The sequence below is a fragment of the Yoonia sp. genome, from assembly GCF_030731595.1.
Classification (GTDB): Bacteria; Pseudomonadota; Alphaproteobacteria; order Rhodobacterales; family Rhodobacteraceae; genus Yoonia.
On the sequence record NZ_JANQTS010000013.1, the window covers coordinates 1 to 55,428 of the forward strand.

Sequence of the window (55,428 nt, forward strand, 5' to 3'; positions counted from 1 at the left end):
GCGGGCCTTTTGCGTTGCGCGGGGTGAATTTTTGGGAAGGGCGGCTTAGAGCCCATAGCTACATCGGTGCGTCCTTGACTTGACCGCAAAGTTTCTCAATCGGCTGCCAACTTTTGTGTGGCTTTCCCAGTTGCGGAGTAAACTCAAAATAACACCCACCGCCTCCAGCGCCTTGGTCAAATGTCCGGCTGATCGGCACGTCGGACAAGTAACAAAATAACAAGGTCCCAACACCACCATGGCCCACCAACAGAACGTCACCTTCGACGTAGTGTTTCAGGCATTCGCGAACCTCTCTGACAATGCGCGTTTGTGCGGCAACCGCCGTCTCCCAACCGCGAACGCTTTCTTGGGGTCGCGCAAAGAACTGATCTGCAACGATTTCGAACTCTTCTGGCGGGAGAAACCCGGTCGCACTGCGATCATTCTCGTGCATCGCCTCACGTACGACTAGATCACACCCAAGCGCTTTCGCTAACGGAGTGGCCGTTTCTATCGCCTTGATCTCACCGCTACTGACGACGTGCCTTGTCCCGGATAGAGCACCGGCGCCAGCAAGCATGGCGACCCGTTTGCGCCCGATTTCATTTAGCGACCAGTCTGGCACTGGTGTGTTGGGATCAATCGTGACCTGCGGGTGTGAAAGGTATCTGACAATCTGTGACATACCTCATTTTACCAGACTTCCCGATGTCCGCAAAGTCCCGCAAACCGGACATAAGCTTGGCCAGAGCATAGCGCATTGTTAGAAACCCAGAGACTACTCCGCGGTATCCTGATGGTTTGAGCCACTTACCGCACAACCACATCCGCACCCTCGACCATCCACCGCACCGGCCCAACATCACGGCGGGCCTTTTGGGTTCAGGTCAGATAGGTGTTGAACCAGGCGACCGTACGATCCCATGCAAGTTCAGCCGCAGCCTCGTCATAGCGCGGGGTGCTGTCGTTGTGGAACCCGTGGTTCGCGTCCTCGTAAAAGTATTCCTCGAACGTTTTTCCGTTCGCAGCAAGCGCGGCACTATAGGCGGCAGCCCCTGCGTTGATGCGTTCGTCGAGCGCGCCATAGTGCAGCAGGAGAGGTGCCTCGATCCTGGGCACGTCTTCCACTGCGGCCTGACGGCCATAGAAAGGCACGCCTGCGTTCATCTCGGGGTAGGCCACGGCCAGCGCATTCACCACACCACCGCCGTAGCAGAAGCCGACTGCACCAACCCGGCCAGTGCTGTCTTCGCGGGTCATCAAATGCTCGAACGCCGCAAAGAAGTCGTTCATCAGCTTTTCGCCGTCCACTGTGCCTTGTAGCTCCCGCCCCTCGGTATCATTGCCCGGATATCCGCCGACAGAGGTCAGCCCGTCAGGGGCCAGTGCCATAAATCCGGCCTTGGCCACGCGGCGCGCCACATCTTCGATATAGGGGTTCAGACCACGGTTTTCGTGGATCACCAGAACCGCAGGCAAAGGCCCTGTCGCATTGGCCGGTTTGACCAGATAGCCGCGCACCGCGCCGTGGCCGTTGGGGGAGGGGTAGGTGATGTATTCGGGCACGATCTCGGGGTCGTTAAAGGACACCTGTTCGGCCATCGCGTAGTTGGGGCTCAGCATGTTCAGCAGGGCCATCGCGGTGACACCGCCCACGGCAAACTTGCCTGCCTTGTCCAGAAACTCGCGCTTGGTGATTTTGCCGTGCGCATAGAAGTCGTAGAGATCGAGAAGCTCCTGGTCGAAATCCTTGGCGGTCATTCTGTTCATGGCTTTACTCTCCTGTTGGCCGGGTGATCCTCTGCCACCCTCCCGGCAGACCTATGCCGCAACGCCACTATGGCAAATCACAAACCACGGATGCGCGGATCAAGCGCGTCGCGCAGCCCGTCCCCGATGTAGTTCACAGCCAGCACAGTCAGCGAGATTGCAAGCCCCGGCCAGATTACACGCTCTGGAAAGGCGGTCATCCGGTCGACGCTATCGAACAGGATCTTGCCCCAAGTCGGGAAATCCGACGGGAACCCCAAGCCAAGGAAAGACAGCGCACTTTCGGTAATGATCGCTGTGGCAAGGCCCAGAGTGGCTGACACCATGATCGGCGACATCACATTGGGCAGAATATGCCGTGTGATCATCCGGCGCGGTGGCGTCCCGATGGAACGGGCCGCCAGAACGAACTCGCGTTCTTTCAGTGCCATCACATCACCGCGCACAATCCGTGCGGTCTGCATCCAAGATGTGATCCCGATCCCCACAACGATCAGGATGAAAATGCCGTTCTCTGGTCCGAAGGTCGCCCGCAACGGATCGCGGAACAGCAGCATCATCACCAGCAGCAAAGGCAGCAGTGGCAAGGACAAGACCAGATCGGTAAACCGCATCAACAGCCCGTCCAGCCTGCGGAAATATCCCGCCAGCACGCCAATCAGCGTGCCCAGCAACACAGCCAAGATCATCGCGGTCCAGCCGACGGCCAGCGAAATCCGCCCGCCCTGCATGATGTTCGCCATAATATCGCGGCCAAGGTTGTCGGTGCCCATCGGGTTGGCCCAGTTCACTTTGGCCTCGCCATCGAAAAGCAGCATGTAGATTGGCCGCACATCCTTGTTGCGGACGTCAAGCTTGCCGGGATCGACATTCCAGAGCAGCGGGCCAAAGGCGCAAAACAGGGTGATGAAGATCAAGAAGATCAACCCGGCCATCGCCCCTTTATGGGATTTGAACTGGTCCCAGACGTCCAGCCACTGATTGCGGGGTTTTTCGACCTTCAGGGGCGCAAGCTCTTGGGTGGCGGTATCAGTCATAGCGGATCCTCGGGTCAAGAATGCCGTAAAGGATATCTGCGATCAGGTTCATCATCACGATCAGAACGGCCAGCAGGAAGGTGATCGTCATCACCATCGGAATGTCATTGCCTTGCAGGGCAAGGATCAGCAATTGCCCCAGACCATTCACCTTGAAGATCTGTTCGGTGATGATCGCGCCGCCAAAGATCGACGGGATGCCCAAGGCGATCACGGTCACAACCGGAATCATCGAGTTGCGCAGCACGTGCTTGAGCACCACAACGCTTTCGGACATGCCCTTGGCGCGGGCGGTGCGCACATAATCCTGGCTGAGGTTATCCAGCATGGATGCGCGCATGTAGCGGCTGACTTGCGCTGTTGTCTGCAAGGCCAGAACCATCACTGGCATGATCATCTGGCGCAACTGGGTCATGAAGGTGTCCCATGAATTCACGACAAGTGTCGTGTCGTAGATCGACGGCAACCAGCCCAATTGCACCGAAAAGATCACGATCAGCAAAACGCCTGAAAAGAAGGGTGGCACCGAAAAGCCGATCATGCTGACGAATGTGCCAGCCTGGTCAAAGACCGAATACTGTTTGTAGGCGCTGATGATCCCGATGGGCAGAGCAATCAGCACGCCGACAACATAGGACATGCCCACCACCCACAAGGTCTGGGGCAGGCGCTGGCCAATAGTGTCGAACACGGGGCTGCGGGACTGAAAGCTGATCAGCCGCTGCTTGCCTTCGGCGAAACTGGTGCCAAAGGTGCTGTCGATCCAGTACTGCGGTTCGACGATGAAAAACTGGTTCAGCCAAAGCGGAAACCGCACCCACCAAGGTTGATCAAGGCCCAGTGCCGCGCGCATCCGTTCCTTCACTTCAGGAGGGATCGTCAGCGGCATCTGCGCCATAGGATCGCCCGGGGCCAGTTCAAGCAGCATGAAAATCACGAAAGCGATGAAGATAAGCGTCGGGATCGACAGCAGTAATCTACGGATGGTGTAGGTCAGCATTGGCGACGCCTTTATACATGGCTTTGGAAAAGAAGGGACCCAGCCCCGGATATGGCCTCCGGGGCTGGGTCTTTGACAGGCTTAGTTGGAGATCCGGTACCAGTCAGCGATGTTCCACAATTCGCTGTCCCAAGAGTTCAACTCAACACCGCCAAGTGTGTTGGAACGCGCCGACACACGACCGCGATAGATCAGCGGAACGATGATGTTGTTATCCTTGGTCAGGAAGTCGTTCATCTTGATGGCCAGTGCAGCACGTGCTGCCGGGTCGGATGTCGCTGCATATTCCGCGATCATCGCATCATAGCCCGCATCACAGACGCGGTTGATGTTTTCACCCTGCCACTGGCTTTCTGGACGTGGTTCATTGCCGCATTTGTAGGCTGCCAGATAGGCTTGTGGATCGTTGCCTTCAAAATTGTTGGTATACATTTCAACGTCTGCATAGAAACGCTGGAAAGTATCAGGCGAACCCGGATCACCGCCAAAGAAAACGCCCGCATCGATGTTGCGCAGCTCGGTTTCAACGCCGATCTGTTCCCAGTCAGCCTTGATCAGCGCTTGCACGTCCTGACGCACGGCGTTTGTCGATGTCTGGAACAGGACTGACAAGCGCACGCCGTCTGCGTTCACGCGGATGCCATCCGGACCAGGCATAAAGCCTGCTTCTTCCAGCAGCGCGATTGCACCGGGGATATTCTGTGTCAGACATTCTGTGTTGTCAGACGCATAAAGTGCCGGAGCAGGAACGAGGTTACAGTTTGGCTGACCTGCCGGACCATAGCCTACATCCACAAGGATCTGACGATCGATTGCAATCGACAGCGCCTTGCGCACGCGGCCGTCGGTCAGGAACGGATGCGGATGCATAACGGTTGCGCGTTCACCTTCAGGCAGGCTGGGCGATGGATCGGTCAGGTTCATTTCCAGACGTTCGATGTTGGTGCCGAAAGCAGACAAGACTTCGCCCTGACCGCCAGCCATCATGGCCGAGATTACGTCCGGTGCCAGTTGCAGGTTCCAGGCGTAATCGAATTCGCCGGTTTCCAGCACGGAACGGCCCGCAGAAGCCGCATCGCCGCCACCTTTGAAGTTCACTGTCGCAAAAGCAGGCTTGCCCGGTTCGCGATAGTTTTCGTTGGCCGCAAGCGAGATCACGTCATTGGTCAGGAAATTGGTGACTGTGAATGGCCCTGTGCCGATAGGGTTAAAGTTCGCATCGGTACATTCAGGCGCTTTCGGGCCCAGACAATCCGCAAACTGTGCGGCTTGAATGATCGGTGACTGACCGCCGACAAAAGCATTGTACGGATACGGCTTTGGGCCTTCGAATGTGATCTTGATAGTCAGATCGTCCAGCGCTTCGACAGATTCCACGCCTTCGAATTTCGCAGCTTGGGCGCAACCGCCGCCTTCTGCCGTGCAGTACTGCCATGTAAAGATCACGTCGGCTGCTGTGACCGCAGTGCCGTCAGACCAAAGCAGATCAGGCTTGAGCTGCCATGTGATCGTGGTCAGGTCTTCGGACACGCCGCCATTGGCAATAGTCGGGACTTCTGTTGCCAGGAATGGCACGAGTGTGCCGCCGGCATCATAACGCGCAAGTGGCTCGATCACGAGGCTTGCCGCTTCGATCTCTTTTGTGCCGCCGGACAGATAGGGGTTCATCGTCGAGACGGCTTGCCAATAGATGATATTGACGTTGCCGTCGCGGCCGCGCTCGCCGACATGCCCATCGGCGTAAGCCATGGGTGCCAGGATCATGCCGGCAACAGCGCCCATCAGGGCTGTTTTCAGTTTCATTGTGTCTTCTCCTTGTTGACGCTCTGTTTTGCCTCTGGACCTGCCGTTGCTTCGGCAGTGTCGTTTGTTTCGTTGTAAAGGTGGCAGGCCGTAAACCGGCCTGGCTGCACCTCTCGATAGTCGGGTTCCACGCGCTTGCAGATGTCCATGACAGACGGGCAGCGGGTGCAGAAGTTGCATCCCTCCGGCGGATTGGAGGGCGATGGGACATCCCCCTTGAGGATGATCCGTTCGCTTTTGCGGGCAAGGCTGGGGTCCGGTTCGGGGACCGCGGACAACAGCGCCTTGGTGTAGGGATGCAGCGGATCGGCATAAAGCCCTTCGCGCGGGGCCAGTTCGACCACTTTGCCCAGATACATCACGGCGACACGGGTTGCGATATGGCGGACCATCGACAGGTCGTGGCTGATGAACAGATAGGTCAGGCCGAACTGCTCTTGCAGGTCTTCGAGCAGGTTCACCACCTGCGCCTGAATGGACACATCCAGCGCCGCAATCGGTTCGTCGCAAACGATAAACTTGGGGTTCAGGGCCAGCGCACGGGCAATCCCGATCCGTTGCCGCTGCCCGCCCGAAAACGCATGCGGATAGCGTTTGGCGAACTTGCGGTTCAGACCCACCGCATCCATCAATTCCCCGACTTTTTCACGCTTTTCCGCATCACTCAGCGTGGTGTGTTCATCGAGCGGTTCCTTGATGATGTTTTCGACCGTCATGCGCGGATTGAGCGAGGCTTGCGGGTCCTGAAACACCATCTGCATTGTCGGACGCATGGACCGCAGCGCCGCTTGCGGCGTGCTGCCAATCTCGCGTCCGTCAATCTTAATCTGGCCCGACGTGATATCGTAAAGACGCAACACCGCGCGGCCGCAGGTGGATTTGCCACAACCGGATTCGCCGACCAGCCCCAGCGTTTCACCTTCCATCACATCAAAACTGACGCCGTCGACGGCCTTCACCTCGCCCACGCGCCGGCGCAGCAGACCCGCATAGATCGGAAAGTGCATCTTGAGGTCGCGGACGCTGACCAACGGCTTGTCGGTGCTATCAAGCATCACGCGGCCCTCCGGTGCGGGCGTCATAGAAACAGGCGGCATCGTGGCCGTCACCCAGATCATAGCGGGGCGGATTTTCGCGCGCACAGCGATCAAAAGCCACGTCGCAGCGGTCGCGGAACGGGCAGGCATTGGGTGGGCTGGTCATGATTGGCGGCTGCCCTTCAATGATGGTCAGGCGGGCGGCGCGCTTGCCCGTGATCGTCGGGATCGTCTTGAGAAGAGCGCGGGTATAAGGGTGCTGGGGATGGCTGAAAAGTTCATGCACCGGCGCATGTTCCACCACTTGGCCCGCATACATCACCATAACACGGTCCGCGATTCCGGCGATCACGCCCAGATCATGGGTGATCCAGATCACGGCCATGCCCAGTTTGTCGCGCAACTCTTTCATCAGTTCCAGAATCTGCGCCTGAATGGTGACGTCGAGCGCGGTTGTCGGCTCGTCGGCGATCAGCACCTTGGGATCGCAGGCGAGCGCAATCGCGATCATCACACGCTGGCGCATGCCCCCGGAAAACTGGTGGGGGTAGTCATCCAAACGCCGCTTTGCATCTGGGATACCCACCAGTTCCAACAGCTCTTGGGCGCGGACCGTGGCCTCGCGCTTGTTCAGGCCCATATGCTTGCGCAAAGGTTCCATGATCTGGAACCCGACCGGATAAACAGGGTTGAGCGAGGTCATCGGGTCCTGAAATACGAATCCGATCTTGCCGCCGCGTACAGAGCGGAGCGTTTCGGGCGAGACATGCAAGAGGTCTTGCCCTTCGAAAGTGACAGTGCCGTGCCGGACATCCGCAGGCGGAGAGGGCAACAGCCCCAGAAGCGACATCATCGTGACCGACTTGCCAGATCCGCTCTCGCCAACGACGCCCAAAAGTTCCCCTGCCTTCAGCGAAAAGCTCACGTCATTGACCGCGTGGACTTCACCACCGCGTGTTCTGAAAACAGTTTTGAGGTCCCGGACATCCAGGACGGGCATGGCCCCATCGGGCATATAGAACCTCCCAGGTGGTTCGGTATTGCTTATTTTTTACGCCAGTATTTTGACCACTGGTCGCTTTCAATTGGACGGTATCATCAAAATCCGAACCCGCAAGCCGATTCCTGTTTGCGGCTTCCTGCAAGACCAGACAGAGTGTGCTTGCCAGTGCTTTGCGCAGACGCATAGCGAATAAGCGCATTTTGCAGCATATCGTGAAAGGATAGTGATGACCCTCAGCGCCCGAGAATTGATGGATAAGCTGGTAAGTTTTCCCACGGTAAGTCGCGACAGCAACCTTGAACTTATTGATTTTGTTGAGGGTTATCTGGCTGATCTTGGGGTGAAATCCACCCGCGTCCCAAACGAAGATGGCACCAAAGCGTCACTTTATGCCCATGTCGGGCCTGACATTGACGGCGGCGTCGTCTTGTCCGGCCATACCGATGTTGTCCCTGTGGATGGGCAAGCATGGGATACCGACCCTTTCACGGTAACCGAGCGTCAAGGCAAACTTTACGGGCGTGGCACCTGCGATATGAAGGGCTTTGATGCGCTGGCCCTGTCTGCCGTGCCTTTGGCACTGGCGCGCGGCATCAAGCGCCCGCTGCAAATCGCGCTGAGCTATGACGAAGAGGTCGGCTGTATCGGCGCCCCACCGATGATTGATCACATGGTCAGCATGGGCATGCCGCGTGCGGATACTGTTCTGGTGGGCGAACCTTCAATGATGAAACTCGTGACGGGTCATAAGGGCGGCATTGGCTACCATATGCACTTCAGGGGGTTTGAGGTGCACTCCTCTCTGGCTCCGACCGGCGTGAACGCGATCATGATGGCAGCCAAGCTGATTGACTGGGCCAATCAGGTGAACGCCGAGAACGCGGCCAGGACGCCCAGCGAACTTGCCGCAGATTTCTACCCGCCCTACACAACGCTGCATGTCGGCACGATCAGCGGCGGCACAGCCCACAATATCACTGCCAAAGACTGCTATTTCGGTTTCGGCTTCCGGATTGTGCCCGGCGAAGACATCGCCGAATGGCAGGCGCGTTTCATGGCGAAAGTGGCCGAGCTGGAGGCCGAAATGAAAGCGGTTCGTCCCGAGGCGGGAATCAGTGCCGAACAATACTACCATGTGCCCGGTCTAGTGCCGGAAGAGGACGGGCAGGCCGAAAGCTTGGTGCGGCTTCTGACCGGTGAGAACAGTCGCAATGTTGTCAGTTACGGCACCGAAGCGGGGCAGTTTCAGGAACGCGGCTATTCTGCTGTGGTCTGCGGGCCGGGCGATATTGCACAGGCGCATCAGCCCAACGAATATATCACCGTTGACCAGTTTCAGCAGGGTGAAGCCTTTATTGCACGTCTGGTTGATCACCTCGCCAAATGAGTTTTCCCATTCACGCAGGCCAACCGGCGCAATTTCAGGCTGATCTGCCGCAATCCGTTGATGTGGCCATCATCGGGGGCGGGATCATCGGCGTAATGACCTTGTGGGAACTGGCAAAGGCGGGCGTGCGCGCTGTTCTGCTGGAGAAAGGCCGCGTCGCGGGCGAGCAATCCTCGCGCAATTGGGGCTGGATACGCGCGCAAGGGCGCGACATCGCCGAACTGCCCATCGTGCTGGAAGCGCAGGCGATGTGGCCCGCGCTTGCCAAAGAAGCAGGTGACATCGGGCTCCGGCAGACCGGCACGCTCTATCTGGCAAAGACCGATGACGAGATCGACCGCTACCGCGACTGGTTGGATCAAGCGGCCCCCTATCAGGTAAGCAGCCGTATCCTGACCGGCGATCAGGTGGCTGCCCATATGCCCAAAGCCGCGCGACGCTGGGCGGGGGCGCTTTACACGCCAGCCGATCTGCGCGCCGAACCATGGGTCACCGTGCCGGCCTTTGCGCGTGCAGCGGTTGCGGCAGGTGGCACCATCATCGAGGATTGCGCGGTGCGCTTGCTGTCGCTTGAGGGCGGGCGCGTCACTGGCGTGATCACCGAAAAAGGCCTGATCAGGACAAACGCCGTTGTTCTGGCGGGCGGCGCATGGTCGTCGCTTTTGCTCAGGCGGCACGGCGTGTCGATCCCGCAACTCTCTGTGCGGGCGACTGTTGCGCAAACCGAGAGCTTGCCCGAGATCTATGCAGGCGGCGCCGTCGATCACAAACTGGCGTGGCGCAGGCGCGAGGACGGGGGATATTCCCTGGCTCCTTCGGGATTTCATGAACTTTTCGTCGGACCTGATGCGTTTCGCGCGCTGCGCGGCTTTGCCCCGCAACTGATCAAGGACCCTTTGGGCACGCGTTTCCTGCCCGCTGCCCCGCGCGGCTATCCTGATGCTTGGGGGACCGCGCGCCGCTGGTCTGGCGACCAGATCAGCCCCTTTGAAAAGATGCGGGTTCTGGACCCCGCACCCAATCGGGCCAAGGTCGCACAACTGGCCAAAGACTTCGGGCAGACCTTTCCGGACCTCGGTACCGTAAGAATCAAATCTGCATGGGCTGGCATGATCGACACCATGCCGGACGTTGTTCCCGTCGTGGATGACTGCGCGGCCCTGCCGGGGCTGTCGATCTGCACCGGCATGTGCGGTCACGGCTTCGGGATCGGCCCCGCGATGGGGCGGATTATGGCGCGTTTGGCCACCGGAAAAGAGGCGGGGCATGATCTGCACCGTTTCCGCTTGTCCCGCTTCTCGGACGGGAGCAAACTGACACTGGGACCGAACCTCTAGCCGCTTGCCGTGATTGCGCTAGGTTCTGGCCAGACAAACATTCAAAGACTCAAGGATCTGACATGCCAATCAAGAATCGCTTTGCCGAACTTCTTCCTGAAATCATCGAATGGCGTCGGGACTTGCACGAGCATCCCGAAATCCTGTTCGAGACGCACCGGACTTCGGCGATCGTTGCCGAAAAGCTCAAGGAATTCGGCTGCGACGAGATCGTCACGGGAATCGGGCGGACAGGCGTTGTGGCCGTTATCAAAGGCAAGACCGACACATCGGGCAAGGTGATCGGGTTGCGCGCGGACATGGATGCCCTGCCGATGCAGGAACAGACCGATCTGCCATATAAATCCAAAGTAGATGGCGCAATGCACGCCTGCGGGCATGACGGGCATACGGCGATGCTTCTGGGTGCGGCCAAGTACCTGTCCGAGACGCGCAATTTCGACGGCACTGTCGTCTTGATCTTCCAGCCTGCCGAAGAAGGCGGCGGCGGCGGAAAGGAAATGTGCGACGACGGCATGATGGATCGTTGGGGCATCCAAGAGGTCTATGGCATGCACAACTGGCCGGGCCTGCCCGTCGGTCAATTCGCGATCAGACCGGGCGCGTTCTTTGCATCGGCGGACCAGTTCGAAATGGTTGTCGAAGGCAAAGGCGGTCATGCTGCCAAACCACATCTTGCGCTTGATACAACCGTCGTGGCCAGCCACATTGTGATCGCGCTCCAGACGATCGCCTCGCGGATCGTGAGCCCTGTGGAACAGGTCGTCGTCTCTGTCACCAGTTTCGAGACATCCTCCAAGGCGTTCAATGTGATCCCCCAGACCGTGCATCTGCGCGGAACAGTGCGTGCGCTATCGGACGAAACGCGCGATCTGGCTGAAAAATCCCTGATCTCGATCGCAGAAGGGACAGCAGCGGCCTTTGGTGCCACTGCCACGGTCAAATACAAGCGCGGCTATCCGGTCATGGTGAACAGTGAAGCACAGACGGAATTTGCCGCCGAAGTTGCCAAATCAGTGGCCGGAAAATGCGACTTCGCCGATTACACGATGGGCGGCGAGGACTTTTCCTTCATGCTGCAAGAACGGCCAGGGGCCTATATTTTCGTGGGCAACGGCGAAGGACACGATGTGCATCATCCCAAGTATGTGTTCAGCGACGAAACGATGCCCGCCGGATGCAGCTGGTGGGCGGGGATCGTCGAACAACGTATGCCCGCGGCCTGATGTGGGAAGAACGCTATAGCGCCAGCGAGGGGTATCTTTTCGGCACAGCACCCGCAGCAGTGCTGGCCGAAAACCCGTGGTTGATCCGCAAAGGGGCCACAGCGCTTTGCGTGGCGGACGGGGAAGGGCGCAATAGCGTCCACCTTGCCCGTCACGGCATGCAGGTGACGGCATTTGATCCTTCGCCGACGGCAATCGCGCGGGCAGGGCAGCTTGCGGCTGATGCGGGGGTGTCGGTGAATGCGCATGTGTCGGATTGGGATGGCTGGGACTGGTCCGCGCAATATGACACGGTTGTGGCGATCTTTATCCAGTTCGCGGACCCTGCGTTTCGCGCGCGCCAGTTCAGCAACATGCAATCAGCACTGCGCAGTGGCGGGCGTCTTTTGCTGCATGGCTATCGGCCCGAACAGATCGGACGCGGCACAGGCGGTCCGCCATTTGTCGAAAACATGTATACCGAAGAGATGCTGCGCACAGCCTTTGCAGGTTGGCAGGTCGAACGCTGCGCGGTTTACGAGCGCGACCAAAGGTCCGGGAGCGCCCATGTGGGGCAGGCGGCCTTGATCGATTTTGTGGCGCGCAAACCGTAGGACGGATCAAGATCCACCCTCGCTTTACCCACCCGTATGCGACATATGCCTGCTGACTTGCCCGTCGATCTGCTGACGGGAATAGTCGAAATCATGCCCCTTGGGCTTGAGCGCAATCGCCGCGCGAATGGCATTTTCCAGATCGGCATCCGCCTCTGACGCCCGCAAAGGTGCGCGCAGGTCCGAATGACCCTCCTGCCCAAGACAGGTGTAAATCTCTCCGGTGCAGGTAATCCGCACACGGTTGCAGCTTTCACAGAAATTGTGGCTCAGCGGCGTGATGAACCCGATCTTCTGGCCGGTCTTTGCCACGCGGACATAGCGGGCCGGACCACCTGTGCGTTCGGGTAAATCAACCAGCTCCGAGCGCTCTGCAATCCGGGCGCGTAAGTCCTTGAGCGACCAATATTGCCCCAGACGGTCCTCGTTGCCCAGATCACCCATTGGCATGACCTCGATAAAGGTCAGGTCCATGTCGCGTGACGCGCACCAATCGGTCAGTGCTTCAAGCTCGTCCTCGTTAAAGTCTTTCAGTGCCACAGTATTGATCTTGACCCGCAGCCCCGCCTTTTGTGCGGCATCAATGCCGCGCAGGACTTGGGGCAGGCGGCCCCAGCGGGTAATCTGGGCAAATTTCGCCTCGTCCAGCGTATCGAGCGATACATTCACCCGCCGCACACCGGCGGCAAAAAGATCATCCGCGAATTTTTCAAGCTGGCTGCCATTTGTGGTGAGCGTCAGCTCGTGCAGCGCACCGCTGTCCAGATGCCGTGACATGCTGCGAAAGAAGGTCATGATATCACGGCGCACCAAAGGCTCGCCGCCCGTAATCCGCAGCTTACGTACACCAAGCCGGACAAAGGCCGAACACAGGCGGTCCAATTCTTCCAGCGTCAGCAGGTCTTTCTTGGGCAGAAAGGTCATGTTTTCCGACATGCAATACACACAGCGGAAATCGCACCGGTCCGTGACCGACACCCGCAGGTATGAGATGGCGCGTGCAAAAGGGTCGATCAAGGGCGTATTCATAAGCGCAAACTATGTGCGAGCGATCCTGTGCGCAAGGGGCAACCAGACCGTTGCGCCGGGCAATAGGCCGTCATAAGCTGCAGCCATGAGACTGATTTTGATCCTGCCTTTCGCCGCCCTCGCTGGCTGTAGCACACCTTCGCTGCAGGGTATTTTTGGCACGCCGGCCTTGCCCCCGATGAATGCACCTGCGCAAACGCTCAATCCGACCCCGCCACCGCCACCGCCAGTGACTGCGGTTACCGTTGAACAGTTTGACACCACAACACAGGAAGAGCGTGCGGCAGCGGCCGTCACCACTCAAACCCCCGGCGACCAGGAACTAGGGTCAACCATCGCGTCACTGGGCCCCCCGACCGAGCCGGGCATCTGGCTGAAAACGCCCCTGGTGACTGCGCTGACAGCAGGGCGTGTGACCTATCAGGGCAAGTCGATCAATATCGAATTGCGTCCATCGGGCGGCGCCCCGGGATCGGGCAGCCAGATCAGCCTTGCAGCAATGCGCCTGATCGAGGCCCCGCTCACGGGACTGCCCGAACTGACGGTCTTTGCCACAGGCTCTTAGGCGGACAGTTTGCGCCCCGCCTCTTTCACGGCAAAGGCTTTCATGTCAGCGGCATGAGCGTCCAAGAAAGTCTCTACCCGCTTTGGGTCGTGCTTGGACAATTCGCGCAGCCACCACGCAATGGCCTTTTGAATGAACCAGTCATGATCGGTGGTGTAACCGGCAGCCCAATGCAACACCCGCTCTCTGATCGCCAGATCGGCCGGTTTGGGATGGTTCTGCTTGGTCCAGGGCAGGGTCATGACAAGCGCCGCGCGGCGGGTCCACATATGCTCTGATGTGGTCCAGCCTTCCACCGCGTCCAGTCGGGCAGGATTGGCCACCAGCCGCTTTTGCCCTGCAATGCAGGCATGATCCGCCACGGCCCAGCCGTCAAAGTCGGGCACCCAAGAGGCGATCAATGCCCAAGCGCCGTCATCCTCTGGCCTGATCCGCGCCTGTGTCAGCAGTTTGGCCGCCGCAATCCGGCCTTCGTGTGTGTTGCCCTTCCAAAGCCCCTTGGCCAGGGCCAGCCGCCCTTCAAGATCATCGTCAGCGCGCCATGCTTTGACGTGATCGTCGATCACGGGGTTCGCGACGCCCAGATAGGGCCGGTCCACCTTGTGATAGCGGTGCATTTCCGCGGCCTTTGCCGGATCACCCAGCGCGCGCAGTTCGGCAATGGCTTTCTTGGGGGTCATCATTCGACAGTCACCGATTTGGCTAGGTTGCGGGGTTGGTCCACGTCGGTGCCTTTGGCGACCGCTGTGTGGTAGGCCAGCAATTGCGCGGGGATCGCATAGAGGATCGGGGCAAGAAACGGGTCAACCTCGGGCATGATGATCGTGTCCCAGACGCCTTCGCTCGCCTCTTGCGCACCTTTCTTGTCGGTAATCAACAGCACCTTGCCGCCGCGCGCCATGACCTCTTGCATGTTCGATACGGTCTTTTCGAACAGCGCATCACGCGGGGCCATGACGATGACCGGCACATGTTTGTCCACCAAGGCGATGGGCCCGTGCTTGAGTTCGCCAGACGCATAAGCTTCGGCATGTATATAGCTGATTTCTTTCAGTTTAAGAGCGCCTTCAAGGGCGAGCGGAAACATGGCGCCGCGCCCCAGAAACAGAATATCCCGCGCCTCGGCCAGCTTGCGGGATACCGCTTTGGTCTTCTTTTCAATGCCAAGCGCGTGGTTCAGCAAACCCGGCAAGCTGCGCAAGGCCGTCAGCTTTTCTGTCAGTTCCGCATCGCTGATCTTGCCGCGTACATGGGCCGCTTGCAGCGCCAGAATAGCAAGTGTCGTCAACTGACAGGTAAAGGCCTTGGTTGATGCCACGCCTATTTCGGTCCCTGCCAGAATAGGCAGCGGCAGATCGCTTTCGCGCGCGATGGAGCTTTCGGGCACATTGACGACAGAAACGATCTTGTCCGCCTTGCCCGCCATATAGCGCAGGGCGGCAAGTGTATCTGCGGTCTCGCCGGACTGGCTGACGAACAGCGCAACCGTGCCAGCGGTGACTGGCGGTTCACGATACCGGAATTCAGAGGCCACATCGACCTCGACAGGGATGCGCGCCAACTGCTCGAACCAGTATTTCGCCACCAGACAGGCATAGAACGCGGTGCCGCAGGCCACCATCGTCAGCCGCTCGACCGATGTGAAATCAAGGCCCGGTTCCGGAATGGTCACGCTTGTGCCTTCGGCGTTGATGTAATGGGCCAAAGCCCCTTGCAGCACGATCGGCTGCTCGGCGATTTCCTTGGCCATAAAGTGTTTATAGCCGCCCTTGTCCACCTGTGCCGTGTCGATCTGGAGCGTTCTGACCGCACGGTTGGCGATATTGCCGTGTGCATCGCGCACTTCGACCGAATTGCGAGTCACAACGGCCCAGTCGCCCTCTTCGAGATAGCTGATCCTGTTGGTCATAGGGGCCAAAGCAATCGCGTCAGAGCCCACGAACATCTCGCCCTCGCCGTACCCGATGGCCAGCGGCGAGCCTTTGCGCGCGGCGATCAGCAGGTCCTCTTCGCCGTCAAAGAGGAAACACAACGCATAAGCCCCTTCGAGCCGTGCAATGGTCTGTGCCGCCGCATCGCGCGGGCTAAGACCTTGGTTACGGTAGTAATCGGCCAAGAGCGCTACGGTTTCGGTGTCGGTGTCAGTCTCGAACCCGATGCCTTGATCCGCCAGAAAACTGCGCAACTCGCGGAAGTTTTCAATGATTCCGTTGTGCACGACGGCCACGCCACCTGCACGATGCGGGTGTGCGTTGCCGACATTCGGCGCGCCATGCGTGGCCCAGCGGGTGTGGCCGATACCCGATTTGCCCGCCAGCGGTTCATGCACCAGCAAGTCTGACAGGTTCACCAGCTTGCCAACAGCCCTGCGCCGGTCCAGCCGCAAATCGTTGATGGTGGCGATCCCCGCGCTGTCATAGCCGCGATATTCCAACCGCTTCAGCGCCTCGACCAGAATGGGGGCTGCTTCGTGATCGCCCAATACGCCGACAATACCACACATGGATCAGGACCTTTTTGCTTTGAGGGCGCGGAGTTTTTCAAAAAGGCGCACCGCAAATCCCGCCTTGTTTTCCTGCCGCCCGCGCGCGACTGCCAGATCTCCGGCAGGGACATCGCGGGTGATCACCGACCCGCTCGCGGTCATGGCTGCATCGCCAATGGTGACAGGGGCCACCAGCATGGTGTTGGACCCGATAAAGGTATCTTTGCCAATCACCGTCTGATGTTTGAACACGCCGTCATAGTTGCAGGTGATTGTACCCGCACCGATATTGCTGCGCGCCCCGATTTCCGCGTCACCGATATAGGACAGGTGATTGACCTTGGCCCCTTCGGCAATGATCGCATTCTTGATCTCGACAAAATTGCCGATCCGGACACCTTCGGCCAGTTCCGCGCCGGGGCGCAGCCGCGCATAGGGGCCAACGACCGCGTCACGCGACACATGGCAGCCTTCAAGGTGGGAAAAGGCACGGATCGTCGCGCCGGATTCGATCGTCACGCCGGGGCCGAACACCACATTGGGTTCGATGACCGTATCGCGCCCGATTACCGTGTCATGTGCGAAAAACACCGTCTCGGGTGCTGTCAGCGTCACGCCATCCTCTTGCGCCATCTGCCGGGCTTGGGCCTGAAAGAGCGCCTCGGCCTGCGCCAGTTCAGCCCGCGAGTTGATGCCCATGGTTTCGGCCTCTTCGCAGCGCACGACCGTTGCGGTCAGCCCGCGCGCACGGGCGATCCCGATGATGTCGGTGAGGTAGTATTCTTTGGCGGCGTTGTCGTCGCTGACTTCTGAAATCAGGTCGAAAAGCATTGTGGAATTGGCTGCAATAACTCCGCTATTACAGAGCCTTACAGCGCGTTCCTCGTCATTTGCGTCTTTGTATTCCACGATCCGGTCAAGCTGGTCGTCTTTCAGGATCAACCGCCCGTAGCGCCCGGGATCAGCGGCTTCGAACCCCAAGACAACGATGTCATGGGTCAACCGCGCGGCAGCCATCGCGGCCAGCGTTTCGGGGCGGATAAAAGGCGTGTCGCCGTAAAGCACCAGCGCATCGCCGTCAAAACCCGCCAAGGCAGGTTGCGCCTGAGCGACCGCATGCGCTGTGCCCAACTGTTCGGCCTGCAAAACGACCTGCGCGTCGGGGTCATAGGTCTGCACAGCCTTTTCGACTGCCGCCGCACCGTGGCCCGCGACCACAACCGTGCGGTCCGGGGCAAGGGCCGCGCCCGACTTCATCGCATGCACCAGCATCGGTGCGCCTGCAATTTCATGCAGCACCTTGGGCAGGTCGGAATTCATGCGCGTGCCCATGCCGGCGCCAAGGATGATGAATGCGATTGCCATGACTGCCTCGAATACTTTTGTTGGTCCGACTTCTACTGCCCTTTTTCATTATCACAAGGGCAGGGGCTTCACATCAGTTTACAGGGCGTTACAGAAGGAGTGGCAAAGCTGCTTGAAAGGCTACCCCATGCGCACAGTGATTTTCGACCTTGATGGCACGTTGGCCGACACCAGCGGCGATCTGATTGCAGCGGCGAATGCCTGTTTTCGGGGCTTGGGCCTTGGTGATCTGCTTGATCCTGCTGTGGATGCTGCAACCGCGCTGCGTGGCGGGCGCGCGATGCTGAACCTTGGCTTTTCGCGTGTTGAAGGGTTCGGGGCAGAGGATGTGGATGCCCAGTATCCCGTTTTGCTGAAAGCCTACGCTGAGGATATCGACACGCATACCGTGCTTTACCCCGGCGCTATGGAGGCGGTGGAGCGGCTGCGCATGGGCGGTTATGCGGTAGGCATTGCCACGAACAAACCCGAAGGCCTGGCCGAGATCCTGATGCAAAGCCTTGGGGTGCGCGATGTTTTTGGCTCGCTCATAGGGGCGGACACTTTGCCAGTGCGCAAACCCGACCCGGAACACCATTTCGAGGCCGTGCGCCGCGCGGGGGGTGATGTGACGCGCTCGCTCTTGGTGGGGGATACCGCCACAGACCGCGATACCTCGCGCAATGCGGGGGTGCCGTCGGTGCTGGTCACATTCGGTCCGGGGCGCGATGATGTGCTGGCGCTTGATCCCGAGGCGACGATTGACAGCTATGATGAACTCGACGCGGTTGTGGCGCGATTGATCGGTTAGACAGCCGCCGCGATTGGCCCTATCGTATCGCCAGATGTGGCCCTGTTGTCGGGGCCGATTGCCCTGCAAGGTGCTGACATGACAGACGTTTTCAAAGGCAGTTTCACCCAGCAAGAACCGATTCCCGCCGAAGGGATCGCGGCGGCCAATGCTGTGATGCAATCGGGCCGCCTGCACCGCTACAACACCAGCGGCGACGAGATCGCCGAGGCGGCCTTGCTCGAAGAGGAATTTGCAGCCTCTGTGGGGGCGAAATACTGCCTTGCTGTGGCCTCTGGCGGCTATGCGATGACCACGGCGCTGCGGGCCTGCGGTGTGACGCATGGCGACAAGGTGCTGACCAATGCCTTTACGCTGGCCCCTGTGCCGGGTGCGATTGCTGCCGTCGGTGGCGTGCCGGTCTTTGTGGGCGTCACCGAAGATCTGGTCATTGATCTGGATGATCTGGCCACGAAACTGGATCAGTCCAAGGTGCTGCTGCTCAGCCATATGCGCGGCCACATTTGCGATATGGAACGGCTGATGGCCCTGTGCGACGCCGCCGGTGTCACCGTGATCGAGGATTGCGCCCATACAATGGGTGCCGCTTGGAACGGCGTCCCAAGCGGGCGCTGGGGGCGGTTTGGCTGCTATTCCACCCAGACTTACAAGCATATCAATTCGGGCGAGGGCGGCTTTCTGATCTGCGACGGGGCCGAAGATATGGCGCGCGCGATCATGCTGTCGGGCAGCTATATGCTGTTCGAAAAACACCGCGCCGCGCCGCCGGTCGAGACCTTTGCCCAGATCAAGTATGAAACGCCCAATATCTCTGGCCGGATGGACAACCTGCGCGCCGCGATCCTGCGCCCGCAGTTGCGCAAACTCAAGCAACAGGGCGAGAAGTGGAACGCCCGCTACCGTGTTCTGGAAGCGGGGCTTGCGGATACCCCCGGCCTGCGCCTGATCGCGCGCCCGGCAAAGGAATATTTCGTGGCCTCTTCCTTTCAGTTCCTGCTGCTGGACTGGGATAAAGCGGCGGTCGCCGATGTGCTGGGCCGCTGTGCCGCGCGCGGCGTCGAACTCAAATGGTTCGGCGGGGCCGAGCCCAAAGGGTTCACCTCGCGCTATGACAGTTGGCGCTATGCGCCGTCTGCGCCGATGCCTGCGTCCGACAGGGTGTTGGCAGGCATCATCGACATGCGCCTGCCGTTGACCTTCTCTCTGGAGGACTGCGCGCTGATCGCAAGGATCATCAGGGCCGAGGTGTCAGCCGTCTATCAAGGGCAAGCCGCGGCCGAGTAGCAAAGCGAGGATAGAATGGCGAAATCTGATTTTGACTGGCATGCCGCAGCTTTGACCCCCGACACCATCGTGACCGAGAACTACCGGACCACGCAGAACATGCGCCGCTTTGTGCGTGCTTTTGTGCCCGGTTTCACCTTTTCACGCCCGTTCATGGCATGGATTCGTGAAAATACCGGCATCACGCTGGCCGATGTGGTGGCCGAGGCAAAGCGGCGCAGCGCGGAAAAATGACTCGACACCGCCTGCGGTGCGGTCCTATTAATGAACAAGCGTTCAATTAAAAGAAAGCGGTCTCATGTTTCATGCCTCAATGCGTTTTGATCTGGGTGAAGACGTGAACGCCCTGCGCGATATGGTGCATGCTTGGGCGCAGGAGAGGGTGAAGCCGCTCGCGGCAGAGATTGACCAGTCCAACGCTTTCCCCGCCGCACTCTGGCGCGAAATGGGCGATCTGGGCTTGCTGGGTGTCACCGTGGACGAAGTCTATGGCGGTGCGGGCATGTCCTATCTTGCCCATACGGTTGCGGTAGAGGAAATCGCGCGGGCCAGCGCCTCGGTCAGCCTGTCTTACGGGGCGCATTCCAACCTTTGCGTCAACCAGATCAAGCTGAACGGGACCGAAGCGCAAAAAGCGAAATACCTGCCGCGCCTGATTTCGGGTGAACACGTGGGTGCTTTGGCGATGTCAGAGGCGGGGGCGGGGTCCGATGTTGTTTCCATGACCCTGCGTGCCGAAAAGCGGAACGACCACTACCGTTTGACCGGCAACAAATACTGGATCACCAACGGGCCGGATGCCGATACGCTGGTGGTCTATGCCAAGACCGATCCAGCGGCAGGGTCCAAAGGGATCACCGCCTTTATCATCGAAAAAGAGATGGCAGGTTTCAGCACCTCGCCCCATTTCGACAAGCTGGGGATGCGCGGGTCCAATACGGCAGAGCTGATTTTTGACGATGTGGCGGTCCCATTCGAAAACGTATTGGGGCAAGAAGGCAAAGGCGTGCGCGTACTGATGTCGGGGCTGGATTACGAACGCGTTGTGCTGGCGGGCATCGGGCTGGGGATCATGGCCGCCTGTCTGGACGAGGTGATGCCCTATGTGAGCAACCGCAAACAATTCGGTGAACCCATCGGGAATTTCCAGCTGATGCAGGGCAAGCTGGCGGATATGTACACGGCGATGAATTCGGCGCGGGCCTATGTCTATGAGGTCGCGCGCGCCTGTGATCGGGGTACTGTCACCCGCCAAGATGCGGCGGCGTGCTGCCTATATGCCAGCGAAGAGGCAATGAAACAGGCGCATCAGGCCGTGCAGGCGATGGGCGGGGCGGGGTTCCTTGCCGACGCCCCTGTCGCGCGGCTGTTCCGCGATGCCAAGCTGATGGAGATCGGGGCGGGCACATCAGAAATCCGGCGTATGCTGATCGGGCGCGAAATGATGGGGGCGATGGGATGAGGGTGATAGCTGCGGTCTTCCTGCTTCCCTGCGTCGCCATGGCGCAGAGTTTTGACGCGCCTCCGGTCTTTTCGGTCGATGGTGTTGAGATTTCCGCGACCTTGACAGACGCTTGCGTCAACGCGCAGGTGGCGCTTGGTCCTTCGGCGCTTGTCACGGCCGGCGCGCGCGATTGCATTGGTTTGAGCGCTGACAGTGCCACAGCAGACGCGGTGTCAGGCGCCAAGGCGGAAGAGGCCTATTGGAAATGGCGGATCGCGCAGAATTATCTGGGGCTGGCCGCATGGGTCGCAGACAAGCCGCAATCTGAGCAGCTTGACGACTTGCGCGCGTCGGTCGCCAACCCGGCGGCGGCAACGGCCAATGTCGCGCTGGAATGCGCCTTGCGGGTGGGGCAACAGAATATGCCCCAGACAGCCACAGAAGAGACCGCCCGCTGTCAGATGCGCGAAACGGCCCTGATCGCACTAGAGCTTGAATTCACGGTCCGACAAGCCTGCGAAAATCCCGGTACGGGGGCATTCGCCGCATTCTGCGCGAAGGGCGGGCAATGATGCGCGCGCTTTGCCTGATACTTACCGTTCTTGCCGGTCCTGTATTCGCGCAGGATAATTGGCTCTATGCGCCGATGGTGGATTCCTGTGCTGCACGCGGCATGGAGGATGGCGGGCCGGAAAGCTGCATCGGGGACGCCGCCAGCGCCTGTATGTCTGGCGAAACGGACGGCGAAACAACGGTCGGCATGATGTTTTGCCAACTGGGTGAACGGGACGCATGGGACGTTCTTCTGAACGCAGAATACGCGCTTGCCCGCGATTTTGCGCGTTCGCTTGATGCGCAGGATTTGGCCCTGTTCCCCGAATATGCCATCCGCGCCGACCAACTGCTTGCCGCCCAACGCGCGTGGATCGCCTTTCGCGATGCCAATTGCGCGATGGAATACGGCCTGTGGGGTGCGGGCTCCATGCGCCAGATTGCCGGCGCAGACTGCCATTTGCGCATGACCGCCGAACGCAGCTTGGCGCTGCGCGACTACCGGACCGGTTTGCAATGAGGCGGGCCTATTTTTTTCTGCCTCTTGCGGGTTTGATCGGCTTTGCCGCCTACCTTGGCCTGCAAGCGGGTCAAGTCCCGACCGAGACCGAGATCATCAACCGCTATGCCGCGGCCTATCTGGCGATAGCACCAGAGGGGGCCAGCCCGACCGATTGCGCGGCGGTCACACATCCTGATGTCAGGGTCCGCATGGTGATCAATTGCGCCCATCCCAGCGGGCTGACCACGACCTATTTCGTCGGCCCACGCGGCGAAGCCTTACCTGAGCCACAAGGGCCAAGCGCATGAAATACATTGCATTTTTCACAGCCTTATGCCTTTCAAATGTGCCTGCCACCGCGCAGGACCTCGTCTATCACGCTGACCCGACGATTGACTGTCTGGCCGATGCAACCGACCCGGCGATGCGCCACGCCTGTATCGGGGCGGCCGCCAACCTGTGCATGGTCGACAACCCCGGCGGGTTCAGTACGCCCGGTATGGGTGGCTGTCTGGATTATGAGCGCGCGTGGTGGGATGCGCGCCTCAACGACGTTTATGGCCAGCTTCTGGTGCAGCACGCCGAACGGCCTGCGGTGTTGGACAAAATGCGGGCCATGCAACGGACCTGGATCAGTTATCGCGATGCCCGTTGCGACTTTGAGTTCGTGCAATGGGAGGGCGGAACGGGTCAGGGGCCAGCCCTGTTGGCCTGCCTGATGACCGCCACCGCCGCGCAAACACTGGTACTCGAGGACCAGCTACGATGAGCGACCGCGCCAAACACGAAGAAGCACTTGCCGAAGTCGCCGCAGCGGCGGCATGGGCCGCTGCGGGCGGCGGCGAAAAATCACGCGCCCGCCATCTGTCGCGTGGCAAGATGCTGCCGCGCGACCGCGTGGCGAACCTGCTTGATCCCGGTAGCCCGTTTTTAGAGATCGGTGCGACCGCCGCGCATGGGCTTTATGACGGTGCTGCCCCTTGCGCAGGCGTGATTGCCGGTGTGGGTCATGTGCAAGGCCATCAGGTGATGGTGATCTGCAATGACGCCACGGTGAAGGGTGGCACATACTATCCGATGACCGTCAAGAAACACCTGCGCGCGCAGGAAATCGCGGAAAACTGCCATCTGCCCTGCATCTATCTGGTCGATAGCGGCGGGGCCAACCTGCCCAATCAGGACGAGGTGTTCCCTGATCGCGACCACTTTGGGCGCATCTTTTACAATCAGGCGCAGATGTCCGCCAAAGGTATTCCACAGATCGCCGTTGTGATGGGGTCCTGCACGGCGGGCGGGGCCTATGTGCCCGCGATGGCGGATGTGTCGATCATCGTGAAGGATCAAGGCACGATCTTTCTGGCGGGGCCACCCTTGGTCAAAGCCGCGACCGGCGAGATCGTGAGCGCCGAGGCGCTGGGCGGTGGTGACGTTCATACGCGCCTGTCGGGTGTGGCCGATTATCTGGCAGAGGATGACGCCCACGCCTTGGCACTGGCGCGGCAGGCGGTGGCCTCTTGTGCGTTGGATAAATCTATATCTGTCAACCGCTTGTCGTCTGAACCTCCCGCATTTGATCCTGCCACCATCTTTGATGTGATCCCTGCCGATCTGCGCACGCCCTATGATATCCGCGACGTGATCCGGCGCATCGTGGACGCATCCCGCTTTGACGAATTCAAGGCGCGGTTTGGCGAAACGCTGGTCTGCGGCTTTGCCCATATCGACGGCTGGCCTTGCGGTATTGTGGCCAACAACGGGGTGCTGTTTTCGGAAAGCGCGCAGAAGGGCGCGCATTTTGTGGAACTGTGCAGCCAGCGCAAGATCCCGTTGGTGTTCTTGCAGAATATCACCGGTTTCATGGTGGGCCAGAAATACGAAAACGAAGGCATCGCGCGGCACGGGGCCAAGATGGTGACTGCGGTGGCCACAACCAAGGTTCCCAAGATCACGATGGTCGTGGGCGGATCGTTTGGCGCGGGGAATTATGGCATGGCAGGAAGGGCTTACAGCCCACAGTTCATGTGGTCATGGCCGACGTCACGGATATCTGTGATGGGTGGCGAACAGGCCGCAGGGGTGCTTGCGACCGTGAAACGGGACGCGATTGAACGGGCTGGTGGCAGTTGGTCTGCCGAAGAAGAAGCCGCCTTCAAACAGCCCACCATCGAGATGTTCGCAGAACAATCGCACCCGCTTTATGCCAGTGCCCGTCTATGGGATGACGGGATCATCGACCCGCGCAACAGTCGCGAAGTGCTGGCGCTGTCGCTCGCGGCAGCCTGCAACGCGCCGATAGAGGAGACACGCTTTGGCGTGTTTCGGATGTGAGCGGGATGTTCACTAAAATCCTCGTTGCCAATCGCGGTGAGATCGCCTGCCGCGTGATCCGCACCGCCCGCGCGATGGGTGTGCGGACGGTGGCGGTCTATTCCGATGCCGATGCGCAGGCGCTGCATGTGCGGCAGGCGGACGAGGCGGTGCGCTTGGGTCCTGCACCCGTGGCTGACAGCTATCTGCGCGGTGATTTGATTATTCAGGCAGCTTTGGACACGGGCGCAGAGGCCATTCATCCCGGCTATGGGTTTCTGTCCGAGAACCCCGATTTTGTAGAGGCTGTTGTGGCTGCCGGCCTTGTGTTCATTGGTCCTTCGGCCGACGCGATCCGCGCGATGGGGCTGAAGGATGCTGCCAAGGCGCTGATGGTCCAGTCGGGCGTGCCCGTTGTGCCGGGGTATCACGGGGCTAATCAGGACCCTGCCTTTTTGGCGGGGGAAGCCGATGCGATTGGCTATCCGGTGTTGATCAAGGCTGTCGCGGGTGGCGGCGGTAAAGGTATGCGGTTGGTCGCGCGCGCTGTGGATTTTGGCGAGAATCTGGCCTCGGCACAGGCCGAAGCGCGCACCGCTTTCGGCAACCCCGCTGTCCTGATCGAGAAATATATCCAGAGCCCGCGCCACATCGAGGTGCAGGTCTTTGGCGATGGCGTGGACGCGGTGCATCTGTTCGAGCGGGATTGTTCCCTGCAGCGCCGCCATCAGAAGGTGATCGAAGAAGCACCGGCCCCCGGCATGACCGAAGCGCTGCGCAAAGCGATGGGCGACGCGGCGGTCAAAGCGGCCAAGGCGATCGGTTACGCGGGCGCGGGCACGGTGGAGTTTATCGTGGATGGCGCGGGCGCACTGCGCCCTGACGGGTTCTGGTTCATGGAGATGAACACGCGGTTGCAGGTCGAGCATCCGGTGACCGAGGCGATCACCGGAGTCGATCTGGTGGCATGGCAGTTGCGTGTGGCGGCGGGCGAGGCGTTGCCAGTGAAGCAGGCGGATCTGGAAATCAAGGGCCATGCTTTCGAGGCACGGCTTTATGCCGAAGACGTCCCTGCGGGGTTTCTGCCTGCGACGGGGGTGCTTGACCATCTGGCCTTTCCCGCGGGCGTTCGCATCGACAGCGGGGTGGTCGCGGGTGATGAAATCTCGCCCTGGTATGACCCGATGATCGCGAAAATCACGGTGCATGGGCCGGATCGGGCAACGGCTTTGCGGTCGCTGCAGGCGGCTTTGGATGCCACCGAAGTGGCGGGCACGGTCACGAATATCGGGTTCCTGCGGCGGTTGTCGCGCGATGGCGGTTTTGTGGCGGCACAGGTTGATACAGGCTTGATTGCGCGAGAGGCAAAGCTGCTCTGTGCTGCCGTGCAGCCCGGTGTGAAAGAACTGGCGATTGCAGCGGTGACGGCTGCCGCCGTGCCGCAGGGGGGAATGGCCGGGTTCACGCTGTGGCAACCCTTGGTGCGGGATATCGTGCTGGGTCATGGCGATAAGACCGTGACGGCACGGTTGTCATTTCAAAGCGCCAACGGCTGCACCGTGATGATCGGTGATGCGGCGGTCGCATTGACCAGACAGGGTGCGACCTGGGGACTGCCCGCCATCGTGCATCGCGGGCATGTGACGGTCTTTGGCCCTGAAACGCTGACGTTCAATATCATTGATCCGCTGGACCGGCAGGGCAGCGTGGTCGCGGGGGACACAGTGCTGGCCCCGATGCCGGGGCTGGTGCGTGACGTCGCGGTGGTGACCGGTCAAAGCGTTGGCGCGGGCGACCGGCTGGCTGTGCTGGAGGCGATGAAGATGGAACATGTCCTGCGCGCACCACGTGCAGGTGTTGTGTCCCGCGTCGCGGTGTCAGCCGGCGATCAGGTCACCGCCGGATTTGAGATGATTGCATTGGAGGCCCTCGCATGATCCGTTTGCACCACGCACACCAGACCCGTTCCATGCGCAGCCTTTGGCTGTTGCATGAACTGGGGCTCGATTTTGAACTGGTCATCCGTCCTTTGGACAAAACCCTGCGCCAAGAACCTTACCGGTCATTGAACCCCACAGGGCGCGTCCCCACCCTTGAAATCGACGGGCATGTCCTGACCGAAAGCGGGGCGATTGCGGAGTATCTTTGCGAACGCTTCCCGCAGGCGGGCTTGGGTCGAGACCCAGGTCACGTTGAACGCGCCGCTTGGCTGAACTGGATCCATTTCGCCGAGACGATCAGCCAGCATAGTGCCGCTTTGACCCAACAGCATATCGTGATCTACGCGGATCACATGCGCTCGGCTGTCGTTATGCAGCTTGAGGCGAAACGGCTGGCGAAAACGCTGGCAACGGTCGAGGAGGCGCTGCAGGGCGATTATCTCTTGTCTGATTTTTCAGCAGCCGACATCGGCGTGGGGCAGGCGGTTTACATGGCCCAGCACTTCGTCCGGCTGGACCCGTTTCCCAAGTTGCGCATCTGGTTTGACCGGATCACGGCGCGGGATGCATTTGCCAAGTCGGTCCCCGAGGCGCCCGCGCTTTATGCCAAGCCGTTCTATCCGCCGTGGGAGGTTCTGCCTTGATCAGCAGGCGTCATAGGGGCGCTGCCCCCGCGCGTGCCGCGCTCCCCCGAGGTATTTGGGAACAAAAGAAGAGCGGGGCCTGATGGCGGAGTTTGTACGTCTTCATGAGGTGGGCCCGCGTGATGGGTTGCAAAACGAACCGCGCGCGATCCCGGTTGCGCAGAAGGTGGCGTTGATTGATCTGCTGGCCACTTCGGGTTTACGCGATATCGAGGTGGGCAGTTTTGTCAGCCCCAAGTGGGTGCCGCAGATGGCCGATACCGATCGCGTGATGGCTGCGCTCGCGCCTGCGCCGGATGTGCGTTTTGCCGTGCTGGTGCCCAATATGACTGGCTGGGAGGCGTTTTTGGCGGCGCGGGTGCCGGGGGTGCATTATGAGATTGCAGTCTTTATCTCTGCCTCGGAGGGGTTTTCGCAGAACAATCTGAATTGTTCGATTGCCCAATCAGTTGCCCGGCTCGCCCCTGTTGTCGAGGCGGCAAGGGCTGAAGACCTGCGCCTGCGCGGCTATATCTCTTGCGTGACGGATTGCCCGTTTGATGGCCCCACGTTGCCAGAACGGGTCGCTGATGCTGCGGCGCTTTTGCGCGCGATCGCGCCGATGCCGCTGTCCTTGGGCGATACGATCGGTAAGGGGACGCCACAGCGGGTTGCCGCGATGCTGGAGGCGGTGATGCAGGTCGTGCCTGTTTCCGATCTGGCAGGGCATTTTCATGATACAGGCGGGCAGGCCTTGGCCAATATCGATGTCGCTCTGGATCTGGGTCTGCGCGCCTTTGACAGTGCAGTGGGCGGTTTGGGCGGTTGTCCCTATGCCCCCGGCGCACCGGGCAATGTCGCCACCGAGGCTGTTCTGGAGTTACTGGACCGGCGTGGATTCGACACGGGGATAGATGCGACTGTCATTGCCAAGGCGGCGCAAATGGCACGGGGGATGCGATGATTGATCTGCAGGTAGATGCGCGCGGGGTTGCCACATTGGCTTTGGCTCGCCCTGAAAAGCACAATGCCCTGTCGCAAGCCTTGATTGATGCACTGAAAGCGGCCGCCACCGAGATTGCAGCCGACGATGCGGTGCGGGTGGTCGTTTTGACCGCGCAGGGGCGCTCTTTCTGCGCCGGAGGGGATCTGGGCTGGATGCGCACGCAGATGGCGGGTGATCGGGCGATGCGACGTGCGGCGGCGCAGTCCTTGGCTGGGATGCTGGGCGCGTTGAACACCTTGCCAAAGCCCTTGATCGGGCGCGTTCAGGGCAATGCCTTTGGCGGAGGCGTTGGTCTGGCCTGTGTATGCGATGTCGTGATTGCAGCCGATCACGCGCAATTCGGCCTGACCGAGACCAGGCTGGGGCTGATCCCGGCCACGATTGGTCCTTATGTCCTAGCCCGCATGGGTGAGGCCTTTGCCCGCCGTGTCTTTATGTCGGGGCGTGTTTTTGATGCGGCCGAGGCAGCGCGCCTGGGGGTCATCGCCAAGGCGGTTCCTGCCGATCAGCTGGATGCGGCGATCGCATCCGAGGTCGCGCCTTATCTGGGCTGTGCGCCTGGCGCTGTGGCCGCGGCCAAGGCTTTGGCGCGCAGTTTGGGGCCCGTCATCGACGAAAAGGTCGTGGCGCGTTCGGTCGATGCCTTGGTCGCACAATGGGACAGTGCAGAGGCCAAAGAAGGCATTTCTGCCTTTTTTGACAAGAGAAAGCCGCGCTGGGGCACCGAATTGTAAGCGTATTGTCAGATTCCTGTCTCACTTCTGACCCATTTCATGTGGCACTTTCGGACTCAGACAAGGAGTCCCAGATGCACTTTGATTGGCCAACCGCAGAACAAATGATCTACCGCATTATCCGGTTGCGCCGCTTGATCGTGCTGGCCGTTCTTGTGCCTGTGCTTGTGATGCTGGGCCTGTCTGCGCTGAACCCTGCGGTTCTTTCACCGCAAAGTGCTACAATTGCCAGTTTGGCGGTGGCCGCACTTGTTGTGGGTCATGTGGTGATCTTTCCCAATGTGACGCTCGAGACGATCAGCCTGTCCTTGTCGGTGACATTGCTGGTGGTGGCGATGCCTGTGATCAAGGCCGTTGCTCAATGGGCGCCGGCAGAGCATGTTTCTGCGGCGCTTGTGATCTTGGTGGCCTTTGCTGTTGCTGCGACAGGGGTGCTGATTGCGATCTTGCAAATTCTTCTGGGAGCACTGGTCTATGCCGGCCCTGCGGTGCGGCTGCGCCTGAGGACCCAGCTTGATGTTGCGTGCTCTCCCGCTGTGGCACGGCGTCAATGTGCTTTGCAGCCCCAGACGCGCCGTGGCCGTGTCTTGGCGGGCGAGGCTGACGAAAACGGCTTTTTCGATGTGGCGGTTGCGTCACCCCATACAAGTGACCCCGAAAACCCCGACCAGCCGTTGATCGTGAAGGTTGATGCCAAGGTTCTGGCATCGACGCCCGAGCGCCATGATGTGATGATCGTCATGCGCAACGGGACCGTGACGGTCACCTCACTGATATTCACTGCAACCGCCCAAGGCTGCCGGATCGCGGTGTCCGACCTGCCCGGTGATTTTACCCTTGGTATGCATGCCATGTTCTGGCTGACAGACCAGCAGGCCGACAATCTGACCGAGATGTCAGACGTGATCTCGGGGCATGAGGCGCGCGCCAATGGCTTGGCGCATGGCGTGTCATTGCTATCCGTGGCGGCTGCTGTCTTGTCGCCAAACTATCCGCTGATCGACCGGGTCGATTAATTCCTTCAAATTGATGTTCTGCGACACTGCGCTTGGTTGACCCTTTGGGGGCACAACGATATGCATCGGCTAGCCAACTTTCAGCGCGCCTTTTGGTGTGCCGAGCCGAAAGGAACACCCCTTGCAGGAAATGCTTGCCGAATATCTGCCGATCATGATTTTTCTGGGCCTCGCTATTGCGCTGGGCCTGATCCTGATTGTGGCCGCAGCGATTGTCGCCGTCCGCAACCCTGATCCTGAAAAAGTCTCTGCCTACGAGTGCGGATTCAACGCCTTTGACGATGCCCGCATGAAGTTTGACGTGCGGTTCTATCTGGTTGCGATTCTGTTCATTATCTTTGACCTCGAAGTCGCCTTCCTTTTCCCCTGGGCGGTCGCGTTTCAGGATATCAGCATGGTGGGCTTTTGGTCGATGATGGTTTTTCTGGGCGTGCTGACGATCGGCTTTGCCTATGAATGGAAGAAGGGGGCGCTCGAATGGGAGTGATGACCGGAACCGCAGTGGGCGCTGACAAGGAACACGGCGCGCAGCTGATCAATTCGGAATTGCAGGACAAGGGTTTCCTTGTGACCTCGACCGCGGACATCATCAACTGGGCGCGCACAGGGTCCCTGCATTGGATGACCTTCGGTCTGGCCTGCTGTGCGGTCGAGATGATGCATACCTCAATGCCGCGTTATGATCTGGAACGGTTCGGCACGGCCCCGCGCGCGTCCCCGCGCCAGTCCGACCTGATGATCGTGGCCGGCACGCTGACCAACAAGATGGCCCCCGCGCTGCGCAAGGTCTACGACCAGATGCCAGAGCCGCGTTATGTGATTTCGATGGGGTCCTGTGCGAATGGCGGTGGCTATTATCACTACAGCTATTCAGTCGTGCGAGGCTGTGACCGCATCGTGCCGGTCGATATCTACGTGCCCGGCTGTCCGCCAACGGCAGAAGCGCTGCTTTATGGTATCCTTCAGCTCCAGCGCAAGATGCGCCGGACCGGGACAATCGTGCGCTAAGACGCGCGTGTGAAAGGAAATACGATGACCGAAGCCCTGCAAGAACTTGGGACCCATCTGGAACTCAAGCGCACCGATTGCGTTTTGTCTTGGGACGTGGCCCATGATGAGCTGACGGTCACAGTCGCCCCGTCATCGCTGGTCAGTTTTGTTGAATTTCTCAAGAACGATGCAAGCTGCAAGTTTTCGTCGCTGGTCGACATCACGGCGGTTGACTACCCGACCCGCGCCAGACGGTTTGATGTGATTTACCACTTCCTGAGCATGTATCAGAACCATCGCATCCGCCTGCGGGTCCAGATCCGCGAAGAGGACATGGTGCCCTCGATCATCTCGGTGCATCCTTCGGCCAACTGGTTTGAACGGGAGGTGTTCGATATGTTCGGTATCCTCTTTACCGGCCACCCCGACCTGCGCCGCATCCTGACCGACTACGGTTTCCGCGGCCATCCGCTGCGCAAGGATTTTCCGACAACGGGCTATACCGAAGTCCGCTATGACGAAGTGCAAAAGCGCGTGGTCTACGAACCCGTAAGCCTTGTGCAGGAGTACCGCCAGTTCGACTTTATGTCGCCATGGGAGGGGGCAGAATACATCCTGCCCGGTGACGAAAAGAAGAAAGAAGAGAAAGCGGGCTGATGCCTGATCCAACCCTTCTTTACTGTGTCGGAGCAACCAAGGCGGGGACGTCTTGGCTTTACCGCTATCTGCATGACCACCCCGAATGCGGGATGCCTGCGGTCAAAGAGGCGCATTACTGGGATACTTTCGAGGCACAGGCGCTTGAAAAGCAGTTGGTCGCCTACCGCGTCCGCCTGCGCGAGATGCGCGCCCAAAAGCATGATGCCGCAGAGGCTGGGCGTGGCTGGCAGGTTGACAATCTCAACCGCCGGATCGCGCAGATGAAAGCGCTGCTTGCGGCCCTTGAAGGGGACCGTTCGGATGATGCGGCCTATCTGGGGTGGCTGATGGACGGGCGGGCAGACAGCCGCGTGGTCGCTGATATCACGCCAAATTATGCGACCCTTCCGGACGAGATACTGACCCGTATGCTGAATGTGTCGCCCACGACAAAGTTCATCTACCTGATCCGTGATCCGCTGGACCGGCTCTGGTCTCATATCCGGATGCAGGCCCGCAGGCAGCGGCAGGAACACGAAGTCTATGAAAAGAAATCGAATAATATCCTGTATCGGATTCTTAACCGGGGCCAAGAGACCCACATCCTTGAGCGCGGCGATTATCCCAAGATCATCCGCAAACTGCGGCGCGTGATCCCTGAAGGCAGGTTGCTGGTGCAATTCGCCGAGGATCTGTTTACACAGGAAGGTGCGGCGAAACTCTGTGCGTTTCTGGGTATCACTCCTGTCATCGCCAATGTGAAACTGCCCGCCAATGAAGGGCCAGAGGTCGTGATGCTGGACAAGTTACGCCCGCGCGCGTTGGGCTTATTGAACGAACACTATGAATGGGCGGCCCGGAATATCGGCCCCCTGCCACAGCGGTGGCAAGACAATCGAGCGAGGGCTTAAGCCATGATGGACGGCGATATCCGTGTGAACACTTATGACGATGGATCGACTGACGCTGCAACCGGCGAACAGCGGATCCGCAATTTCAACATCAACTTTGGCCCGCAACACCCTGCGGCCCACGGCGTGTTGCGTCTTGTCCTGGAACTGGACGGCGAGATTGTAGAGCGTTGCGACCCGCATATCGGCCTGCTGCACCGTGGCACCGAAAAGCTGATGGAGTCGCGGACCTATCTACAAAACCTGCCGTATTTCGACCGCCTGGACTATGTGGCCCCGATGAATCAGGAACATGCCTGGTGTCTGGCCATCGAAAAGCTGACCAAGACCGAGGTACCGCGCCGTGCGTCACTGATCCGCGTCCTCTATTCCGAGATTGGCCGCATCCTTAGCCACCTGCTGAACGTGACCACCCAAGCGATGGACGTGGGCGCGCTGACCCCGCCGCTTTGGGGCTTTGAAGAGCGCGAAAAGCTGATGATTTTCTATGAACGGGCCTGTGGCGCGCGGCTTCACGCCGCCTATTTCCGCCCCGGCGGTGTCCATCAGGACCTGCCGGACCAACTGGTCGAGGATATCGACGCTTGGGCCGAGGCTTTCCCCAAGGTGCTAGACGATATCGACGGTCTGCTGACCGAGAACCGGATTTTCAAGCAGCGCAACGCAGATATCGGTGTCGTGACCGAAGACGACATTCAGGAATGGGGGTTTTCGGGCGTCATGGTGCGTGGTTCCGGCCTTGCATGGGATTTGCGCCGCGCGCAGCCATACGAATGCTATGATGAATTCGAGTTCCAGATCCCTGTCGGCAAGAACGGCGATTGCTATGACCGTTACCTGTGCCGCATGGAGGAAATGCGTCAATCCACATCCATCATCCGCCAAGCCTGCGAAAAGCTGCGCCACGAAAAGGGTGATGTGATGGCGCGTGGCAAGATGACACCGCCGACACGCGGCGAGATGAAGACCTCGATGGAGGCGCTGATCCACCACTTCAAACTTTACACCGAAGGGTTCCATGTGCCTGCGGGCGAGGTTTACGCCGCTGTCGAGGCCCCCAAGGGCGAGTTCGGCGTTTATCTGGTCGCCGACGGCACAAATCAGCCGTATCGCGCCAAGATCCGCGCGCCGGGCTATCTTCACCTGCAAGCGATGGACTATATCTGCAAGGGCCACCAGTTGGCCGATGTGAGTGCGATTATCGGGACGATGGACGTCGTGTTTGGCGAAATCGACAGATGACCCTTGGCGATATCTTACTGGGACTGTTGGTCGCGAGCGGGTTTTTTGTCTCTGCCGGCGTTTCGCGATTTTTCCGCCGGTCAATGGCGGGGGTGATCATCGGTGGTGTCTGCGGAATAGCGGTATCGGTGTTGATCATGGTCTACGGGCTGACGGATGTGTTTGGAACGGTGCCTGAAGTGGCCAACAACTAGCCATCGGCGCCTCATGGAAGGTAACTTGAGATGATCCGCAGATTGACCGTTCTTTCATTCGTGGCCGCTTCGGCCTGCGCGATGCCGATCCCCGATTTCAGACCAGCCCCAAGGCCCGCTCCCGCACCTGTCGCGGCACCCATCGTTATCCCGCAGTCCGCGACCGAACGCTTTATCGGGGCCGCACAGGCGGCTGGCTGCGAAGTGAATAGCCTGAACTCTGAACAAATCATGGCCGATGCGATCTTGTCTCGCGAGGACCTTGGCCGGATCATGACCGAACTTCGGGCTGACGGGCGCGGGCAAATTGTCCCCGGCGGAAACGCCTTTCGGGTGACAACGGGCATTTGCGCATGATGACAATTGGCTTGCCCGGATCGACCCTTGTGTTAGGGGGTATGTTGAACCTTGGTGGGGACCTCCTGCCGTTTTCTTTGCGCTGATGCTGCGCGCTTGATGTTGACCGGAATGATCTAATGCTACGCCGCCTCTACCACGACCAACCCGCAACCTTCGCCTTTACGCCTGAAAACCAGAAATGGGCCGAGGCGCAGATAAAGAAATTCCCCGAAGGCCGTCAGGCCTCGGCGATCATCCCGATCCTGTGGCGCGCCCAAGAGCAAGAAGGCTGGTTGACCCGCCCGGCGATTGAACATGTGGCGACCATGCTGGACATGGCCTTTATCCGTGCTTTCGAAGTCGCGTCCTTCTATTTCATGTTCCAGTTGCAGCCGGTTGGCGCGGTGGCCCATATTCAGGTTTGCGGTACGCTGTCCTGCATGATCTGCGGCGCAGAGGACCTGATCGGTGTCTGCAAGGACAAGATCGCCGACAAACCGCACGCCCTGTCCGCGGATGGCAAGTTTTCTTGGGAAGAGGTCGAATGCTTGGGCTCTTGCGCCAACGCGCCGATGGCCCAGATCGGCAAGGACTATTACGAAGACCTGACCGCCGAGCGCCTGGGAGAGATTATCGACGAATTGGCCGCAGGTCGCGTGCCAACCCCCGGCCCGCAGAACGGGCGCTTTGCAGCAGAGCCGCTCAAGGGCCTGACAACCTTGCGCGGCTATGACAGTGGCAAGACACAGTATAACGCCAGCGCGCAATTGGCGGTGGATATCGGCGATACCGTCAAGCGGATCGACGGGACCGAGGTTCCGCTTCTGACCCCTTGGATCAAAGACGGCACAGCCCCCAAGAGCGCAACGGGCAAAGCATCTAAAGCCGCCGAACCCAAGCCCGCAGCAAAGAAACCTGTCGACAAGACAGGTATCACCAAACAGCAGGCCGCAGCAGAATCCAAGGCCAAGCCCGAGGGCAAGTCCAATCCGCAGATACAGGCTGAAAAGAAGCCGAAAACGATGGCGGCCCCGCGCAAGTCCGGCGCCGACGATCTCAAGCTGATCTCTGGCGTTGGTCCCAAGCTGGAAGGCGTGCTGAACGCGTTGGGCTTCTGGCACTTTGATCAGATCGCAAAGTGGACCGAAGACGAAATTGCATGGGTGGATAGCCGTTTGAAATTCAAAGGGCGGATTCAGCGTGATGACTGGATCGCGCAGGCTGCCGCACTTTCCAAGGCCAAGTGATCGCCCAGAGATTGGGCATTACCTGCGTTAAGACAGCTAAATCGCAGTATTTCTTTACGCAAAGGCCGACTTTCGGTTAGACCTGTCACAGGGCGCGCGAATGGGTCGATTTGACGCATGGGGGGTGCCAAATCTGCACGGCCGGAAATCGGTCACCTGAGGGAGAATACACACGATGAAAGATACTGCACCAATCAGCCAAGGCATCATCGCCGTTGCCGCCCTGTTTGCGATTATCGCAGCAGGCGTTGCCTTCGTTCTTTATGACTTCTCGGTCTTCGCATCGGCCTGCATCGGCGGCGTTGTTGGTGCGATTGGGGCCATCGTGCTGGCCTTGGGCTGGCGCGAGCCGGCGGCTGGTCCATCGAAGGTTGCGGCACCTGCGGCCAAGGCAGCACCCGCACCGGCCCCTGCGCCAAAAGCAGCCCCCGCTCCGGCAGCAGCACCTGCACCCGCTCCGGCACCTGCGGCAGCCGCAGCTTCCGATGGCACGCCCGAATTTCTGAGTGCGGCCCGCGAAGGCGGCCCTGATGACCTCAAGCAGATCAAGGGCGTGGGCCCCAAGCTGGAAAAAACCTTGCACGGTATGGGCATCTTCCACTTTGACCAGATCGCAAGCTGGGGCCCGAAAGAGCAGGCTTGGATGGACGACAACCTTGAAGGCTTCAAAGGGCGTGCGACCCGTGATGACTGGGTCCCACAAGCCAAAACGCTGGCGGCCGGAGGATCTACGGAATTCTCCAAGAAGGTCGACAAGGGCGGCGTTTACTAGGCCATTGCAAACACCATGACCCAACACGGAAACACCAAACAAAGCCGGGCAGGACAACGCGTCGCGTTGATCGTGGCCGGTACTGGTGGTTTCTGGGTCATGGCGAACTTGCTTGGTGCGGAATATGGCTGGTCCAATCGGACGCAGGCGCTTTTTGACCTTGCAGCGCTCGCCGGTTTCGGGTTTGCCCTGTGGCAGACATATCAACTCTGGCGCGCGCGCCAAGACGACAGGGGCGATCAGTAATGCTCAAAGATGAAGACCGGATTTTCACGAACCTTTACGGGATGCACGACCGCACGCTGAAAGGCGCGCAGGCGCGGGGCCATTGGGATGGCACCGCTGGCATCATCAAAAAGGGCCGCGACTGGATCATCAACGAAATGAAAGCCTCTGGCTTGCGCGGCCGGGGCGGGGCGGGTTTCCCGACGGGCCTGAAGTGGTCGTTCATGCCCAAGGAAAGCGACGGACGTCCGGCCTATCTGGTTGTGAATGCCGACGAATCCGAACCGGGTACCTGCAAAGACCGCGAGATCATGCGCCATGATCCGCATACGCTGGTCGAGGGCTGCCTGATTGCCAGCTTCGCAATGAACGCAAACGCCTGCTATATCTACATCCGTGGCGAGTACATTCGCGAAAAAGAAGCCCTGCAAGCGGCAATCGACGAATGTTACGCCGCAGGTCTGGTCGGCAAGAACGCGGCAAAGTCCGGCTGGGATTTTGACATTTACCTGACCCACGGGGCAGGGGCTTATATCTGCGGCGAAGAGACCGCACTGCTGGAAAGCCTTGAAGGCAAAAAGGGTATGCCGCGCATGAAGCCGCCATTCCCTGCCGGTGCCGGTCTTTATGGCTGCCCGACCACGGTGAACAATGTGGAATCGATCGCTGTCGTCCCGACGATCCTGCGCCGTGGTGGTGGCTGGTTTGCCGGCATGGGCCGTCCGAACAACGCGGGCACCAAGCTTTTTGCGATCTCGGGTCATGTGAACAACCCCTGCGTCGTCGAAGAAGAGATGTCGATCCCGTTCGAGGAACTGATCGAAAAGCACTGCGGCGGTATTCGCGGTGGCTGGGACAACCTCAAGGCGGTGATCCCCGGCGGGTCTTCGGTGCCTTGCGTGCGCGGCGAAAACATGCGCGACGCGATCATGGACTTTGACGCGCTGAAGGAAAAGGGATCAAGCCTTGGCACGGCGGCTGTGATCGTCATGGATAACTCCACTGACATGATCAAGGCGATCTGGCGGCTGTCGAAATTCTACAAGCACGAAAGCTGTGGCCAATGTACGCCGTGCCGCGAAGGGACTGGCTGGATGATGCGCGTCATGGCGCGTCTGGTCGAAGGCAATGCGTCGGTGGAAGAGATCGACATGCTGCTGGACGTGACCAAACAGGTCGAGGGTCATACGATTTGCGCATTGGGTGATGCGGCCGCTTGGCCGATACAGGGCTTGATCAAGAACTTCCGGGACGAGATCGAGGACCGGATCAAACACAAACGTCTTGCAGGGATGGCAGCAGAATGATGAAACGTGGATTGATGTTTGGCGCGGCTTTGACACTGGCCGCTTGTGCGACAGGTGGGGCACGGTCTTTTGATGATCCCGCAGTCCAGAAACTCTTCACCATGTCGACGCCGATGTATTACGCCAATCTTAGCTTGGCCAATTCAGTGGCGCAGAATTGCGCCCGCTATTCCTATGACGCGGCGCTTGATGCGGAATTGAACGAGGCGCGCAACGAAGTGGGGCGCGGCTCACTCTCTGCCAACGCTTTGCGCAACGCGATCGAGCTTGAAACAGACGTCAGCGAGCGGAGCTTTATGGCAAAGCATGACGTAGAGCTGACAGGGACCGATCTTTGCGCGGCTGGCGATGCAGAAGTGCTTGAGGGCTCTGCGATCAGCGCAATGCTGATTCCGGCTTAAACGCTTCCGTATGGCGTTTCGCACTCTTCTTGACGGGGCCGCGAGCATTGCTGCGGCCCTTTTTACATCCGCCGTCTGTGGATTGCCCGCCTGGTTTACGGTGCAGGCGGTCCGTGCCGAGATAGCACCGCTTTGGGCCTATGGTGCTGCCGCAGCGATTGGCATCATTGGTTTGGTTCTGGCTTTTGCGTTTTTGCGCAAAGGGATTTCAGGAGTTGCACCGACACGCCAACGGCGCCGTTAAACTTTAGCCAAAGGACGCCCCATGCATCTTGCCGAGTTGAATATAGGACGCTTGCTCGCCCCGACTGACGATCCGCGTGTGGCCGAGTTCATGGCCAACCTTGACCGCGTGAATGGTCTTGGCAAGCGGATGCCCGGTTTTGTATGGATGATGGAAGGATCGGGCGAGCCGGGTAAGGGCAACACAGAGGCTTGTTTGGACGGTGATCCGCAGTTCGTCGCAAACCTGTCTGTCTGGGAAACCGCACCGCAGCTCAAGACATTCGTGTTCGATACCCTGCACGCCAAATTCATGGATCGTGGCAAGGAATGGTTCGAAAATCTGGTGCAGATGCATTTTGTGATGTGGTGGGTGCCTGAGGGAACGCAGCCTACTCTGGATCAGGCAATGGCGAAACTGGCGCACCGCCAGGCGCATGGCGACAGCGACGATGCTTTCGGCTGGGACTGGCTGCGGGCGCATCAAGCATCCTGAGGGCGGCCCGCGCTGGCAATCTGGCGTAAACACACCGATGTCATCGCGCTGATATTGAATAACCTGCGCATAAAGCTGATGTCATTCCCAACACCAAACGGTGCATCACGCGCCGCAGGTTGGAGAATGGAAATGAAGAAGCCCGCGATCTTTATCGTGATTGCTCTGGCCGCCGTGATGGCTGCTGGCAACCTGTCCGCCCAAACGGCGCTCAAGGACGTGGCTTATGTGCGTGACGGGATTATCCAAGTGGGCATGGCCTACGAGATTTCACGCAAATGCGACGCCATCAGCGCGCGCACCTTCCGTGGCTTGAGCTATCTGAACACTCTCAAGAACCATGCGCGCAGCCTTGGCTATTCCGAGGCCGACATCGACGCCTATGTGAACGATAAGGCCGAAGAGGACCGACTTGAGCAGATCGCGCGGCAGCAATTGGCCGATTTGGGTGCTGTACCGGGCGATGCGGCCAGTTATTGCGCGGTTGGTCGCGCCCAGATTGCCGCAAATACACGTGTTGGCTGGCTGCTGCGCTAAAGCCATTGCTGCAAGTGCGAAAATTGCTTTCTTTTTTGTCGTTCAGACTGGCATCATAGCGTCGGTCGCGTTAGAACGCGACGCAACGCGTTGTACCCCCTGCGGCCTATGACGCGACCGGGAACATATAAGGCACGCCATGTCTAATCTGCGCAAAGTCGTCATCGATGGGAACGAGGTCGAAGTTGATGGGGCCATGACCCTGATACAGGCCTGTGAAGTTGCGGGCATCGAAATCCCGCGGTTCTGCTATCATGAGCGGCTGTCAATTGCGGGCAACTGCCGGATGTGTCTGGTCGAGGTTGTGGGCGGCCCGCCGAAACCCGCCGCCTCTTGTGCGATGCAGGTCAAGGATTTGCGCCCCGGTCCCGAAGGCCAGCCGCCCGTTGTGAAAACCAACTCGCCCATGGTCAAAAAGGCCCGCGAAGGCGTGATGGAGTTTCTGCTTATCAATCACCCGCTGGATTGCCCGATTTGCGATCAAGGCGGCGAATGTGACCTGCAGGATCAGGCGATGGCTTACGGCGTCGACTTCAGCCGCTTCCGTGAACCCAAGCGCGCGACCGAAGATCTGGACCTTGGCCCGCTGGTCGAAACCCATATGACCCGCTGTATTTCCTGCACCCGCTGCGTGCGTTTCACGACCGAAGTCGCAGGCATTCACCAGATGGGCCAGACAGGTCGCGGCGAAGATGCCGAGATCACAAGTTATCTGGGCGAAACGCTGGATTCGAACATGCAGGGCAATATCATTGATCTCTGCCCCGTGGGTGCGCTGGTATCGAAACCTTACGCCTTTACCGCCCGTCCTTGGGAATTGACCAAAACCGAATCCATCGATGTGATGGATGCGCTTGGGTCCAACATCCGCGTCGATACCAAAGGTCGCGAAGTGATGCGATTCCTGCCGCGCAACCATGACGGCGTGAACGAGGAGTGGATTTCCGACAAGACCCGCTTTGTCTGGGACGGTCTGCGCCGCCAGCGTTTGGACACACCTTATATCCGCGAAAACGGCAAACTGCGCAAAGCCAGCTGGCCCGAAGCGCTTGCTGCTGTGGCTGCGGCCATGAAGGGCAAGAAAATCGCGGGTCTGGTCGGTGATCTGGCCCCGGTTGAGGCCGCATTCGCGCTCAAGCAGTTGATCGAAGGGCAGGGCGGTCACGTCGAATGCCGGACCGATGGGGCGAAGCTGCCGATTGGCAACCGCTCTGCTTATGTGGGTACGGCTGCGATTGAAGATATCGATAGCGCCAAGATGATCCAGTTGATCGGCACGAACCCCCGCGACGAGGCCCCAGTGCTCAATTCCCGCTTGCGGCGTGCGTGGGCAAATGGGGCAACTGTGGGGATGATCGGTCCGCAGGTTGATCTGACCTTTGATGTCGTGCCCGTCGGGACCGACCGTCAGGCGCTTGTCGATACCGCCGCCAAAGAGATGGGCGCGGTCAAGGATATGGACAGCCTTGTCGTGATCGGCATGGGTGCGCTGCGCGAAGCGGATGGCGAGGCGGTGCTGTCTCAGGCGATGGAACTGGCGTCCAAGACCAATTCCAAGTTTCTTGTTTTGCACACTGCGGCAGGCCGCGTGGGCGCGATGGATGTGGGTGCTGTGACCGAAGGCGGGCTTGAGGCCGCGCTGGATGGAGCAGAGGTGGTCTATAACCTTGGCGCCGACGAGGTCGATATCGCACCCGGTGCTTTCGTGATTTACCAAGGCAGCCACGGCGACCGGGGTGCGCATCGCGCAGATATCATCCTGCCGTCTGCCGCCTACACCGAAGAAAACGGGCTTTTCGTCAATACAGAAGGCCGCCCGCAACTGGCACTGCGCGCCAGCTTCCCGCCGGGTGAGGCCAAAGAAAACTGGGCCATCCTGCGGGCGCTGTCTGCGGAGCTTGGGGCGATGCTGCCCTATGACAGCATGGCGCAACTGCGTCAGGCCATTGTGAAAGCGCATCCGCATCTGGGCCGAATTGATTCTGTGGCCGAAAACGCATGGCAGCCGATCCCGCTCAAGACGCCGGGCAAGGCTGATTTCGTGAATGCGATCAGTGATTTCTATCTGACGAACCCCATCGCGCGGGCCTCTGCCCTGATGGCGGAACTGAGTGCGAACGCGAAGGCACGCAAAGCTGCGCCGATGGCTGCGGAATAAGGACGACGACAATGGTTGAATTTTTCACCAACACCAACCTTGGCATTGTCCTTGTGATCCTGGGTCAGTGTTTGCTGGTGCTGATCCCGCTGTTGCTGGCGCTGGCCTTCCTGATGTACGCGGACCGCAAGGTTTGGGCCGCGGTCCAGATGCGGCGCGGGCCCAATATCGTGGGTCCTTTTGGCCTGTTGCAGTCATTCGCGGATTTCCTGAAATACATCGTCAAGGAAATCGTCGTTCCGGCAGGCGCGGATCGCTTTGTCTTCTTCCTCGCCCCCTTGATCGCCTTTGTGCTGTCGGTCGTGGCGTGGGCCGTTATTCCGTTCAATGACGGTTGGGTCTTGTCCGATATCAACGTGGCGATCCTTTATATCTTCGCGATTGGCTCGCTTGAGGTCTATGGCGTGATCATGGGCGGCTGGGCGTCGAACTCGAAATATCCGTTCCTCGGCTCACTGCGCTCTGCGGCACAGATGATTTCTTACGAAGTCTCGATCGGTCTGATCATCATCGGGGTGATTATATCGGCAGGGTCGATGAATTTCGGCGATATCGTCGCCGCGCAGGACGGTGATGCGGGCCTTTTCAACTGGTTCTGGGTCGCGCATTTCCCGATGCTGTTCTTGTTCTTTATCAGTGCCTTGGCTGAAACGAACCGTCCGCCGTTCGATTTGCCAGAGGCGGAATCGGAACTGGTTGCAGGCTATCAGGTGGAATATTCGTCCACCCCGTTCCTGCTGTTCATGATCGGCGAATTGATGGCCGTTGTGCTGATGTGCGCGCTGATCTCGCTGCTGTTTTTCGGCGGCTGGTTGTCACCTATTCCGGGTCTGCCGGATGGTATCGGCTGGATGGTGCTGAAGATGGCGCTGGTCTTCTTTATGTTCGCGATGGTCAAGGCGATTACCCCCCGCTACCGCTATGACCAGCTGATGCGGATCGGCTGGAAAGTGTTCCTGCCGATGTCGCTGGGCTGGGTCGTGCTGGTGTCTTTCCTCGCAAAATTCGAAGTTCTCGGCGGCTTCTGGGCCCGCTGGGCGATTGGAGCTTAATCAATGACCCAAATGGATTACACCCGCGCCGCCAAGTACTTTTTGCTTCAGGATTTCTGGCATGGTTTCCGCCTTGGTATGAAGTATTTCTTTGCGCCCAAGGCCACGCTGAACTACCCGCATGAAAAGGGACCCTTGTCCCCACGGTTCCGGGGCGAGCATGCCTTGCGTCGCTATCCCAACGGCGAAGAACGCTGCATTGCGTGCAAGCTGTGCGAGGCTGTCTGCCCCGCGCAAGCCATCACCATCGACGCCGAACCACGTGATGACGGCAGCCGCCGCACCACCCGCTATGACATCGACATGACCAAATGCATCTACTGCGGTTTCTGCCAAGAGGCCTGTCCGGTGGATGCCATCGTCGAGGGCCCGAATTTCGAGTTCAGCACCGAGACGCGCGAAGAATTGTACTACGACAAGGCCAAGCTGCTGGAAAACGGCGACCGCTGGGAATCAGAGATTGCGCGCAATCTGGAACTGGATGCACCCTACAGATGAGCCTTGACGAACCCACATACGAGCGCGGCAAGGCGCTGTCAGAGCAGGTCAATCCCGGCATGGAAGACGCGCTGGCAGCCCGCTATGATGCGCTGGTCCCCGGTCTGTCGCGGATGGTCGTCGAAGTCCCCTATGGCACTTTCTACGCGCGCGGCGTGGTCGACGAAAAGACCCGTCTTTTGGCGACTGTTGCCGCATTGACCGCACAGGGCGGGCAGACCAAGCCGCAGCTTAAGGTGAATATCGCCAGCGCGCGCGCTGTTGGCGCAAGCCGCGAAGAGATTTGCGAAATCATTTATCAAATGACCCTTTATGGCGGGTTTCCGGCCATGATTAACGGCTTGAACGCCGCGATTGAAGTTTTTGAAGCTGAGGAGGCGGTATGAGCGACACAAATCCCTTTGAAGCGATGATGAAGATGTCTCAGGACTGGGCCAAGTCGATGAATTTCGACATGGAGGCCTTTACGCCCAAAGGGTTCGAAGCGCTCTGGCCAACCATGCCCAAAGAAACGATGGAGATGTTCTTTGGCAAGGGCATCAACCCCGACGGTCTTGACGCGAAAACGCGGCTTTTGCTGACGCTGGCGGGGCTGACCGTACTGGGCGCGCAGGCCGAGGCGCAGATCAGGCTGACGGTCCGCCATTTGGTGGAAGCCGGAGCCACGAAACAGGAAATCGCCGAAACGATTGCCCAGATGGGCATGTTTGCGGGCGTGCCGGCCATGACCAAGGCTATGGAACTGGCAAACGAAGTGTTGGAAAAGGACGAAAGCGCATGACCGTCTTCGCGTTCACATTTTACCTATTCGCGGTGACGACCGTCACCGGAGGGCTGATGACTGTGGTCAGCCGTAATCCGGTCCATTCGGTCCTGTGGCTGATCCTTGCTTTCTTGTCGTCCGCCGGTCTGTTTGTGACCTTGGGCGCGGAATTTGTCGCCATGCTGCTGATCATTGTCTACGTGGGCGCGGTGGCGGTGCTGTTCTTGTTTGTGGTCATGATGCTGGACATTGATTTCGCCGAATTGAAGGCGGAAATGACCAAATACCTGCCGCTTGGCCTGCTGATCGGTGTGGTGATCCTGATGCAACTGGCTTTGGCGCTTGGTGTCTGGGGCTTCTCTGACGGGGTTCAGGGGCGCATCGCTGCGCCAACCGGCGATCTGGACAACACCCGCGCCTTGGGTCTGCTGCTTTATGACAAATATATCCTGCTGTTCCAGCTTTCCGGCCTGATCCTGCTGGTTGCGATGATCGGGGCGATCGTCCTGACCCTGCGCCACCGTGTCGATATCAAGCGTCAGAATGTGCTGGCCCAGATGTACCGCGATCCGGCCAAGGCGATGGAACTCAAAGACGTCAAACCGGGGCAGGGTCTGTGATGCAAAATTTTTCGAGAAAAATTTTGGGGCACGAAGAAATTTCGCGAAATTTCTTCGCCCCGTGGAAGACCAAAGGAACGGCCCAATGATCGGACTTGAACATTATTTGACGGTCGCGGCGACGCTGTTTGTGATTGGCATCTTCGGGCTGTTTCTGAACCGCAAGAACGTGATTATCCTGCTGATGAGCATCGAATTGATGCTGCTGGCGGTGAATATCAACCTTGTGGCCTTCTCGAGTTATCTGGGCGATCTGGTGGGTCAGGTCTTTACCCTGTTCGTGCTGACCGTCGCCGCCGCCGAGGCCGCGATTGGCCTTGCGATCCTTGTTTGTTTCTTCCGCAACCGCGGGACCATCGACGTTGAAGACGTCAACGTGATGAAGGGTTAAGACCAATGGAAACCATCATCCTTTTTGCCCCGCTTGTGGGTGCGCTGCTTTGCGGGTTCGGCTGGAAACTGATCGGCGAGACCGCGGCCCAATGGACCGCGACAAGCCTCTTGTTCTTGGCGGCCATCCTGTCGTGGGTTGTTTTCCTGACGTTTGATCCGTCCGCCCATCCCAATGGCTCCTATACCGTCAATATCCTGCGCTGGATCGAAAGCGGCACGTTGAGCACGGATTGGGCGATCCGCATGGACCGTCTGACCGCGATCATGCTGATCGTGATCAACACGGTGTCCGCGCTCGTGCATCTTTATTCCTTTGGCTACATGGCCCATGACGACAACTTCAAAGAACACGAAAGCTATCGCCCCCGTTTCTTTGCCTATCTGTCGTTTTTCACCTTCTCGATGCTGATGCTGGTGACAGCAGACAACCTTGTACAGATGTTCTTTGGCTGGGAGGGCGTGGGCGTTGCCTCGTATCTGCTGATCGGTTTCTACTACCGCAAGCCCAGTGCGAATGCGGCCGCGATCAAGGCATTTGTGGTCAACCGCGTGGGTGACTTCGGCTTCGCGCTGGGGATCTTTGCGCTTTATATGGTCACTGACAGCGTTCGCTTTTCCGATATCTTTGCCGCGATCCCTGATTTGCAGGATCATACGATCACCTTCCTCTGGGCTGACTGGAATACGCTGAACCTGATTGCCTTCCTGCTGTTCATCGGTGCGATGGGCAAATCGGCGCAATTGTTCCTGCACACGTGGTTGCCGGACGCGATGGAAGGCCCAACCCCTGTGTCTGCCCTGATCCACGCGGCCACCATGGTCACCGCCGGTGTCTTCCTTGTTTGCCGCATGTCGCCGCTGATGGAATATGCGCCACAGGCGACCAGCTTTATCGTGTTCCTCGGTGCGACGACCGCGTTTTTTGCCGCCACTGTCGGTCTGGTCCAGAACGACATCAAGCGCGTCATCGCTTACTCCACCTGTTCGCAGCTTGGCTATATGTTTGTGGCTGCTGGTCTGGGTGTCTATTCGGTCGCGATGTTCCACCTGCTGACACATGCGTTCTTTAAGGCGATGCTGTTTCTTGGGGCGGGTTCGGTCATTCATGCGATGCACCACGAGCAGGACATGCGGAACTATGGCGGTTTGCGCCACAAGATCCCCAAGACCTTCTGGATGATGATGATCGGCACGCTGGCGATTACCGGTGTCGGTATCCCGCTGCTTTACGTGGGTTTCCCGATTGGCTTTGCCGGTTTCGTATCCAAGGATGCGATCATCGAAAGCGCTTATGCTGGCACCGCGGGCGGCTATGCCTTCTGGATGCTTGTTGTGGCCGCACTGATGACCAGTTTCTACAGCTGGCGTCTGATGTTCCTGACCTTCTACGGCACCCCGCGCGGCGATGCGCATACCCATGACCATGCCCACGACAGCCCTGCGACGATGATGATCCCGCTTTATGTGCTGGCCATCGGTGCAGTCTTTAGCGGGATGGTCTGGTACGGATCGTTCTTTGGGCATACCGACAAAGTGGGCAAGTTCTTTGGCGTGCCTTATGCCGAAGCCGGCGCGCATAGCGAAGACGCGGCCCATGGTGAAACAGCCACAACCGACCACGGCGCAGAGATGGCTGCAGAAGAGGGCGGCAAGGAAGAGCATCACTATGTGCTGACCGGCGCACCGGGCGAAGGGGCGATCCATGCGAGCCCTGACAACACCGTGCTGAATGACGCGCATGAAGTGCCTGTCTGGGTCAAGCTTGCACCTTTCTTTGCGATGTTGGCAGGCTTTGCTCTGGCCTATCAGATGTATATCCGGCGTCCCGATTGGCCGCACAAACTGGCCACGCAGCAGGCGCCGCTTTACCAGTTCCTGCTGAACAAATGGTACTTTGACGAAATCTACGATTTCCTGATCGTCAAGCCGGCCTTGGCCTTGGGCCGTATCCTGTGGAAACAGGGCGATACAAAGATCATCGACGGCGGGATCAACGGGCTGGCCATGGGGATCATCCCGTTCTTCACAAGGCTCGCGGGCCGCGCGCAGTCTGGCTATATCTTTAGCTATGTCTTTGCGATGGTTCTGGGGATTGCGGTGCTGCTCACCTGGGTGACGCTCTTCGGAGGAGCAAACTGATGGGTAACATTCTCTCGCTCACCACGTTCCTGCCGCTCTTGGGTGCTGTCATTCTGGCGCTGTTCCTGCGCGGCGATGATGAAGCCGCACAGCGTAACGCCAAATGGGTGGCTTTGGTCACCACGGCGGTCACCTTCATCTGCTCGCTGTTCATTCTGTCGAATTTCGATCCGAACGACACCGGTTTCCAGATGGTCGAGACCCGTGAATGGCTTTTGGGTCTGCAATACAAAATGGGCGTTGACGGGATTTCGATCCTGTTTGTGATGCTGACGACTTTCCTGATGCCGCTGGTGATTGCCTCCTGCTGGGATGTGAAAACCCGCGTCAAGGAATACATGATCGCTTTTCTGATCCTTGAAACCCTGATGCTGGGCGTGTTCCTCGCACTTGATCTGGTGCTGTTCTATCTGTTCTTCGAAGCGGGTCTGATCCCGATGTTCCTGATTATCGGTATCTGGGGCGGCAAGAACCGGATTTATGCATCCTTCAAGTTCTTCCTTTATACCTTCCTTGGCTCTGTGCTGATGCTGGTCGCGATGGTGGCGATGTTCTCTGCCGCCGGGACGACAGATATCCCGACGCTGATGACATTCACCTTCGAGACCGAGAATTTCAGCATTCTGGGCGTGCAGATCATCGGGGGCATGCAAACCCTTCTGTGGCTTGCGTTCTTTGCCAGTTTTGCGGTGAAAATGCCGATGTGGCCGGTGCATACATGGTTGCCTGATGCGCACGTACAGGCGCCCACAGCGGGGTCTGTGGTGCTGGCGGCAATCCTGCTCAAGATGGGTGGCTATGGTTTCCTGCGCTTCAGCTTGCCGATGTTCCCTGTCGGGTCCGAGGTGATGGGGCCATTGGTGCTGTGGCTTTCTGCGATTGCAATTGTCTATACCTCGCTGGTCGCATTGGTCCAAGAGGACATGAAAAAGCTGATCGCCTATTCATCCGTTGCCCACATGGGTTACGTCACGATGGGGATTTTTGCGGTGAACCAGCAGGGTATTGATGGCGCGATCTTCCAGATGATCAGCCACGGCTTTATCTCTGGGGCGCTCTTCCTGTGTGTGGGTGTGATCTATGACCGGATGCACACCCGCGAGATCGACGCCTATGGCGGTCTGGTCAACCGGATGCCTGCCTATGCGCTGATCTTCATGTTCTTCACGATGGCCAACGTGGGGCTTCCGGGCACCTCCGGGTTTGTCGGCGAATTCCTGACGCTGGTCGGTATTTTCCAAGTGAATACTTGGGTGGCTATGGTTGCCACGTCCGGGGTGATCCTGTCGGCGGCCTATGCGCTTTGGCTTTACCGCCGCGTTGTCTTGGGTGATCTGATCAAGGAAAGCCTCAAGACCATTCAGGACATGACCAAACGCGAACGCTTGATCTTTGCCCCGCTGGTGGTGATGACCCTGCTTTTGGGCGTGTACCCTGCATTGGTTCTGGACATCATTGGGCCAAGCGTGAGTGCGCTGGTCGATAATTATGAAACTGCGCTGGCGACCTATCAGGCCGCCACCCAGTTTGCTGCGAATTAAGGAAGGCCCACGATGATTGGCGCTGATATCCAAATCCTGATGCCCGAGATTGTGCTGGCGGTTTACGCCATGCTTGCACTACTGGCCGCAGTCTATACGACCAAAGACGGTATGGCCCCGCTGTTGACATGGGCCACATCGGGCCTGTTTGTCCTGCTTGCTGTCTGGATCGGGATCAACGGGCAGGGCACGAACATCGCCTTTGACGGCATGTTTGTCGACGATGGTTTTGCGCGCTTTGCAAAGGTTGTGATCCTGCTCTCTGCTGCTGCGGTCCTGCTGATGTCCGAGGCCTATATGCAGCGCCGTGGGTTGCTGCGGTTCGAATACCCTGTGCTGATCGCTTTGGCGGTCGTGGGCATGATGGTCATGGTCTCTGCGGGCGACCTGATGTCGCTTTATATGGGGTTGGAGCTGCAATCGCTGGCACTTTATGTCGTGGCATCGCTGCGCCGCGATAGTGTGAAATCGACCGAAGCGGGCCTCAAGTACTTTGTGCTGGGGGCTTTGTCCTCTGGTTTGCTGCTTTATGGTGCATCGCTGGTTTACGGTTTCGCGGGCACGACCCTTTTTGCGGGGATCATCGAGGCAACAACAGACGAGCCATCGCTTGGCCTGCTTTTTGGTCTTGTTTTCCTGATCGCAGGTTTCGCGTTCAAGGTGTCTGCCGCACCCTTCCACATGTGGACACCGGACGTCTACGAAGGTTCGCCCACACCTGTGACAGCCTTTTTTGCCACCGCACCAAAGGTCGCGGCAATGGCCCTGTTTGCCCGTGTCGTGCATGACGCATTCGGCGGAATCGTGGGTGACTGGCAGCAGATCGTGGCTTTCCTGTCGGTCGTGTCCATGTTCCTTGGCGCGATTGCGGCCATTGGCCAGAAAGACATCAAACGCCTGATGGCCTATTCCTCGATTGCGCATATGGGCTTTGCGCTGATGGGTCTGGCGGCGGGTACCGCCTTTGGCGTGCAGGCGATGCTGATCTACATGGCAATCTATGTGACCATGAACATCGGCACCTTTGCTTTCATCCTCGGGATGGAACGGGACGGGCGGCCTGTGACCAATATCGAAAGCCTCAAGATGTATTCCAAGCGCCAGCCATTGCGCGCGCTGGCGATGCTGGTGCTGCTTTTCAGCCTTGCAGGTGTGCCGCCGATGGTGGGATTCTTCGGCAAGTTCTATGTGCTGCGCGCTGCCTATGACGGTGGTCTGGCATGGCTGGCTGTAGCCGGTGTTGTCGCATCGGTGATCGGTGCCTTCTACTACCTGCGCATCGTCTATTTCATGTACTTCGGCGAAGAGGGCGAGGCTTTGGACGGCAAATTGAACCCCGTGCTGTGGACCTTCCTGATGGGATCGGCCTTGGTCATGGTCATCGGGGTCGTGAACCTTTTCGGGATCGAACCGATGGCCGCCGCGGCGGCGGCAACGCTTGTCAACTAACACACAGGATCACGGGCCATGGCCGGAAGGCTATGCCCGCGTCGTGCTGGACAGTGTAGACAGCACCATGGCCGAGGCTGCGCGACGTGCGCCGGATATCAATGGCCCCACATGGATTATCGCCAAGACGCAGACCGCGGCGCGCGGCAGACGCGGGCGGGCCTGGGTCGCGCCAGAGGGCAATCTGAACGCCACGTTGATTTTCAAACCAGAGGCAACGGCGGCAGAGGCGGCAAAGAGGTCTTTCCTTGCGGCGAATGCGCTTTATGCGGCTTTGGCGATCTATGTTTCGTCGGACAAACTGAGCCTGAAATGGCCCAATGACGTGCTTTTGTCCGGGGGCAAGGTCGCGGGGATCCTGTTGGAAAGCAGCGGGCAGGGACCTTTTGTGGATTGGCTCTCGATCGGGGTCGGTGTGAACCTCAAACATACGCCCGAGGGGATTGCCGATGCCAGTTTCGCGCCGACCAGTCTGGCCGCAGCGGAGGGGGATGTGATCTCGCCGCTTGATTTCCTTTCAACCCTCGCTGACGCCTATGCCACGCAAGAGGCCAAGCTCTTGCGCCTTGGCTTTGACCGCATCCGCGAAGACTGGTTGCGCAATGCGGCCCGCTTGGGCGAGGTCATCACCGCCCGCACGGGGCGCGAGGATGTGACGGGTATCTTTGACACCATCGACAAAGACGGCAACCTTGTCCTGATCACAGGCACCGGACCGCGGGCGATTTCAGCCGCAGACGTGTTTTTCTAGGGGGGATCACCCATGCTTTTGGCTATCGACTGCGGTAATACCAATACCGTGTTTTCCATCTGGGACGGCAAGCACTTTATCGCGACATGGCGCGCCAGCACCGAGTGGCAGCGCACGGCGGACCAGTATTATGTGTGGCTGTCCACCCTGATGCGTTTCCAGAACGTGGATGTCATGATCGACGAGGTGATCGTGAGCTCGACCGTGCCGCGCGTCGTCTTTAACCTGCGGGTCTTTGCAGACCGCTACTATAACTGCCGCCCGCTGGTTGTGGGCAAACCTGACTGCCTTCTGCCCGCCCCGCCGCGTGTGGATGCGGGCACACAAGTGGGGCCTGACCGACTGGTCAATGCGGCGGGCGCCTTTGACCGGCACGGCGGTGATCTGATCGTGGTGGATTTCGGCACTGCGACGACTTTTGATGTTGTGGCCAGTGACGGGGCCTATGTCGGCGGTGTCATCGCACCCGGCGTGAACCTGTCGCTCGAGGCGCTGCATAATGCGGCAGCCGCTTTGCCCCACGTCGATATCACCCAGCCCCAGCGCGTCATCGGCACCAATACAGTGGCCTGTATGCAATCGGGTGTGTTTTGGGGTTACATCGGGCTGGTCCGCGAGATATGTGCGCGGATCAAAGCCGAACGCGGCGTGCCGATGCAAGTGATCGCGACCGGCGGGCTGGCCCCGCTTTTCCAACAGGCCGAAGCCCTGTTTGATGTTTTCGAAGACGACCTGACGATGCACGGCCTGACCGTCATCCACCAATATAACAAGGATAATGCATGACCGACCGCCTGATCTATCTACCCCTTGGAGGTGCCGGTGAAATCGGCATGAACGCCTATGTCTACGGCTATGGCGCACCGGGGAAAGAGCGGCTGATCGTCGTCGATCTGGGTGTGACCTTTCCGGATATGGACGGCACGCCGGGCGTGGATCTGATCCTGCCGGATATTTCATGGCTGGTCGCGCGCAAGGCGCAGATCGAAGGCATATTTATCACCCACGCCCACGAAGACCACGTCGGCGCCATCGGCCATTATTGGGAAAAGCTTGGCGCACCGGTCTATGCGCGCCGCTTTACCGCCAATATCGCACGGCGCAAGCTGGATGAATTCGGCCTGCCCGAAAGCGTGGTCAAGGTCGTCGGAGCCTATCCGCAGGTGGTCACTTGCGGTCCGATGAAGGTGTCATTCCTGCCTGTCAGTCATTCGATCCCCGAAAGTGCGGGGCTTTTGATCGACACGCCGGATGGCCGCGTGCTGCACTCTGGCGACTTCAAGATCGACGAAACACCGGTTGTGGGCGATCCGTGGAACGAAGCACTTTGGGAAGAGGTGTCAAAGGACGGCGTCAAGGCGCTGGTCTGTGACAGTACCAATGTGTTCACCCATGCACCCGGACGGTCGGAAAATACAATCGGCGGTGCCATCACCGAAATGATGAAAGAGGCGGCGGGCATGGTTGTCGCGACAACTTTTGCCTCTAACATCGCCCGCCTCAAGACCTTGGCCATTGCCGCACAAAAGGCTGACCGCTCGGTCGTGCTTTTGGGCCGTGCAATGCGGCGGATGGTCGAGGCCGCGACCGAAGAGGGGATACTCGACGGATTTCCCCCTGTCGTATCGCCGGAAGACGCGATCAACATGCCGCGCAACCATGTGATGCTGCTGGTCACCGGATCGCAGGGCGAACGCCGCGCGGCATCCGCGCAACTGGCGCAGGGGTCCTATCTGGGGCTGAAGCTGAAGGAAGGGGATACCTTCCTGTTTTCCTCCAAAACCATTCCGGGCAATGAACGCGGTGTCATTCGGATCATGAACCAACTGTCTGAAATGGGCGTTGACGTGATCGACGACGCGGGTGGCAAATACCACGTGTCCGGCCACGCGAACCGCCCTGATCTGCAGCGCCTGCACCAGATCGTGAAACCGCAAATCCTGATCCCGATGCACGGCGAACACCGTCACCTGCGCGAGCATGTGAAGCTGGGCGGCGAAAGTGGCCTGACGGGGATCGTTGCCGTCAACGGCATGATGATTGACCTGTCGGGCAACAGGCCCACAGTCGCGGAATATATCGAAACGGGCCGGACCTATCTGGACGGGTCGGTGCAGGTGGGCGCGATGGATGGCATCGTGCGCGATAGGATCCGGATGGCGATGAACGGACATATGGTCGTCACGCTGATCGTTGATGAGAACGACGAACCGCTGGGCGACCCTTGGGTCGAGATCATGGGTCTGTCCGAGACGGGGCGCAATAACGCTGGACTGGTCGAAGTGGTCGAGCATGACCTGAGCCAGTTCGTGAACCGCGCCGATGCCAAGACTTTGCGTGACGATGTGAAGCTTGAGAAAGAGCTCAAGACGATTGCGCGCAGGTCTGCACAGTCCGAGATTGGCAAGAAGCCTGAAGTGACTGTGATTGTAAGCAGGTTGGGGTGATGGACGTCGGGGGAAACCCCGACCGACCTTCTTAACCCTTTGCCCGTTCCTCAAAGCTTTTTGCGATGAAGGCGGGCGTATCATCGCCCATGCCAACAATCCTGGGGCCATTGTCCCGACGATCATTGCCGCGCCCGCGTCCGCCACGGTTGCGGTCTTCGCGATTGCGGTCCTCGCGGGGCTGTTGGGCGCGTGGGGTCTCTTCGGTTTTTGGTTCCGGCTGAGGTGCGGGGGCTGCCTTTGCCTCTTCAACCTTGGGCTCTTCTTCGCGCGGTTCTGCCTTGCGGCCACGGCTGCGCGACCGCTTGGGCCGCTGTTCAGTCTCTGTGGCCTCGGCAGGAGCGGGCGCCATCGCACCACCGTTGTCCAAAGGATTATCCAGACGCGGGATCGTTTCCTTGACCAGACGTTCCACATCTTCAAGGTTTTTCACGTCACGCGGTGCGCAGATCATGATCGCGACACCGGACCGGCCAGCACGACCGGTGCGGCCAATGCGGTGGACGTAATCCTCGGCATGGCTGGGCACGTCGAAGTTGAAAACATGGGTCACGGCGGGAATATCAAGGCCCCGCGCGGCCACGTCAGAGGCCACCAGAAAGCGCAGTTTGTTGTCGCGGAAGCCTTCGAGCGTGCGCGTGCGGTGTGACTGTTCCAGATCGCCGTGGATCGGGGCCGCGTCATAGCCGTATTTATTGAGTGATTTCGCGACAATATCCACGTCCGACTTGCGGTTGCAGAAGATGATCGCGTTGGTGCAGGCCGGACCTTCGGCGTCGATCAGCTTGCGCAGCAGTTCACGCTTTTCCGACGCTTCCTTCAGCTTGGCCGAGCCTTTGAACATCACAACGCCTTGCTTGATGTTCACATTGGTCGTGGCCGCGCGGGCGACTTCGATCTTGGCAGGGTTGGACAGGAACGTATTGGTGATCCGCTCGATCTCGGGTGCCATTGTCGCGCTGAAAAACAGCGTTTGACGGGTGAACGGCGTGCGTTTGAAGATTTCCTCGATATCGGGAATGAACCCCATGTCGAGCATCCGGTCTGCCTCGTCGATCACCATGATCTTGACGTCGGTCAGGATCAGCTTGCCGCGCTCGAGGTGGTCCAGCAGACGACCGGGGGTCGCGATCAACACGTCCACGCCTTTGTCGATCAGCTTGTCCTGATCCTTGAAACTGGTGCCGCCGATCAGCAGCGCCTTGGTCAGCTTGGTATATTTGGCATAGGTGTCGAAGTTTTCAGCTACTTGCGCGGCCAGTTCCCGCGTGGGGGCCAGAACCAGGGAACGGGGCATCCGCGCCCGCGCGCGACCACGACCCAGCAGGGTGATCATCGGCAGGGTGAAAGCGGCGGTTTTGCCGGTACCCGTCTGGGCAATCCCCAAAACGTCGCGCCCTTCAAGGGCCGGGGCGATGGCGCCCGCCTGGATCGGGGTGGGGGTGTCGTAGCCGGTTTCAACAACGGCCTTGAGAACCTTGGGGTCAAGGTTCAAATCAGTAAACTTGGTCATGTACGTCCTATTTATGCGGATCCGGTCCGCAATCTGTGAAAGGACGCATTGTTCCGAGCGTCCCAGCGTCGTGGGCCAATTGGCCGTGAAAAGCAGGTATCGGAAATGCTGCACTGCGTCAAGCAGAGCCCCATTTGGGCCACAGCGCTAGCGGGACTTGGCCGCAGCAGCGCGCATCAGGGCAAAGCGCCGGAAAACGGTGCTGTCGTCGGTGTTGAGCAAATCCAGCAAATGCCGGACCAACGTGCCGATGGAAGGTGCATGTTGTGCGTCGCGCCAGAGGGGGGCCAGCAGGTGCGCTTCCAGATCACCTTGCAACACGGAAAAATCCTGCATGCCCATCGGCAAGGGCGATTTGTTGCGATCCTTGACCCGGAACGGCTCTTGCGCGGATTTGCCGGAAAAGCAACGCTCGGCTTCGTAGATCTTCATCAGCGAAAACAGCATGTTCATCCGTGCGGCCAGGTTGCGGTCTGCCTCGGTCGGCCCGTGTTCGGCAAAGGTGATGACGGCAGAGATCAGCCAGCGGGTAGGGAGGTTTTCCAGCAGCCAAGCCTCTTCTTCAGCCCAAAGCCGCAGGAAAAGTGCCGGTGCCCCATCGGGATAAGTATGCTTGCGCAAGTGCGAGATCAGCAGCCCGTGCAAGAGCGCCAGTTCGCTATGCCCCGCCAATTCGCCCAAAAGCATATGCCGTTTCTTGGCAACTCGGCTCAGCCCGTCGGGGCGGGGAAGGACTTGTGGCGGGAGTGGGATCGCAGCCAAGGC

60 protein-coding genes (1 of these 60 only partly in view) are annotated in these 55,428 nt (G+C 59.2%); 47 read left to right on the forward strand and 13 right to left on the reverse strand.

The features are described 5' to 3' along the window. Positions 1-58 precede the first annotated feature (58 nt). The 7 genes from NWQ23_RS01215 to NWQ23_RS01245 form a co-directional block, all read right to left on the reverse strand. Positions 59-667, reverse strand: a complete 609-nt coding sequence (locus NWQ23_RS01215) for a histidine phosphatase family protein (protein WP_306164409.1) — start codon at positions 665-667, stop codon at positions 59-61. A gap of 197 nt (positions 668-864) precedes the next feature. Next, the gene (gene yghX, locus NWQ23_RS01220; RefSeq protein ID WP_306164410.1) at positions 865-1,752 is read right to left on the reverse strand and encodes a YghX family hydrolase; all 888 of its coding nucleotides are present in this window, start codon (positions 1,750-1,752) and stop codon (positions 865-867) included. 77 nt (positions 1,753-1,829) lie between these two features. After that, a complete protein-coding gene (locus tag NWQ23_RS01225) occupies positions 1,830-2,789 on the reverse strand; it encodes an ABC transporter permease (protein WP_306164411.1) in 960 nt (319 codons plus the stop codon). Continuing rightward, on the reverse strand, positions 2,782-3,789 hold the full coding sequence (locus NWQ23_RS01230) for an ABC transporter permease (protein ID WP_306164412.1): 1,008 nt from the start codon (positions 3,787-3,789) through the stop codon (positions 2,782-2,784). The genes NWQ23_RS01225 and NWQ23_RS01230 overlap by 8 nt, the downstream gene beginning before the upstream one ends. Positions 3,790-3,870: 81 nt before the next feature. Further along, entirely contained in the window at positions 3,871-5,592 is a 1,722-nt protein-coding gene (locus tag NWQ23_RS01235; protein WP_306164413.1) for a peptide ABC transporter substrate-binding protein, read from the reverse strand. Then, positions 5,589-6,647 (reverse strand): ABC transporter ATP-binding protein, encoded by a 1,059-nt coding sequence (locus NWQ23_RS01240; RefSeq protein WP_306164473.1) that lies wholly within the window; start codon positions 6,645-6,647, stop codon positions 5,589-5,591. Before NWQ23_RS01240 ends, NWQ23_RS01235 begins: the two co-directional genes overlap by 4 nt. Then, positions 6,640-7,644 (reverse strand): ABC transporter ATP-binding protein, encoded by a 1,005-nt coding sequence (locus NWQ23_RS01245; protein WP_306164414.1) that lies wholly within the window; start codon positions 7,642-7,644, stop codon positions 6,640-6,642. Before NWQ23_RS01245 ends, NWQ23_RS01240 begins: the two co-directional genes overlap by 8 nt. A gap of 208 nt (positions 7,645-7,852) precedes the next feature. On the opposite strand from NWQ23_RS01245, the gene argE reads away from it, so the two are divergent. The 4 genes from argE (at position 7,853) to NWQ23_RS01265 (ending at position 12,175) form a co-directional block, all read left to right on the forward strand. Beyond that, entirely contained in the window at positions 7,853-9,019 is a 1,167-nt protein-coding gene (gene argE, locus NWQ23_RS01250; protein ID WP_306164474.1) for an acetylornithine deacetylase, read from the forward strand. Next, complete coding sequence (locus NWQ23_RS01255) at positions 9,016-10,356, forward strand: FAD-binding oxidoreductase (RefSeq protein WP_306164415.1); 1,341 nt, start codon at positions 9,016-9,018, stop codon at positions 10,354-10,356. The genes argE and NWQ23_RS01255 overlap by 4 nt, the downstream gene beginning before the upstream one ends. Before the next feature lie 62 nt (positions 10,357-10,418). Next, the gene (locus tag NWQ23_RS01260; RefSeq protein ID WP_306164416.1) at positions 10,419-11,582 is read left to right on the forward strand and encodes a M20 aminoacylase family protein; all 1,164 of its coding nucleotides are present in this window, start codon (positions 10,419-10,421) and stop codon (positions 11,580-11,582) included. Beyond that, complete coding sequence (locus NWQ23_RS01265) at positions 11,582-12,175, forward strand: cyclopropane-fatty-acyl-phospholipid synthase family protein (RefSeq protein WP_306164417.1); 594 nt, start codon at positions 11,582-11,584, stop codon at positions 12,173-12,175. The genes NWQ23_RS01260 and NWQ23_RS01265 overlap by 1 nt, the downstream gene beginning before the upstream one ends. 24 nt (positions 12,176-12,199) lie before the next feature. On the opposite strand, the gene moaA is transcribed toward NWQ23_RS01265, so the two are convergent. Beyond that, a complete protein-coding gene (gene moaA, locus NWQ23_RS01270) occupies positions 12,200-13,204 on the reverse strand; it encodes a GTP 3',8-cyclase MoaA (protein WP_306164418.1) in 1,005 nt (334 codons plus the stop codon). An 85-nt stretch (positions 13,205-13,289) separates the two neighbouring features. Between moaA and NWQ23_RS01275 the strand changes: the two genes are divergently transcribed. Beyond that, positions 13,290-13,769 carry a D-galactarate dehydratase gene (locus tag NWQ23_RS01275; RefSeq protein ID WP_306164419.1) on the forward strand — a complete coding sequence of 160 codons (480 nt, stop codon included), beginning with the start codon at positions 13,290-13,292 and terminating at the stop codon, positions 13,767-13,769. Here NWQ23_RS01275 and NWQ23_RS01280 read toward each other — a convergent pair. From NWQ23_RS01280 to glmU, 3 genes are read right to left on the reverse strand one after another with little or no spacing between them, the layout of a single operon-like run. Continuing rightward, positions 13,766-14,449, reverse strand: a complete 684-nt coding sequence (locus NWQ23_RS01280; protein ID WP_306164420.1) for a DNA alkylation repair protein — start codon at positions 14,447-14,449, stop codon at positions 13,766-13,768. The two genes, NWQ23_RS01275 and NWQ23_RS01280, sit on opposite strands and share 4 nt — an antisense overlap. Next, positions 14,449-16,272, reverse strand: coding sequence for a glutamine--fructose-6-phosphate transaminase (isomerizing) (gene glmS, locus NWQ23_RS01285; RefSeq protein WP_306164421.1), 1,824 nt, complete (start codon positions 16,270-16,272; stop codon positions 14,449-14,451). The genes NWQ23_RS01280 and glmS overlap by 1 nt, the downstream gene beginning before the upstream one ends. Positions 16,273-16,275: 3 nt before the next feature. After that, the gene (gene glmU / locus NWQ23_RS01290) at positions 16,276-17,619 is read right to left on the reverse strand and encodes a bifunctional UDP-N-acetylglucosamine diphosphorylase/glucosamine-1-phosphate N-acetyltransferase GlmU (protein ID WP_306164422.1); all 1,344 of its coding nucleotides are present in this window, start codon (positions 17,617-17,619) and stop codon (positions 16,276-16,278) included. Positions 17,620-17,746: 127 nt separating this feature from the next. Here glmU and NWQ23_RS01295 point away from each other — a divergent pair, with 127 nt between their 5' ends. From NWQ23_RS01295 to NWQ23_RS01500, 42 genes are all read left to right on the forward strand, one after another. Next, on the forward strand, positions 17,747-18,409 hold the full coding sequence (locus NWQ23_RS01295) for an HAD-IA family hydrolase (RefSeq protein ID WP_306164423.1): 663 nt from the start codon (positions 17,747-17,749) through the stop codon (positions 18,407-18,409). 78 nt (positions 18,410-18,487) lie between these two features. Next, a complete protein-coding gene (locus NWQ23_RS01300) occupies positions 18,488-19,693 on the forward strand; it encodes a DegT/DnrJ/EryC1/StrS aminotransferase family protein (RefSeq protein ID WP_306164424.1) in 1,206 nt (401 codons plus the stop codon). Positions 19,694-19,708: 15 nt separating this feature from the next. Next, positions 19,709-19,927: a DUF6434 domain-containing protein gene (locus tag NWQ23_RS01305; protein ID WP_306164425.1), complete on the forward strand. Its 219-nt coding sequence runs from the start codon at positions 19,709-19,711 to the stop codon at positions 19,925-19,927. A 64-nt stretch (positions 19,928-19,991) separates the two neighbouring features. Further along, entirely contained in the window at positions 19,992-21,155 is a 1,164-nt protein-coding gene (locus NWQ23_RS01310; protein WP_306164426.1) for an isovaleryl-CoA dehydrogenase, read from the forward strand. Continuing rightward, positions 21,152-21,709 (forward strand): hypothetical protein, encoded by a 558-nt coding sequence (locus NWQ23_RS01315; protein WP_306164427.1) that lies wholly within the window; start codon positions 21,152-21,154, stop codon positions 21,707-21,709. The genes NWQ23_RS01310 and NWQ23_RS01315 overlap by 4 nt, the downstream gene beginning before the upstream one ends. Beyond that, on the forward strand, positions 21,709-22,209 hold the full coding sequence (locus tag NWQ23_RS01320; RefSeq protein WP_306164428.1) for a lysozyme inhibitor LprI family protein: 501 nt from the start codon (positions 21,709-21,711) through the stop codon (positions 22,207-22,209). Before NWQ23_RS01315 ends, NWQ23_RS01320 begins: the two co-directional genes overlap by 1 nt. Next, positions 22,206-22,499 (forward strand): hypothetical protein, encoded by a 294-nt coding sequence (locus tag NWQ23_RS01325; protein WP_306164429.1) that lies wholly within the window; start codon positions 22,206-22,208, stop codon positions 22,497-22,499. The genes NWQ23_RS01320 and NWQ23_RS01325 overlap by 4 nt, the downstream gene beginning before the upstream one ends. Then, entirely contained in the window at positions 22,496-22,960 is a 465-nt protein-coding gene (locus NWQ23_RS01330; RefSeq protein ID WP_306164430.1) for a lysozyme inhibitor LprI family protein, read from the forward strand. The genes NWQ23_RS01325 and NWQ23_RS01330 overlap by 4 nt, the downstream gene beginning before the upstream one ends. After that, positions 22,957-24,519 carry a carboxyl transferase domain-containing protein gene (locus NWQ23_RS01335; RefSeq protein WP_306164431.1) on the forward strand — a complete coding sequence of 521 codons (1,563 nt, stop codon included), beginning with the start codon at positions 22,957-22,959 and terminating at the stop codon, positions 24,517-24,519. Before NWQ23_RS01330 ends, NWQ23_RS01335 begins: the two co-directional genes overlap by 4 nt. A 5-nt stretch (positions 24,520-24,524) precedes the next feature. After that, on the forward strand, positions 24,525-26,435 hold the full coding sequence (locus NWQ23_RS01340; RefSeq protein ID WP_306164432.1) for an acetyl/propionyl/methylcrotonyl-CoA carboxylase subunit alpha: 1,911 nt from the start codon (positions 24,525-24,527) through the stop codon (positions 26,433-26,435). Further along, entirely contained in the window at positions 26,432-27,082 is a 651-nt protein-coding gene (locus NWQ23_RS01345; protein ID WP_306164433.1) for a glutathione S-transferase family protein, read from the forward strand. The genes NWQ23_RS01340 and NWQ23_RS01345 overlap by 4 nt, the downstream gene beginning before the upstream one ends. A gap of 82 nt (positions 27,083-27,164) precedes the next feature. Further along, a complete protein-coding gene (locus NWQ23_RS01350; RefSeq protein WP_306164434.1) occupies positions 27,165-28,025 on the forward strand; it encodes a hydroxymethylglutaryl-CoA lyase in 861 nt (286 codons plus the stop codon). Next, positions 28,022-28,801, forward strand: a complete 780-nt coding sequence (locus NWQ23_RS01355) for a crotonase/enoyl-CoA hydratase family protein (protein WP_306164435.1) — start codon at positions 28,022-28,024, stop codon at positions 28,799-28,801. The genes NWQ23_RS01350 and NWQ23_RS01355 overlap by 4 nt, the downstream gene beginning before the upstream one ends. Positions 28,802-28,875: 74 nt before the next feature. Beyond that, positions 28,876-29,817, forward strand: coding sequence for a hypothetical protein (locus NWQ23_RS01360; RefSeq protein WP_306164436.1), 942 nt, complete (start codon positions 28,876-28,878; stop codon positions 29,815-29,817). Between the two features lie 121 nt (positions 29,818-29,938). After that, positions 29,939-30,304 carry an NADH-quinone oxidoreductase subunit A gene (locus NWQ23_RS01365; protein WP_306164437.1) on the forward strand — a complete coding sequence of 122 codons (366 nt, stop codon included), beginning with the start codon at positions 29,939-29,941 and terminating at the stop codon, positions 30,302-30,304. Beyond that, positions 30,295-30,825 carry an NADH-quinone oxidoreductase subunit B family protein gene (locus NWQ23_RS01370; RefSeq protein WP_055293137.1) on the forward strand — a complete coding sequence of 177 codons (531 nt, stop codon included), beginning with the start codon at positions 30,295-30,297 and terminating at the stop codon, positions 30,823-30,825. Before NWQ23_RS01365 ends, NWQ23_RS01370 begins: the two co-directional genes overlap by 10 nt. A 24-nt stretch (positions 30,826-30,849) precedes the next feature. Next, on the forward strand, positions 30,850-31,464 hold the full coding sequence (locus tag NWQ23_RS01375) for an NADH-quinone oxidoreductase subunit C (RefSeq protein WP_306164438.1): 615 nt from the start codon (positions 30,850-30,852) through the stop codon (positions 31,462-31,464). Further along, the gene (locus NWQ23_RS01380) at positions 31,464-32,357 is read left to right on the forward strand and encodes a sulfotransferase (RefSeq protein WP_306164439.1); all 894 of its coding nucleotides are present in this window, start codon (positions 31,464-31,466) and stop codon (positions 32,355-32,357) included. Before NWQ23_RS01375 ends, NWQ23_RS01380 begins: the two co-directional genes overlap by 1 nt. 3 nt (positions 32,358-32,360) lie before the next feature. Further along, positions 32,361-33,599 (forward strand): NADH-quinone oxidoreductase subunit D, encoded by a 1,239-nt coding sequence (locus NWQ23_RS01385; protein ID WP_306164440.1) that lies wholly within the window; start codon positions 32,361-32,363, stop codon positions 33,597-33,599. After that, positions 33,596-33,793, forward strand: coding sequence for a hypothetical protein (locus NWQ23_RS01390; RefSeq protein WP_306164441.1), 198 nt, complete (start codon positions 33,596-33,598; stop codon positions 33,791-33,793). Before NWQ23_RS01385 ends, NWQ23_RS01390 begins: the two co-directional genes overlap by 4 nt. Positions 33,794-33,823: 30 nt before the next feature. After that, on the forward strand, positions 33,824-34,150 hold the full coding sequence (locus NWQ23_RS01395) for a hypothetical protein (protein WP_306164442.1): 327 nt from the start codon (positions 33,824-33,826) through the stop codon (positions 34,148-34,150). Positions 34,151-34,269: 119 nt separating this feature from the next. Further along, the gene (locus NWQ23_RS01400) at positions 34,270-35,379 is read left to right on the forward strand and encodes an NADH-quinone oxidoreductase subunit E (RefSeq protein ID WP_306164443.1); all 1,110 of its coding nucleotides are present in this window, start codon (positions 34,270-34,272) and stop codon (positions 35,377-35,379) included. 175 nt (positions 35,380-35,554) lie between these two features. Next, positions 35,555-36,151 (forward strand): NADH:ubiquinone oxidoreductase, encoded by a 597-nt coding sequence (locus NWQ23_RS01405; RefSeq protein WP_306164444.1) that lies wholly within the window; start codon positions 35,555-35,557, stop codon positions 36,149-36,151. A gap of 15 nt (positions 36,152-36,166) precedes the next feature. Beyond that, on the forward strand, positions 36,167-36,397 hold the full coding sequence (locus NWQ23_RS01410; RefSeq protein ID WP_306164445.1) for a DUF5337 domain-containing protein: 231 nt from the start codon (positions 36,167-36,169) through the stop codon (positions 36,395-36,397). After that, complete coding sequence (nuoF, locus tag NWQ23_RS01415) at positions 36,397-37,683, forward strand: NADH-quinone oxidoreductase subunit NuoF (protein ID WP_306164446.1); 1,287 nt, start codon at positions 36,397-36,399, stop codon at positions 37,681-37,683. The genes NWQ23_RS01410 and nuoF overlap by 1 nt, the downstream gene beginning before the upstream one ends. Beyond that, the gene (locus NWQ23_RS01420; RefSeq protein ID WP_306164447.1) at positions 37,683-38,084 is read left to right on the forward strand and encodes a hypothetical protein; all 402 of its coding nucleotides are present in this window, start codon (positions 37,683-37,685) and stop codon (positions 38,082-38,084) included. Before nuoF ends, NWQ23_RS01420 begins: the two co-directional genes overlap by 1 nt. Positions 38,085-38,166: 82 nt before the next feature. Beyond that, positions 38,167-38,328, forward strand: coding sequence for a hypothetical protein (locus NWQ23_RS01425; protein WP_306164448.1), 162 nt, complete (start codon positions 38,167-38,169; stop codon positions 38,326-38,328). Between the two features lie 21 nt (positions 38,329-38,349). After that, a complete protein-coding gene (locus NWQ23_RS01430; RefSeq protein WP_306164449.1) occupies positions 38,350-38,802 on the forward strand; it encodes a DUF3291 domain-containing protein in 453 nt (150 codons plus the stop codon). 126 nt (positions 38,803-38,928) lie between these two features. After that, positions 38,929-39,339 (forward strand): DUF5333 domain-containing protein, encoded by a 411-nt coding sequence (locus NWQ23_RS01435; protein ID WP_306164450.1) that lies wholly within the window; start codon positions 38,929-38,931, stop codon positions 39,337-39,339. 139 nt (positions 39,340-39,478) lie between these two features. Continuing rightward, a complete protein-coding gene (gene nuoG, locus NWQ23_RS01440; protein ID WP_306164451.1) occupies positions 39,479-41,497 on the forward strand; it encodes an NADH-quinone oxidoreductase subunit NuoG in 2,019 nt (672 codons plus the stop codon). A gap of 11 nt (positions 41,498-41,508) precedes the next feature. Beyond that, complete coding sequence (gene nuoH / locus NWQ23_RS01445; protein WP_306164452.1) at positions 41,509-42,549, forward strand: NADH-quinone oxidoreductase subunit NuoH; 1,041 nt, start codon at positions 41,509-41,511, stop codon at positions 42,547-42,549. 3 nt (positions 42,550-42,552) lie between these two features. Continuing rightward, positions 42,553-43,047 carry an NADH-quinone oxidoreductase subunit NuoI gene (nuoI, locus tag NWQ23_RS01450; protein ID WP_306164453.1) on the forward strand — a complete coding sequence of 165 codons (495 nt, stop codon included), beginning with the start codon at positions 42,553-42,555 and terminating at the stop codon, positions 43,045-43,047. Beyond that, positions 43,044-43,433: a carboxymuconolactone decarboxylase family protein gene (locus NWQ23_RS01455; RefSeq protein WP_306164454.1), complete on the forward strand. Its 390-nt coding sequence runs from the start codon at positions 43,044-43,046 to the stop codon at positions 43,431-43,433. The genes nuoI and NWQ23_RS01455 overlap by 4 nt, the downstream gene beginning before the upstream one ends. Beyond that, positions 43,430-43,828: a carboxymuconolactone decarboxylase family protein gene (locus NWQ23_RS01460; RefSeq protein ID WP_306164455.1), complete on the forward strand. Its 399-nt coding sequence runs from the start codon at positions 43,430-43,432 to the stop codon at positions 43,826-43,828. Before NWQ23_RS01455 ends, NWQ23_RS01460 begins: the two co-directional genes overlap by 4 nt. Next, the gene (locus tag NWQ23_RS01465) at positions 43,825-44,430 is read left to right on the forward strand and encodes an NADH-quinone oxidoreductase subunit J (RefSeq protein ID WP_306164456.1); all 606 of its coding nucleotides are present in this window, start codon (positions 43,825-43,827) and stop codon (positions 44,428-44,430) included. Before NWQ23_RS01460 ends, NWQ23_RS01465 begins: the two co-directional genes overlap by 4 nt. 85 nt (positions 44,431-44,515) lie before the next feature. Next, complete coding sequence (nuoK, locus tag NWQ23_RS01470; protein ID WP_306164457.1) at positions 44,516-44,821, forward strand: NADH-quinone oxidoreductase subunit NuoK; 306 nt, start codon at positions 44,516-44,518, stop codon at positions 44,819-44,821. 5 nt (positions 44,822-44,826) lie between these two features. Next, a complete protein-coding gene (gene nuoL, locus NWQ23_RS01475; RefSeq protein ID WP_306164458.1) occupies positions 44,827-46,962 on the forward strand; it encodes an NADH-quinone oxidoreductase subunit L in 2,136 nt (711 codons plus the stop codon). Next, positions 46,962-48,503, forward strand: coding sequence for an NADH-quinone oxidoreductase subunit M (locus NWQ23_RS01480; RefSeq protein ID WP_306164459.1), 1,542 nt, complete (start codon positions 46,962-46,964; stop codon positions 48,501-48,503). Before nuoL ends, NWQ23_RS01480 begins: the two co-directional genes overlap by 1 nt. Before the next feature lie 12 nt (positions 48,504-48,515). Then, positions 48,516-49,952: an NADH-quinone oxidoreductase subunit NuoN gene (gene nuoN / locus NWQ23_RS01485; protein WP_306164460.1), complete on the forward strand. Its 1,437-nt coding sequence runs from the start codon at positions 48,516-48,518 to the stop codon at positions 49,950-49,952. A 67-nt stretch (positions 49,953-50,019) separates the two neighbouring features. Then, entirely contained in the window at positions 50,020-50,703 is a 684-nt protein-coding gene (locus tag NWQ23_RS01490; RefSeq protein WP_372340097.1) for a biotin--[acetyl-CoA-carboxylase] ligase, read from the forward strand. Between the two features lie 12 nt (positions 50,704-50,715). Beyond that, positions 50,716-51,489 (forward strand): type III pantothenate kinase, encoded by a 774-nt coding sequence (locus tag NWQ23_RS01495; protein WP_306164462.1) that lies wholly within the window; start codon positions 50,716-50,718, stop codon positions 51,487-51,489. Next, positions 51,486-53,150 (forward strand): ribonuclease J, encoded by a 1,665-nt coding sequence (locus NWQ23_RS01500; RefSeq protein WP_306164463.1) that lies wholly within the window; start codon positions 51,486-51,488, stop codon positions 53,148-53,150. The genes NWQ23_RS01495 and NWQ23_RS01500 overlap by 4 nt, the downstream gene beginning before the upstream one ends. Before the next feature lie 31 nt (positions 53,151-53,181). Here the strand turns inward: NWQ23_RS01500 and NWQ23_RS01505 are convergent, their stop codons facing one another. Both NWQ23_RS01505 and NWQ23_RS01510 read right to left on the reverse strand, forming a co-directional pair. Beyond that, entirely contained in the window at positions 53,182-54,663 is a 1,482-nt protein-coding gene (locus NWQ23_RS01505; RefSeq protein ID WP_306164464.1) for a DEAD/DEAH box helicase, read from the reverse strand. A 147-nt stretch (positions 54,664-54,810) separates the two neighbouring features. After that, positions 54,811-55,428 carry the 3' portion of a hypothetical protein gene (locus NWQ23_RS01510; protein WP_306164465.1) on the reverse strand. 126 nt of this gene lie beyond the right edge of the window, so only the last 618 of its 744 coding nucleotides appear in the window; its start codon lies off the right edge, out of view; its stop codon occupies positions 54,811-54,813.

Bases quoted from the DNA above. Each gene is read 5' to 3' on its own strand.
- NWQ23_RS01395 (WP_306164442.1), top strand. From the start codon at position 33,824: ATGATCCGCAGATTGACCGTTCTTTCATTCGTGGCCGCTTCGGCCTGC.
- NWQ23_RS01330 (WP_306164430.1), top strand. From the start codon at position 22,496: ATGAAATACATTGCATTTTTCACAGCCTTATGCCTTTCAAATGTGCCT.
- NWQ23_RS01265 (WP_306164417.1), top strand. From the start codon at position 11,582: ATGTGGGAAGAACGCTATAGCGCCAGCGAGGGGTATCTTTTCGGCACA.
- nuoN (WP_306164460.1), top strand. From the start codon at position 48,516: ATGATTGGCGCTGATATCCAAATCCTGATGCCCGAGATTGTGCTGGCG.
- NWQ23_RS01225 (WP_306164411.1), bottom strand. From the start codon at position 2,789: ATGACTGATACCGCCACCCAAGAGCTTGCGCCCCTGAAGGTCGAAAAA.
- NWQ23_RS01230 (WP_306164412.1), bottom strand. From the start codon at position 3,789: ATGCTGACCTACACCATCCGTAGATTACTGCTGTCGATCCCGACGCTT.
- NWQ23_RS01315 (WP_306164427.1), top strand. From the start codon at position 21,152: ATGAGGGTGATAGCTGCGGTCTTCCTGCTTCCCTGCGTCGCCATGGCG.
- NWQ23_RS01275 (WP_306164419.1), top strand. From the start codon at position 13,290: ATGAGACTGATTTTGATCCTGCCTTTCGCCGCCCTCGCTGGCTGTAGC.
- NWQ23_RS01460 (WP_306164455.1), top strand. From the start codon at position 43,430: ATGAGCGACACAAATCCCTTTGAAGCGATGATGAAGATGTCTCAGGAC.
- NWQ23_RS01435 (WP_306164450.1), top strand. From the start codon at position 38,929: ATGGAAATGAAGAAGCCCGCGATCTTTATCGTGATTGCTCTGGCCGCC.
- NWQ23_RS01430 (WP_306164449.1), top strand. From the start codon at position 38,350: ATGCATCTTGCCGAGTTGAATATAGGACGCTTGCTCGCCCCGACTGAC.
- NWQ23_RS01495 (WP_306164462.1), top strand. From the start codon at position 50,716: ATGCTTTTGGCTATCGACTGCGGTAATACCAATACCGTGTTTTCCATC.
- nuoK (WP_306164457.1), top strand. From the start codon at position 44,516: ATGATCGGACTTGAACATTATTTGACGGTCGCGGCGACGCTGTTTGTG.
- NWQ23_RS01335 (WP_306164431.1), top strand. From the start codon at position 22,957: ATGAGCGACCGCGCCAAACACGAAGAAGCACTTGCCGAAGTCGCCGCA.
- NWQ23_RS01345 (WP_306164433.1), top strand. From the start codon at position 26,432: ATGATCCGTTTGCACCACGCACACCAGACCCGTTCCATGCGCAGCCTT.
- NWQ23_RS01400 (WP_306164443.1), top strand. From the start codon at position 34,270: ATGCTACGCCGCCTCTACCACGACCAACCCGCAACCTTCGCCTTTACG.
- NWQ23_RS01240 (WP_306164473.1), bottom strand. From the start codon at position 6,647: ATGCTTGATAGCACCGACAAGCCGTTGGTCAGCGTCCGCGACCTCAAG.
- NWQ23_RS01420 (WP_306164447.1), top strand. From the start codon at position 37,683: ATGAAACGTGGATTGATGTTTGGCGCGGCTTTGACACTGGCCGCTTGT.
- NWQ23_RS01310 (WP_306164426.1), top strand. From the start codon at position 19,992: ATGTTTCATGCCTCAATGCGTTTTGATCTGGGTGAAGACGTGAACGCC.
- NWQ23_RS01355 (WP_306164435.1), top strand. From the start codon at position 28,022: ATGATTGATCTGCAGGTAGATGCGCGCGGGGTTGCCACATTGGCTTTG.
- NWQ23_RS01455 (WP_306164454.1), top strand. From the start codon at position 43,044: ATGAGCCTTGACGAACCCACATACGAGCGCGGCAAGGCGCTGTCAGAG.
- nuoL (WP_306164458.1), top strand. From the start codon at position 44,827: ATGGAAACCATCATCCTTTTTGCCCCGCTTGTGGGTGCGCTGCTTTGC.
- NWQ23_RS01390 (WP_306164441.1), top strand. From the start codon at position 33,596: ATGACCCTTGGCGATATCTTACTGGGACTGTTGGTCGCGAGCGGGTTT.
- NWQ23_RS01340 (WP_306164432.1), top strand. From the start codon at position 24,525: ATGTTCACTAAAATCCTCGTTGCCAATCGCGGTGAGATCGCCTGCCGC.
- glmS (WP_306164421.1), bottom strand. From the start codon at position 16,272: ATGTGTGGTATTGTCGGCGTATTGGGCGATCACGAAGCAGCCCCCATT.
- NWQ23_RS01325 (WP_306164429.1), top strand. From the start codon at position 22,206: ATGAGGCGGGCCTATTTTTTTCTGCCTCTTGCGGGTTTGATCGGCTTT.
- NWQ23_RS01295 (WP_306164423.1), top strand. From the start codon at position 17,747: ATGCGCACAGTGATTTTCGACCTTGATGGCACGTTGGCCGACACCAGC.
- nuoH (WP_306164452.1), top strand. From the start codon at position 41,509: ATGGTTGAATTTTTCACCAACACCAACCTTGGCATTGTCCTTGTGATC.
- NWQ23_RS01490 (WP_372340097.1), top strand. From the start codon at position 50,020: ATGGCCGAGGCTGCGCGACGTGCGCCGGATATCAATGGCCCCACATGG.
- NWQ23_RS01405 (WP_306164444.1), top strand. From the start codon at position 35,555: ATGAAAGATACTGCACCAATCAGCCAAGGCATCATCGCCGTTGCCGCC.
- NWQ23_RS01410 (WP_306164445.1), top strand. From the start codon at position 36,167: ATGACCCAACACGGAAACACCAAACAAAGCCGGGCAGGACAACGCGTC.
- yghX (WP_306164410.1), bottom strand. From the start codon at position 1,752: ATGAACAGAATGACCGCCAAGGATTTCGACCAGGAGCTTCTCGATCTC.
- NWQ23_RS01480 (WP_306164459.1), top strand. From the start codon at position 46,962: ATGGGTAACATTCTCTCGCTCACCACGTTCCTGCCGCTCTTGGGTGCT.
- NWQ23_RS01320 (WP_306164428.1), top strand. From the start codon at position 21,709: ATGCGCGCGCTTTGCCTGATACTTACCGTTCTTGCCGGTCCTGTATTC.
- nuoG (WP_306164451.1), top strand. From the start codon at position 39,479: ATGTCTAATCTGCGCAAAGTCGTCATCGATGGGAACGAGGTCGAAGTT.
- NWQ23_RS01385 (WP_306164440.1), top strand. From the start codon at position 32,361: ATGATGGACGGCGATATCCGTGTGAACACTTATGACGATGGATCGACT.
- NWQ23_RS01235 (WP_306164413.1), bottom strand. From the start codon at position 5,592: ATGAAACTGAAAACAGCCCTGATGGGCGCTGTTGCCGGCATGATCCTG.
- NWQ23_RS01245 (WP_306164414.1), bottom strand. From the start codon at position 7,644: ATGCCCGATGGGGCCATGCCCGTCCTGGATGTCCGGGACCTCAAAACT.
- NWQ23_RS01255 (WP_306164415.1), top strand. From the start codon at position 9,016: ATGAGTTTTCCCATTCACGCAGGCCAACCGGCGCAATTTCAGGCTGAT.
- glmU (WP_306164422.1), bottom strand. From the start codon at position 17,619: ATGGCAATCGCATTCATCATCCTTGGCGCCGGCATGGGCACGCGCATG.
- NWQ23_RS01380 (WP_306164439.1), top strand. From the start codon at position 31,464: ATGCCTGATCCAACCCTTCTTTACTGTGTCGGAGCAACCAAGGCGGGG.
- NWQ23_RS01215 (WP_306164409.1), bottom strand. From the start codon at position 667: ATGTCACAGATTGTCAGATACCTTTCACACCCGCAGGTCACGATTGAT.
- NWQ23_RS01370 (WP_055293137.1), top strand. From the start codon at position 30,295: ATGGGAGTGATGACCGGAACCGCAGTGGGCGCTGACAAGGAACACGGC.
- moaA (WP_306164418.1), bottom strand. From the start codon at position 13,204: ATGAATACGCCCTTGATCGACCCTTTTGCACGCGCCATCTCATACCTG.
- NWQ23_RS01350 (WP_306164434.1), top strand. From the start codon at position 27,165: ATGGCGGAGTTTGTACGTCTTCATGAGGTGGGCCCGCGTGATGGGTTG.
- nuoI (WP_306164453.1), top strand. From the start codon at position 42,553: ATGACCCAAATGGATTACACCCGCGCCGCCAAGTACTTTTTGCTTCAG.
- NWQ23_RS01280 (WP_306164420.1), bottom strand. From the start codon at position 14,449: ATGACCCCCAAGAAAGCCATTGCCGAACTGCGCGCGCTGGGTGATCCG.
- NWQ23_RS01375 (WP_306164438.1), top strand. From the start codon at position 30,850: ATGACCGAAGCCCTGCAAGAACTTGGGACCCATCTGGAACTCAAGCGC.
- NWQ23_RS01500 (WP_306164463.1), top strand. From the start codon at position 51,486: ATGACCGACCGCCTGATCTATCTACCCCTTGGAGGTGCCGGTGAAATC.
- NWQ23_RS01505 (WP_306164464.1), bottom strand. From the start codon at position 54,663: ATGACCAAGTTTACTGATTTGAACCTTGACCCCAAGGTTCTCAAGGCC.
- NWQ23_RS01465 (WP_306164456.1), top strand. From the start codon at position 43,825: ATGACCGTCTTCGCGTTCACATTTTACCTATTCGCGGTGACGACCGTC.
- NWQ23_RS01260 (WP_306164416.1), top strand. From the start codon at position 10,419: ATGCCAATCAAGAATCGCTTTGCCGAACTTCTTCCTGAAATCATCGAA.
- nuoF (WP_306164446.1), top strand. From the start codon at position 36,397: ATGCTCAAAGATGAAGACCGGATTTTCACGAACCTTTACGGGATGCAC.
- NWQ23_RS01305 (WP_306164425.1), top strand. From the start codon at position 19,709: ATGGCGAAATCTGATTTTGACTGGCATGCCGCAGCTTTGACCCCCGAC.
- NWQ23_RS01360 (WP_306164436.1), top strand. From the start codon at position 28,876: ATGCACTTTGATTGGCCAACCGCAGAACAAATGATCTACCGCATTATC.
- NWQ23_RS01300 (WP_306164424.1), top strand. From the start codon at position 18,488: ATGACAGACGTTTTCAAAGGCAGTTTCACCCAGCAAGAACCGATTCCC.